General features: G+C 51.6%; 56 protein-coding genes and 1 tRNA gene (2 of these 57 only partly in view). 22 read left to right on the forward strand and 35 right to left on the reverse strand.

Annotated elements, in window-relative coordinates:
* The 4 genes in view from OGV89_RS02505 to OGV89_RS02520 are tightly spaced (at most 47 nt apart) and all read right to left on the reverse strand, a layout consistent with a single transcriptional unit that may run on beyond the window.
* Positions 1-602 carry the 5' portion of a glycosyltransferase family 8 protein gene (locus tag OGV89_RS02505; RefSeq protein WP_003844533.1) on the reverse strand. The gene continues 391 nt to the left of window position 1, outside the view, so the window shows 602 of its 993 coding nt (coding positions 1-602); it begins with the start codon at positions 600-602; its stop codon lies beyond the left edge, outside the window.
* A gap of 47 nt (positions 603-649) precedes the next feature.
* Complete coding sequence (locus OGV89_RS02510; RefSeq protein ID WP_003837616.1) at positions 650-1669, reverse strand: glycosyltransferase family 8 protein; 1020 nt, start codon at positions 1667-1669, stop codon at positions 650-652.
* Between the two features lie 30 nt (positions 1670-1699).
* The gene (rfaP, locus tag OGV89_RS02515; protein ID WP_003844532.1) at positions 1700-2497 is read right to left on the reverse strand and encodes a lipopolysaccharide core heptose(I) kinase RfaP; all 798 of its coding nucleotides are present in this window, start codon (positions 2495-2497) and stop codon (positions 1700-1702) included.
* A complete protein-coding gene (locus OGV89_RS02520) occupies positions 2490-3614 on the reverse strand; it encodes a glycosyltransferase family 4 protein (protein WP_003844531.1) in 1125 nt (374 codons plus the stop codon). The genes rfaP and OGV89_RS02520 overlap by 8 nt, the downstream gene beginning before the upstream one ends.
* A 424-nt stretch (positions 3615-4038) precedes the next feature.
* On the opposite strand from OGV89_RS02520, the gene waaA reads away from it, so the two are divergent.
* Together waaA and coaD are read left to right on the forward strand one after the other, a co-directional pair.
* A complete protein-coding gene (gene waaA / locus OGV89_RS02525) occupies positions 4039-5316 on the forward strand; it encodes a lipid IV(A) 3-deoxy-D-manno-octulosonic acid transferase (protein WP_003837609.1) in 1278 nt (425 codons plus the stop codon).
* Between the two features lie 8 nt (positions 5317-5324).
* Positions 5325-5840 (forward strand): pantetheine-phosphate adenylyltransferase, encoded by a 516-nt coding sequence (coaD, locus tag OGV89_RS02530; RefSeq protein WP_003844530.1) that lies wholly within the window; start codon positions 5325-5327, stop codon positions 5838-5840.
* 2 nt (positions 5841-5842) lie between these two features.
* Here the strand turns inward: coaD and mutM are convergent, their stop codons facing one another.
* The 4 genes from mutM to radC form a co-directional block, all read right to left on the reverse strand.
* Complete coding sequence (mutM, locus tag OGV89_RS02535) at positions 5843-6652, reverse strand: bifunctional DNA-formamidopyrimidine glycosylase/DNA-(apurinic or apyrimidinic site) lyase (protein WP_003844529.1); 810 nt, start codon at positions 6650-6652, stop codon at positions 5843-5845.
* 98 nt (positions 6653-6750) lie between these two features.
* The gene (gene rpmG / locus OGV89_RS02540) at positions 6751-6918 is read right to left on the reverse strand and encodes a 50S ribosomal protein L33 (RefSeq protein WP_003024094.1); all 168 of its coding nucleotides are present in this window, start codon (positions 6916-6918) and stop codon (positions 6751-6753) included.
* A 20-nt stretch (positions 6919-6938) separates the two neighbouring features.
* Positions 6939-7175, reverse strand: coding sequence for a 50S ribosomal protein L28 (gene rpmB, locus OGV89_RS02545; RefSeq protein WP_003024071.1), 237 nt, complete (start codon positions 7173-7175; stop codon positions 6939-6941).
* A gap of 218 nt (positions 7176-7393) precedes the next feature.
* Entirely contained in the window at positions 7394-8059 is a 666-nt protein-coding gene (gene radC / locus OGV89_RS02550) for a RadC family protein (protein WP_003837605.1), read from the reverse strand.
* A gap of 171 nt (positions 8060-8230) precedes the next feature.
* Here radC and coaBC point away from each other — a divergent pair, with 171 nt between their 5' ends.
* From coaBC to slmA, 3 genes are all read left to right on the forward strand, one after another.
* The gene (gene coaBC, locus OGV89_RS02555; protein WP_003024066.1) at positions 8231-9451 is read left to right on the forward strand and encodes a bifunctional phosphopantothenoylcysteine decarboxylase/phosphopantothenate--cysteine ligase CoaBC; all 1221 of its coding nucleotides are present in this window, start codon (positions 8231-8233) and stop codon (positions 9449-9451) included.
* A complete protein-coding gene (gene dut / locus OGV89_RS02560; protein ID WP_006687626.1) occupies positions 9429-9887 on the forward strand; it encodes a dUTP diphosphatase in 459 nt (152 codons plus the stop codon). Before coaBC ends, dut begins: the two co-directional genes overlap by 23 nt.
* Before the next feature lie 116 nt (positions 9888-10003).
* On the forward strand, positions 10004-10600 hold the full coding sequence (gene slmA, locus OGV89_RS02565) for a nucleoid occlusion factor SlmA (protein WP_003024060.1): 597 nt from the start codon (positions 10004-10006) through the stop codon (positions 10598-10600).
* Positions 10601-10682: 82 nt separating this feature from the next.
* Here slmA and pyrE read toward each other — a convergent pair whose 3' ends face one another.
* Positions 10683-11324, reverse strand: coding sequence for an orotate phosphoribosyltransferase (gene pyrE, locus OGV89_RS02570; RefSeq protein ID WP_003024058.1), 642 nt, complete (start codon positions 11322-11324; stop codon positions 10683-10685).
* A gap of 65 nt (positions 11325-11389) precedes the next feature.
* On the reverse strand, positions 11390-12106 hold the full coding sequence (gene rph / locus OGV89_RS02575) for a ribonuclease PH (RefSeq protein ID WP_003024054.1): 717 nt from the start codon (positions 12104-12106) through the stop codon (positions 11390-11392).
* Between the two features lie 125 nt (positions 12107-12231).
* Between rph and OGV89_RS02580 the strand changes: the two genes are divergently transcribed.
* Together OGV89_RS02580 and OGV89_RS02585 are read left to right on the forward strand one after the other, a co-directional pair.
* Positions 12232-13095, forward strand: a complete 864-nt coding sequence (locus tag OGV89_RS02580) for a YicC/YloC family endoribonuclease (RefSeq protein WP_003024052.1) — start codon at positions 12232-12234, stop codon at positions 13093-13095.
* 259 nt (positions 13096-13354) lie between these two features.
* Positions 13355-13972, forward strand: a complete 618-nt coding sequence (locus OGV89_RS02585) for a trimeric intracellular cation channel family protein (protein ID WP_003024049.1) — start codon at positions 13355-13357, stop codon at positions 13970-13972.
* On the opposite strand, the gene ligB is transcribed toward OGV89_RS02585, so the two are convergent.
* A complete protein-coding gene (ligB, locus tag OGV89_RS02590) occupies positions 13969-15648 on the reverse strand; it encodes an NAD-dependent DNA ligase LigB (RefSeq protein ID WP_286558089.1) in 1680 nt (559 codons plus the stop codon). The genes OGV89_RS02585 and ligB overlap by 4 nt on opposite strands.
* A 261-nt stretch (positions 15649-15909) precedes the next feature.
* On the opposite strand from ligB, the gene gmk reads away from it, so the two are divergent.
* The 5 genes from gmk to recG are packed head-to-tail and all read left to right on the forward strand — an operon-like array spanning position 15910 to position 21783.
* A complete protein-coding gene (gene gmk / locus OGV89_RS02595; protein ID WP_003024042.1) occupies positions 15910-16533 on the forward strand; it encodes a guanylate kinase in 624 nt (207 codons plus the stop codon).
* A 54-nt stretch (positions 16534-16587) separates the two neighbouring features.
* A complete protein-coding gene (rpoZ, locus tag OGV89_RS02600) occupies positions 16588-16863 on the forward strand; it encodes a DNA-directed RNA polymerase subunit omega (protein WP_000135058.1) in 276 nt (91 codons plus the stop codon).
* An 18-nt stretch (positions 16864-16881) separates the two neighbouring features.
* Positions 16882-18996 (forward strand): bifunctional GTP diphosphokinase/guanosine-3',5'-bis pyrophosphate 3'-pyrophosphohydrolase, encoded by a 2115-nt coding sequence (gene spoT / locus OGV89_RS02605; RefSeq protein WP_003024038.1) that lies wholly within the window; start codon positions 16882-16884, stop codon positions 18994-18996.
* A gap of 10 nt (positions 18997-19006) precedes the next feature.
* Positions 19007-19696 (forward strand): tRNA (guanosine(18)-2'-O)-methyltransferase TrmH, encoded by a 690-nt coding sequence (gene trmH / locus OGV89_RS02610; RefSeq protein ID WP_286558092.1) that lies wholly within the window; start codon positions 19007-19009, stop codon positions 19694-19696.
* 5 nt (positions 19697-19701) lie between these two features.
* Positions 19702-21783 carry an ATP-dependent DNA helicase RecG gene (gene recG, locus OGV89_RS02615; RefSeq protein ID WP_286558094.1) on the forward strand — a complete coding sequence of 694 codons (2082 nt, stop codon included), beginning with the start codon at positions 19702-19704 and terminating at the stop codon, positions 21781-21783.
* Positions 21784-21825: 42 nt separating this feature from the next.
* Here recG and gltS read toward each other — a convergent pair whose 3' ends face one another.
* Positions 21826-23031, reverse strand: coding sequence for a sodium/glutamate symporter (gene gltS, locus OGV89_RS02620; protein ID WP_003024029.1), 1206 nt, complete (start codon positions 23029-23031; stop codon positions 21826-21828).
* 225 nt (positions 23032-23256) lie between these two features.
* On the opposite strand from gltS, the gene xanP reads away from it, so the two are divergent.
* Complete coding sequence (gene xanP / locus OGV89_RS02625) at positions 23257-24648, forward strand: xanthine/proton symporter XanP (protein WP_048213728.1); 1392 nt, start codon at positions 23257-23259, stop codon at positions 24646-24648.
* Between the two features lie 121 nt (positions 24649-24769).
* Positions 24770-26479, forward strand: a complete 1710-nt coding sequence (locus tag OGV89_RS02630) for an AsmA family protein (RefSeq protein WP_057101841.1) — start codon at positions 24770-24772, stop codon at positions 26477-26479.
* 42 nt (positions 26480-26521) lie between these two features.
* Here OGV89_RS02630 and OGV89_RS02635 read toward each other — a convergent pair whose 3' ends face one another.
* The 9 genes from OGV89_RS02635 to OGV89_RS02675 form a co-directional block, all read right to left on the reverse strand.
* Entirely contained in the window at positions 26522-27199 is a 678-nt protein-coding gene (locus OGV89_RS02635) for a D-lyxose/D-mannose family sugar isomerase (protein WP_286558096.1), read from the reverse strand.
* Between the two features lie 49 nt (positions 27200-27248).
* Entirely contained in the window at positions 27249-28109 is an 861-nt protein-coding gene (locus tag OGV89_RS02640; protein ID WP_286558098.1) for a ketose-bisphosphate aldolase, read from the reverse strand.
* Positions 28110-28189: 80 nt separating this feature from the next.
* The gene (locus OGV89_RS02645) at positions 28190-29041 is read right to left on the reverse strand and encodes a class II fructose-bisphosphate aldolase (RefSeq protein WP_286558100.1); all 852 of its coding nucleotides are present in this window, start codon (positions 29039-29041) and stop codon (positions 28190-28192) included.
* 11 nt (positions 29042-29052) lie between these two features.
* Positions 29053-30144, reverse strand: coding sequence for a PTS fructose transporter subunit IIC (locus OGV89_RS02650; RefSeq protein WP_003837581.1), 1092 nt, complete (start codon positions 30142-30144; stop codon positions 29053-29055).
* A gap of 26 nt (positions 30145-30170) precedes the next feature.
* A complete protein-coding gene (locus OGV89_RS02655; protein ID WP_003844521.1) occupies positions 30171-30491 on the reverse strand; it encodes a PTS fructose transporter subunit IIB in 321 nt (106 codons plus the stop codon).
* A gap of 19 nt (positions 30492-30510) precedes the next feature.
* Positions 30511-30981: a PTS sugar transporter subunit IIA gene (locus tag OGV89_RS02660; RefSeq protein WP_003842172.1), complete on the reverse strand. Its 471-nt coding sequence runs from the start codon at positions 30979-30981 to the stop codon at positions 30511-30513.
* A 26-nt stretch (positions 30982-31007) separates the two neighbouring features.
* The gene (locus OGV89_RS02665; protein WP_071667594.1) at positions 31008-32561 is read right to left on the reverse strand and encodes a BglG family transcription antiterminator; all 1554 of its coding nucleotides are present in this window, start codon (positions 32559-32561) and stop codon (positions 31008-31010) included.
* 322 nt (positions 32562-32883) lie between these two features.
* Positions 32884-35202, reverse strand: coding sequence for an alpha-xylosidase (yicI, locus tag OGV89_RS02670; RefSeq protein ID WP_286558102.1), 2319 nt, complete (start codon positions 35200-35202; stop codon positions 32884-32886).
* A 10-nt stretch (positions 35203-35212) separates the two neighbouring features.
* Positions 35213-36595 carry a glycoside-pentoside-hexuronide family transporter gene (locus tag OGV89_RS02675; RefSeq protein ID WP_286558105.1) on the reverse strand — a complete coding sequence of 461 codons (1383 nt, stop codon included), beginning with the start codon at positions 36593-36595 and terminating at the stop codon, positions 35213-35215.
* A 290-nt stretch (positions 36596-36885) separates the two neighbouring features.
* On the opposite strand from OGV89_RS02675, the gene OGV89_RS02680 reads away from it, so the two are divergent.
* Positions 36886-36980, forward strand: a tRNA-Sec gene (locus tag OGV89_RS02680).
* Between the two features lie 6 nt (positions 36981-36986).
* Here the strand turns inward: OGV89_RS02680 and OGV89_RS02685 are convergent.
* Positions 36987-38195 (reverse strand): DUF3644 domain-containing protein, encoded by a 1209-nt coding sequence (locus OGV89_RS02685; RefSeq protein WP_086538652.1) that lies wholly within the window; start codon positions 38193-38195, stop codon positions 36987-36989.
* Positions 38196-38230: 35 nt separating this feature from the next.
* Positions 38231-38422 (reverse strand): toxin-antitoxin system HicB family antitoxin, encoded by a 192-nt coding sequence (locus OGV89_RS02690; protein WP_086538653.1) that lies wholly within the window; start codon positions 38420-38422, stop codon positions 38231-38233.
* A gap of 125 nt (positions 38423-38547) precedes the next feature.
* On the opposite strand from OGV89_RS02690, the gene OGV89_RS02695 reads away from it, so the two are divergent.
* Positions 38548-38838, forward strand: a complete 291-nt coding sequence (locus OGV89_RS02695) for a SymE family type I addiction module toxin (protein ID WP_003844489.1) — start codon at positions 38548-38550, stop codon at positions 38836-38838.
* Positions 38839-39057: 219 nt separating this feature from the next.
* Here OGV89_RS02695 and misL read toward each other — a convergent pair whose 3' ends face one another.
* Together misL and OGV89_RS02705 are read right to left on the reverse strand one after the other, a co-directional pair.
* Complete coding sequence (misL, locus tag OGV89_RS02700) at positions 39058-41883, reverse strand: intestinal colonization autotransporter adhesin MisL (protein WP_200002790.1); 2826 nt, start codon at positions 41881-41883, stop codon at positions 39058-39060.
* Positions 41884-41957: 74 nt separating this feature from the next.
* Positions 41958-42575 (reverse strand): helix-turn-helix transcriptional regulator, encoded by a 618-nt coding sequence (locus OGV89_RS02705; RefSeq protein WP_003023988.1) that lies wholly within the window; start codon positions 42573-42575, stop codon positions 41958-41960.
* 577 nt (positions 42576-43152) lie between these two features.
* Here OGV89_RS02705 and OGV89_RS02710 point away from each other — a divergent pair.
* The 3 genes from OGV89_RS02710 to OGV89_RS02720 all read left to right on the forward strand — a co-directional run bounded on the left by OGV89_RS02710 (position 43153) and on the right by OGV89_RS02720 (position 46226).
* The gene (locus OGV89_RS02710) at positions 43153-43923 is read left to right on the forward strand and encodes a winged helix-turn-helix domain-containing protein (RefSeq protein WP_016151203.1); all 771 of its coding nucleotides are present in this window, start codon (positions 43153-43155) and stop codon (positions 43921-43923) included.
* Positions 43923-44387: a hypothetical protein gene (locus OGV89_RS02715; RefSeq protein ID WP_003840687.1), complete on the forward strand. Its 465-nt coding sequence runs from the start codon at positions 43923-43925 to the stop codon at positions 44385-44387. The genes OGV89_RS02710 and OGV89_RS02715 overlap by 1 nt, the downstream gene beginning before the upstream one ends.
* A 342-nt stretch (positions 44388-44729) precedes the next feature.
* Entirely contained in the window at positions 44730-46226 is a 1497-nt protein-coding gene (locus OGV89_RS02720) for a C69 family dipeptidase (RefSeq protein ID WP_048242061.1), read from the forward strand.
* Positions 46227-46262: 36 nt separating this feature from the next.
* On the opposite strand, the gene OGV89_RS02725 is transcribed toward OGV89_RS02720, so the two are convergent.
* Complete coding sequence (locus OGV89_RS02725) at positions 46263-47165, reverse strand: LysR family transcriptional regulator (RefSeq protein WP_106107937.1); 903 nt, start codon at positions 47163-47165, stop codon at positions 46263-46265.
* 104 nt (positions 47166-47269) lie between these two features.
* Between OGV89_RS02725 and OGV89_RS02730 the strand changes: the two genes are divergently transcribed.
* From OGV89_RS02730 to OGV89_RS02740, 3 genes are all read left to right on the forward strand, one after another.
* Positions 47270-48277 carry a zinc-binding alcohol dehydrogenase family protein gene (locus OGV89_RS02730; protein WP_106107936.1) on the forward strand — a complete coding sequence of 336 codons (1008 nt, stop codon included), beginning with the start codon at positions 47270-47272 and terminating at the stop codon, positions 48275-48277.
* 1 nt (position 48278) lies between these two features.
* Positions 48279-48584, forward strand: coding sequence for a putative quinol monooxygenase (locus OGV89_RS02735; RefSeq protein ID WP_044714222.1), 306 nt, complete (start codon positions 48279-48281; stop codon positions 48582-48584).
* A 118-nt stretch (positions 48585-48702) separates the two neighbouring features.
* Positions 48703-49605: a carboxylate/amino acid/amine transporter gene (locus tag OGV89_RS02740; protein ID WP_003023973.1), complete on the forward strand. Its 903-nt coding sequence runs from the start codon at positions 48703-48705 to the stop codon at positions 49603-49605.
* A gap of 28 nt (positions 49606-49633) precedes the next feature.
* On the opposite strand, the gene nlpA is transcribed toward OGV89_RS02740, so the two are convergent.
* The 9 genes from nlpA to dagR form a co-directional block, all read right to left on the reverse strand.
* Positions 49634-50452, reverse strand: a complete 819-nt coding sequence (gene nlpA / locus OGV89_RS02745; RefSeq protein ID WP_044714225.1) for a lipoprotein NlpA — start codon at positions 50450-50452, stop codon at positions 49634-49636.
* Positions 50453-50576: 124 nt separating this feature from the next.
* A complete protein-coding gene (locus tag OGV89_RS02750; protein WP_106107935.1) occupies positions 50577-51491 on the reverse strand; it encodes an Rpn family recombination-promoting nuclease/putative transposase in 915 nt (304 codons plus the stop codon).
* 211 nt (positions 51492-51702) lie between these two features.
* The gene (gene dagF / locus OGV89_RS02755; protein WP_057101851.1) at positions 51703-52446 is read right to left on the reverse strand and encodes a 2-dehydro-3-deoxy-phosphogluconate aldolase; all 744 of its coding nucleotides are present in this window, start codon (positions 52444-52446) and stop codon (positions 51703-51705) included.
* Positions 52433-53542: a D-glucosaminate-6-phosphate ammonia lyase gene (gene dgaE, locus OGV89_RS02760; RefSeq protein ID WP_016151208.1), complete on the reverse strand. Its 1110-nt coding sequence runs from the start codon at positions 53540-53542 to the stop codon at positions 52433-52435. The genes dagF and dgaE overlap by 14 nt, the downstream gene beginning before the upstream one ends.
* A gap of 3 nt (positions 53543-53545) precedes the next feature.
* Complete coding sequence (locus OGV89_RS02765; protein ID WP_286558114.1) at positions 53546-54406, reverse strand: PTS system mannose/fructose/sorbose family transporter subunit IID; 861 nt, start codon at positions 54404-54406, stop codon at positions 53546-53548.
* Positions 54403-55152: a PTS mannose/fructose/sorbose/N-acetylgalactosamine transporter subunit IIC gene (locus OGV89_RS02770; RefSeq protein WP_003023960.1), complete on the reverse strand. Its 750-nt coding sequence runs from the start codon at positions 55150-55152 to the stop codon at positions 54403-54405. Before OGV89_RS02770 ends, OGV89_RS02765 begins: the two co-directional genes overlap by 4 nt.
* A gap of 25 nt (positions 55153-55177) precedes the next feature.
* The gene (locus OGV89_RS02775; protein ID WP_003023959.1) at positions 55178-55663 is read right to left on the reverse strand and encodes a PTS sugar transporter subunit IIB; all 486 of its coding nucleotides are present in this window, start codon (positions 55661-55663) and stop codon (positions 55178-55180) included.
* 12 nt (positions 55664-55675) lie between these two features.
* Entirely contained in the window at positions 55676-56101 is a 426-nt protein-coding gene (locus OGV89_RS02780; RefSeq protein WP_003023957.1) for a PTS sugar transporter subunit IIA, read from the reverse strand.
* 120 nt (positions 56102-56221) lie between these two features.
* On the reverse strand, positions 56222-57671 hold the 3' portion of the coding sequence (dagR, locus tag OGV89_RS02785) for a transcriptional regulator DagR (protein WP_171862786.1). It continues 1349 nt past the right edge of the window; the window shows 1450 of its 2799 coding nt (coding positions 1350-2799); its start codon lies off the right edge, out of view; the stop codon is at positions 56222-56224.

Below are 57671 nucleotides of genomic sequence, written 5' to 3' on the forward strand. Positions count from 1 at the left end.
TTATTTTTGTCTAATAAGATATCAAAAGCTGCATTGATAAAATTCTGCTCTTTCCACTTTTTTAGGTTTGCAAATATGACACCTGAATTGAAATAGTCTTTATTTATCTCAATATCTCTGGCAGGGCTATCATCCACATCGGTAATTACCGCTGCAACATATTCTCCAAGATCAATCTGCGTGAGTTCAAAAAGTGAACCTTTACACATTACATCCGCATCAATGTATAAAAGTGAATCAATTTTCTCACCAAGATATTCAAAGGCAATAAACCTGAAGTACATTGCGTGTGACCAGGCGTGACCACTTGGCAAAACTTTTAACCCATTAGCATCCATAACATAAATTGAGATGTTTGTGGAAAATTGCTCTGCTAATTTAGCTATCCGCTGCTGGTAATCAGCATCAATGTAGTCAGTAAAAAGATGAAAATGGATATTTAAATCTTTATTATTCAATAGTACCGATGTCATCGAAATTGCAGCACCAAACATAAAATTCCTGTCAACACCCCAGGCGATGTTAAGTTGTATTTTCTGTTCGGTCGGCGCTTGATTAAACTCAAGTATCTTTTTTATAGACTGATGACAATCAAAGTTCATTCGCTACACCTATTTAATCGATTATCAATAAGTTACTGTTTCTATATTCAATATGCTTTTGAATTGTGTAACTTATTTTTTATATACATTACATGACTAAGTACCGAGCGAATATATTTACGCTGCACTCTTTCATGCCGTGACTTACGTTTATACAACTTTGCCGTATTTGCATTTAACAAGGCTTGTTCCGCCCATGCGGATTTTTTATATGCTTCGATGAAGTATTTAGCTACCGGATATTTAGCCCATGTATGCCATGGTTTAGTGACACCGACGTAATGTATTAAAACAGTATCCTCAGTAATATAATCCTGGTATATTTTATCGTTTTTATTTTTTAGTTCCTGATCTACACCATAAATGCAGTTAAAATCTCGTCTCAGGAAAATCACATTACCAACGAACAATATATTTAGGACATCCTGGTCAAAATACAAAAGTTCCTTTTGGCGTTTATCTAAGATAGAAAAAGCCTTCGTCAATAACTGCTGCTCACGCCAAACTTCCAGATTCGCAAACACCACTCCGGAGTTAAAGTACCCATTACTCAGTTCAGGAATACCGAGCCTATTGCCGGACTTAGTACGTACTTCATCAATATCATTGATAACAGCGGCATATTCTCCACAGAAATTAATCTCGGTAAGCTCGCGAAGAGAGCCTTTGCAAATAACATCTGCATCAAGATACAGTACGGAGCTTAACTCTGTGCTTAAATATTCAAATGCGAAATAACGATAGTACATTGCATAAGTCCATGCTTTTGTACTCGGCAGTTCACGAAACGCCGCGTTATCGAACACAAGAACCGTCACAGTCGTACTATACATTTGGGTCAGGCGTTTTACACTCTTCAGATAATCGTCATCTATATAGTCTGTTACTATATAAAAGTGAATATCAATATCAGGGTTATTCACTAATACTGAGGTCATTGAAATACCAGAGCCAAATAAAAAATTACGGTCGACACCATACGCAACACTTAATTTTTTACTCTTCTCATGCGTAGAGCTGTCTATGACGTGTTTTTGGATAACTAGCTTTTGGAAATCAATGTTCATAGTAAAATGGCCTCAAACTTTATCTGTGATTTATAGCGCTTTTCTTATTGTTCTTTGTCTTATTTTTTGCGCTTTTGTGACAGCCTGTTCAAACAACCTGACTTCCTGACGAAAGATTTCACGTAGTGGCTTCGAAAAATAGACACGTAAAAAACGGTAGATATCTCTGGACGTCAACCCGATCTCAAGTGAAGAGAAATAGAGTCCAATCAGATCCTTATCCCGCCAGCGGCGTGGCACATGCTGGCGTATTTGTGCACGATGCAAATCAATTACGGAAAGTTTGATATTCGCAACGTCTTCCGGCATCGGCTGCTGGAGCAGGAAATGGCATATATAGCAATCCCGGTGATTTACCCCGCCCCGATGCATTTTACCCACCATTTCTGCCACCCGGGTAATAATTGTCCGTTTTAATACAAAATCAGGGGGCTCAACTTTCCACCTTGCACAAAAATCTTCAAGGCTGATAGCAGGAGAGAGATCTTCAGTGATGATAAATGAGGTGCGCTCTAACGGATTCAGTCCTTTCTGCCCAAATGCCACGCCGGTCATGGTGTCAACACTCAGTTCCTGTAAGCGATGAATTGCCAGCCACTCCCGGTCTGCGCCCAGTACAGGCATACGTAAAGATATAAGATTCTTCACCACTTCTTTAAGCGTGGTTCCATGATGATATTTAAGAAAATAACCCTTCCCCATCATCTCAAAACGTAGGGTACGTCGTGTTTCCAGGGCGCGAAAAACCTCACCGTTCAGCTTAGCGACTTCAGTAAACGGGTCTTTTCCTTGCCACTGCGTGGCAAATGGTTCTTTTAATTCAATCATTCTTAGGACCTAAAATGATATCTGCAGCTTTATCTGCCAGGCTGTAGAGATCTTTTGTATCAGCAAAATGCCGTGCGTTCCCGGCCCAACGACTTCTCTGCTCATTATTTTGCAGCGCATCGAAAAGTGCTGTATTCAGATTTTCCTGCTCAAAAGGTTCAGGGATCACTACCCCGCACTGGGCGGCATCAATATAACCTGCATAGCCGCAAACTTCGGTAGTTAATACCGGCAGCCCGGCAACTACAGCTTCTAGCAAGACAATACCGGCGGCTTCCTGTACAGCTGGGTGAAGTAATAAATCAGCAGCAGACATCAATTCTGCGACATCGTCCCGCCCCGAGAAGAACTGCACTTGTTCTTCAACCCCCAATTGACGAGCCTGAGCGCGATAGCGATCGGCCTTATCCTGACCAACAACCATCAATCGCGTGCGGTGGCGAATGACATCAGGCAAAGAAGCCAACGCCTGTAATGTTCTTGGCACGCCTTTGCGTTTGAAATCGGAACCTACCTGTAAGAGCAAGAACTGATCGAGACCAATACCATTTTTTTCTCTAACAATCAGCCGGCTGTTTTCAGGTTGCTGGCTGTACTTTCTGTCAGGGTAGATTCCTGGAGGCAGAATACGAAAGCGCTGGCTCTCAGTTTGGTAATGATGCTTGAAGTCACCAATTTGTTTATCGGTTAACATCAAAAGCGTAGTGCCGACACCCTGCTGAAATACGGCTTTTTCAAATGCAGAGTAGTGTCGGTACCTGCGCGTCAATTTGTAGAAAAAGCCTTTCTCGCGGGCAACCTTTTCCGCATAACAAACGTCCGCAGCGTAATACACATCCAGGCCAGGCATTTTATTAAAACCAACGACACGATCGACGGGATGTTGAGTTAAATAATTCTGAACCCACTGATAATATTGCTCGTTTTTCCCATGATTCGTTCTGGATGTAACGGGGACGAGTATAATCTCCAGCCCTTCCGGACGCTCGCCCTGCCATGACTGGGTAAATACCTGAACATGATGACCACGAGAAGCAACCGTCAGCGCTACCCGCAAGAAATCACGCTGTAACCCACCATAGGGAAAATACTTGTACAAACAAAAAGCAATATTCATGCATTAATATCCGCATCGCGTCGCCAGGCATATCAGGTTTGAAGCATCAGAATCGTGTAATCCTTGCCTAAAGCATCCAAAGATGACTTTCTGTGCTTTCGAAACGTTTCTGCCCGCTAGCTACCTGAAATTGCGCAGTAGTATATCATTTATTATCAAGCATTCCGAAATGAATATTTTTTAAACAAAAAACAAAATAAACCATTAGAAACATACAGATAAATTAGACACCAGTTCATCAGGAAACGCACACCGCACAAGAGGTTAAGACATATAAATGCGGCCATGTGCATTTTTGAAATAGCCATCAGCGAAATCAGTTCCCCACCAATTCCATCGTTTTGATACAACCTGGATAAAAATGATGGTAAAGCCATAGTTAAATACATAGAATCCCCAGCACATTCATAAGTCAGCTACCATTATGCTCGAATTGCTTTACACCGCCCTTTTCTACCTTATTCAGCCTTTGATCTGGATACGGCTTTGGGTGCGCGGACGTAAGGCTCCGGCCTACCGTAAACGCTGGGGCGAACGCTACGGCTTTTATCGCCGCCCGCTAAAACCCGGCGGGATCATGCTTCATTCGGTTTCTGTGGGCGAAACACTGGCTGCAATCCCATTAGTTCGCGCTCTGCGTCACCGTTATCCCGACTTGCCGATCACGGTCACCACTATGACGCCAACCGGTTCCGAACGCGTACAATCTGCTTTTGGCACTGACGTTCAGCATATTTATCTGCCTTACGATTTACCGGATGCCCTGAACCGTTTTCTGAATAAAGTTGACCCCAAACTGGTGTTAATTATGGAAACCGAGCTGTGGCCAAATCTGATCGCGGCACTCCATAAGCGTCACATTCCTCTGGTTATTGCCAACGCACGTCTTTCTGCTCGTTCAGCAGCTGGCTATGCGAAATTAGGTAAATTTGTTGGCAGACTACTGCGTCGAATTACGTTAATTGCCGCACAAAACGAAGAAGATGGCGCACGTTTTATTACACTTGGTGCCAGAAGCAATCAGGTCACCGTTACTGGCAGCCTGAAGTTTGATATATCCGTCACGCCACAACTGGCCGCAAAAGCGGTGACATTACGTCGTCAATGGGCTCCTCACCGTCCGGTATGGATTGCAACCAGCACCCACGACGGCGAAGAAAGCATCATCATTGCCGCCCATCAGGCGTTATTAAATCAGTTCCCGAATCTTTTACTAATTCTGGTTCCCAGACATCCTGAACGGTTCCCGGATGCAATTAACCTCGTACGCCAGGCTGGGCTAAGTTATACCACTCGTTCTTCGGGTGAAGTTCCGTCCTCAGGCACTCAGGTTGTGATCGGCGATACCATGGGTGAGCTGATGTTGCTGTATGGCATTGCCGACCTTGCTTTTGTCGGCGGTTCACTGGTTGAACGTGGTGGGCACAATCCACTGGAAGCCGCGGCACATGCTATTCCAGTGCTGATGGGACCACATACGTTTAATTTTAAAGATATTTGCGCCCGCCTCGAACAGGCAAGCGGATTGATCACCGTCACCGACGCACCTACGCTGGTAAAAGAAGTATCTTCTTTACTGACCGATGCAGATTATCGTAATTTTTATGGCCGTCACGCAGTTGAAGTTCTGTATCAAAATCAGGGCGCGTTACAGCGTCTGCTGCAGCTGCTGGAACCTTATCTGCCACCCAAAACGCATTGAGGCAAGCCATGCAAAAACGGGCGATTTATCCAGGAACCTTTGATCCCATAACTAACGGCCATCTTGATATTGTGACGCGTGCGACCAGCATGTTCGATCACGTGATCCTGGCGATTGCTGCAAGTCCCAGTAAAAAACCGATGTTTACCCTTGAAGAGCGCGTCGAGCTGGCGCAACAGGCAACGGCGCATCTCGGCAATGTGGAAGTTCTGGGATTCAGCGACTTAATGGCAAATTTTGCCCGTGATAATCAGGCTAACATTCTGATCCGAGGCCTACGCGCGGTAGCAGATTTTGAGTATGAAATGCAGCTGGCGCACATGAACCGCCACCTAATGCCGCAACTGGAAAGCGTCTTTCTGATGCCGTCTAAAGAGTGGTCATTTATCTCATCGTCACTGGTGAAAGAAGTCGCCCGCCATCAGGGTGATGTGACGCACTTTCTGCCGGAAAACGTCCATCAGGCGTTAATGAGTAAGTTGAAGAAATGTGCCTGGCCGGATGCTGCATCCGGCCAGCAATGACACTATTTCTGACAGCGACGGCAATAGAACGTTGTACGCTGGGCGTGTTTTGTCGCAACAATCGGTGCGCCACATGCGCGGCAAGGTTCACCTTCTCTCCCATAGACCTGCAGCTCCTGGGCAAAATAGCCCGGCTTACCGTCACTTTGCAGAAAGTCCTTCAGCGTCGTCCCGCCCTGCTCGATAGAACGCAACAAAACCGCCTTGATAACGCGTACCAGCAGTTCACACTCATCTTTCGACAGCGATGATGCCAGACGGTCAGGATGGATACCAGCCGCAAACAGCGACTCGCTGGCATAGATGTTTCCCACCCCCACCACCAGCTTGTTATCCATCAGCCAGGGTTTAATCGCCGTTTTCTTCTTTGCACATTTCTGCTGTAGATAACCGGCGTTGAAATCGTCACTCAGCGGCTCAGGGCCAAGATGGGCGAGGACATTATGTCCATCCAGCTCTTTAGTCCACAGCCAGGCACCAAAGCGACGGGGATCGGTATAACGCAGAACTTTGCCATTGCTCATCACTAAGTCAACGTGGTCGTGCTTATCTGCCGGAAGCTCTTCAGGAAGGATACGCAAACTACCCGACATCCCCAGATGAATGATTACCCAGCCATCCGGCAGCTCCAGAAGCAGGTATTTTGCGCGCCGCTGTACGCTCAGGACAGGTTTATCGCTCAGGCGATAGATTTCCTCTGATACCGGCCAACGCAAACGACCGTTACGCACAGTCGCGTGCATAATCGTTGCCCCCACCAGATGCGGCTCAATCCCACGGCGACTGGTTTCGACTTCAGGTAATTCAGGCATAGTATCTCCGGCGGTGTATCAGGTCTCATTAATATGGGGACGGCCAGAAAACAAAAAACCCCGCCGAGGCGAGGTTTTTTGCTACATCGAAACTAAAATTATTTGATTTTAGCTTCTTTGTACAGTACGTGCTGGCGTACAACTGGATCGAATTTTTTCAGTTCCAGTTTTTCCGGCTTAGTACGTTTGTTCTTCGTAGTGGTATAGAAATGACCAGTACCAGCAGAAGAAACCAGCTTGATTTTCTCACGAATACCTTTAGCCATGATTTATTTCCTCTTAGTACTTAGTACTTTTCGCCACGGGCACGCAGTTCAGACAGAACTGTTTCGATGCCTTTCTTATCAATTACACGCATACCTTTAGCAGATACACGCAGGGTGACAAAACGCTTCTCGCTCTCAACCCAAAAACGGTGAGAGTGCAGGTTCGGCAGGAAACGGCGTTTAGTCGCGTTCAGTGCGTGGGAACGGTTGTTACCGGTCACCGGACGCTTGCCAGTAACTTGGCAGACTCGGGACATGTCTATTCTCCAAAAATCAAATTAGCTCGAGCTTCGTATGGGGTATCGGCGCCTCGTCAGGCTTTACAGCCCGGTCATCGCATAGTTCTAAGTGAACTCTCGATTGCCAGGCCCAAATGCCAAACCCGAGATTCTCAAAGGTGGCGTAGTATACGCTGACCCGGCGTTATGCTCAAGTCCCGAACAGACAAAGATCCCTATGGATCGCGTAAAGTGCGTTAAATCCAACCGCGTTCCGCAAAAGAAACGTACTCTCCGCGCCCAATGACCAGATGATCAAGCACCCGGATATCCATGAACTGACAGCATTTCACAACACGCTCGGTGATGAGTTTATCTGCTTTACTCGGCTCTGCACACCCCGAAGGGTGATTATGCGCAAGGATCACGGCGGAAGCATTCATTTTTATCGCTTCGCGGACAATTTCTCGCGGATGTACCTCGACGTGGCTTAGTGTCCCGGAAAAAAGTTTGCTGTGTTTAATCACTTGATGTTGAGAATCCATAAAGATCACCAGAAAGATCTCGCGTTCCTCTTGCGAGAGCTGGCTTTGCAGAAATTCACGCGCCATTTCCGGGCTAAGTAAAGCACGCTCCTCTATCACTCGCACGTTGTAGTAGCGTCTTGCCAGCTCCGCAATACCCTTCAACTGTGCATACTTCGCGATACCGATTCCCGGAACATAGCTAAAATCCATGTAATCAGCAGACAACAAGCCATACAACGACTCAAAATGCTGAAGCATCTCTTTCGCTAGCGTAAGCACATCTTTACCCTGAATGCCGGTACGTAAAAAAAGCGCCAGTAACTCAACATCGGTCAGCGAACTGGCCCCCTGTGCCAACAGCTTTTCCCTGGGCATCATACTTCCTGTATTGTCCATACTTTTCCCTCCTTTCGCGTCCGCATAGTGGCATAACACCGACGGTGAATCGACGCGCTGTTTTCACTTCTTCGTAGTGCCTCGCAAAGTAGAAGACGGTCAAAAGCACGACAAATTGCGGATTGTGATAAAATATCAGCCTTCTGGTGAAACCCAACAGGAAAGATCATGATGAGCCTGGCCGGTAAAAAAATCGTACTTGGCGTCAGTGGCGGTATTGCTGCGTACAAAACCCCTGAGCTGGTGCGTCGTTTACGGGAACGCGGCGCTGACGTCCGCGTGGCGATGACCGAAGCGGCAAAAGCATTTATTACTCCCCTGAGTTTACAGGCAGTTTCAGGTTATCCCGTTTCCGACAGCCTGCTTGATCCCGCAGCCGAAGCTGCGATGGGCCACATTGAGCTTGGAAAATGGGCCGATTTGGTCATCCTGGCGCCCGCTACAGCAGACCTGATTGCTCGTGTCGCCGCAGGTATGGCCAACGACCTGGTGTCAACGATTTGTCTGGCAACGCCTGCTTCTGTTGCTGTACTGCCAGCCATGAACCAGCAGATGTATCGCGCAGCCGCGACCCAGCACAATCTGGGTATTCTTGCCTCACGCGGTTTGCTCATTTGGGGCCCGGACAGCGGTAGCCAGGCATGTGGCGATGTCGGTCCTGGACGTATGCTGGATCCGTTAACGATTGTGGATATGGCGGCAGAACATTTTTCGCCTGTCAACGATCTGCAACATCTCAACATCATGATTACGGCGGGTCCAACGCGTGAACCGCTTGATCCCGTGCGTTATATTTCCAACCATAGCTCCGGGAAGATGGGATTTGCTATCGCGGCCGCTGCAGCAAAGCGCGGGGCAAACGTCACACTGGTGTCGGGTCCGGTTTCGTTATCCACACCACCATTTGTTCAGCGGGTTGATGTGATGACCGCGTTGGAAATGGAAGCCGCTGTGCAGTCTGCAGTGCAACAACAGCATATTTTTATCGGCTGCGCTGCAGTCGCTGATTATCGCGCTGAAACTGTCGCCCACGAAAAAATAAAAAAACAAGCGACGCAGGGTGATGAATTAACAGTAAAAATGGTCAAAAACCCGGACATTATCGCCGGTGTTGCCGCACTGGATGCTAACCGTCCTTTTGTCGTTGGGTTTGCCGCCGAAACAAATAATGTGGAAGAATATGCCCGGCAAAAACGCATCCGCAAAAACCTTGATGTGATCTGTGCGAACGACGTTTCGCTGTCAACTCAAGGGTTTAACAGCGATAGCAACGCATTACACCTTTTTTGGCAGGATGGAGACAAAGTCTTACCGCTTGAGCGTAAAGAACTCCTGGGCCAATTATTACTCGACGAGATCGTGACCCGTTATGATGAAAAAAATCGACGTTAAGATTCTGGACCCGCGCGTTGGGCAACAATTTCCGCTCCCGACGTACGCCACTTCTGGTTCTGCCGGACTTGACCTGCGTGCTTGTCTTGATGACGCCGTAGAACTGGCTCCGGGCGCAACAACGCTGGTGCCAACCGGGTTAGCTATCCACATTGCCGATCCTTCTCTGGCAGCGGTGATGCTCCCGCGCTCCGGATTGGGCCATAAGCACGGTATCGTGCTGGGCAATCTGGTTGGTTTGATTGATTCCGACTACCAGGGCCAACTGATGGTGTCCATCTGGAACCGTGGTCAGGACAGCTTCACTATTGAGCCGGGCGAACGTATCGCGCAGATGGTATTTGTACCGGTCGTGCAGGCTGAATTTAATCTGGTGGAAGAGTTTGAAGCCACCGATCGTGGCGAAGGTGGCTTCGGCCATTCCGGGCGCAAGTAACCCGCAGAAAAGTATCCCATAGCGTAATAACGCAATAACACACCGCAAACAACAGTTTGCGGTCGCTGTGTGGATGCCTGCCTGGCAAGAGCTTATTTTCAGGGGTATTTTGTAACATGGTAGAAAAGCAAACTGCGAAAAGGAATCGTCGCGAAGAAATACTTCAGTCTCTGGCACTGATGCTTGAGTCCAGCGATGGTAGCCAACGCATCACCACAGCAAAGCTGGCAGCCTCAGTTGGCGTATCCGAAGCGGCATTGTATCGCCATTTCCCCAGCAAGACCCGTATGTTCGATAGCCTGATTGAGTTTATCGAAGATAGTCTGATTACGCGTATCAATCTGATTTTGAAAGATGAAAAGGACACCAGCGCGCGTCTGCGTCTGATCGTTCTGCTGATTTTAGGGTTTGGTGAGCGTAATCCGGGCCTGACGCGAATTCTGACCGGACACGCGTTGATGTTCGAGCAAGACCGTCTGCAAGGTCGCATTAACCAACTTTTTGAGCGCATTGAAGCGCAGTTGCGCCAGGTTCTGCGAGAAAAAAGAATGCGTGAAGGTGAAGGCTACACCGTGGATGAAACGCTTCTGGCCAGCCAGTTACTGGCTTTCTGCGAAGGTATGCTATCCCGGTTTGTACGTAGCGAATTTAAATACCGCCCAACGGATGATTTTGACACCCGCTGGCCGTTGGTTGCCGCTCAATTGCAGTAGCGATTTCGTCTTGTCCGGCCTACGTAAACCGTAGGCCCGGTAAGTGCGTAGGCCGGATCAGCGCAGCGCTATCCGGCTGTCCTTATACACCGTATGCTTCGCGATAGGCTCGTACTGCCGCCAGGTGCTCCGCCATCTCCGGTTTCTCTTCCAGATACGCAATCAGGTCTTTCAGGGTGATAATAGAGATCACTTTGCAACCGTAATCACGTTCCACTTCCTGAATAGCGGAAATCTCGCCGCGACCGCGTTCCTGACGATCGAGAGAAATCAGTACCCCCGCCAGAGTGGCGCCATTCGCCTGGATAATTTCCATCGACTCACGAATCGCCGTACCTGCGGTGATAACATCATCCACCAGCATCACGCGCCCCTCAAGTGCGCTACCGACCAGATTGCCACCTTCACCGTGGGTCTTCGCCTCTTTACGGTTAAAGCAGTACGGCAAATCTTTATCGTGGTGTTCAGCCAGCGCAACGGCCGTTGTAGTCGCAATCGGAATACCTTTGTACGCTGGGCCAAACAGCAAATCGAACTCAATACCGGAATCCACCAGCGCTTCGGCGTAAAAACGGCCTAACAGAGCCAGGTCGCGCCCGGTATTAAACAGTCCGGCGTTGAAGAAATAGGGGCTTTTACGCCCGGATTTCAGCGTAAACTCGCCAAACTTTAGTACCTGCTTGCTAAGCGCAAACTCAATAAACTGGCGCTGATACGGTTTCATGGATTCGCTCCTCATCTCACTTTATTACAGACAAAAAAAAGGCGACTCATCAGTCGCCTTTAAAATCAATTTTCTAACGCCGCCTTCTGCGTCGCTACAATGGATTCGATTCCCCCTCGGGCCAACGCCAGTAGGGTGAGAAGTTCTTCATGGCTGAATGGCTCACCTTCCGCCGTGCCCTGAACCTCTATAATGCGACCGTCTTCAGTCATCACTACGTTCATATCGGTTTCTGCAGCAGAGTCTTCAACGTACTCGAGATCACAGAGCGCTTCACCGTTAACAATGCCCACGGAAACCGCGGCGACCATCCCTTTCATCGGGTTAGTTTTCAGTTTACCGCTCGCGACCAGCTTGTTCAGCGCATCAGCTAACGCAACACATGCACCGGTAATTGATGCGGTGCGCGTACCGCCATCTGCCTGGATAACATCGCAGTCCAGGGTAATGGTGAACTCACCGAGCGTCTTCAGGTCAACGGCAGCGCGCAACGCGCGAGCGATCAGACGCTGGATTTCCATGGTACGACCGCCCTGCTTACCTTTCGCCGCTTCACGGGCGTTACGGGTGTGTGTGGCGCGTGGCAGCATGCCGTATTCTGCGGTGATCCAACCCTGGCCCTGACCTTTCAGAAAACGCGGTACGCCTTCATCAATAGAAGCGGTACATAGCACTTTGGTATCACCAAATTCGACCAGCACGGAGCCTTCAGCGTGTTTTGTATAATTACGGGTCAGGGTGACGGGACGCACCTGATTGGCACTACGACCTGCTGGACGCATGATAAAATCTCCGGCTTGAAACGAATGTGGCTGCGCATTATACGGACTTCCGACTGTTATTCCTATCCTGACAAGACGTGGATGGCTATAATCCTCCCATCTCATCTTTAAAAACAGGAACGTCTATGATCCGCAGCATGACCGCCTACGCCCGGCGTGAAATCAAGGGTGAATGGGGTAGCGCTACCTGGGAAATGCGCTCGGTAAACCAGCGTTATCTGGAAACTTATTTTCGCCTGCCGGAGCAGTTCCGTAGTCTCGAACCCGTAGTTCGCGAACGTATCCGCACGCGTCTGACGCGCGGTAAAGTCGAATGTACGCTGCGTTTTGAGCCTGATGCCAGTGCACAAGGCGAGCTGATCCTGAATGAAAAACTCGCTAAACAGCTCGTTAGCGCTGCTAACTGGGTCAAAATGCAGAGTGATGAAGGTGAAATTAACCCGGTTGATATCCTGCGTTGGCCAGGCGTAATGGCAGCCCAGGAGCAAGATCTGGACGCCATTGCCGCCGAAATCCTCGCCGCGCTTGACGGTACGCTGGATGACTTTATCGTTGCGCGTGAAACCGAAGGTCAGGCACTGAAGGCGTTGATCGAGCAGCGTCTGGAAGGCGTCAGCGCTGAAGTCACAAAAGTGCGCGCACATATGCCGGAAATCCTGCAATGGCAGCGCGAGCGTCTGGTAGCCAAACTGGAAGATGCTCAGGTGCAGCTGGAAAATAACCGCCTTGAGCAAGAACTGGTGCTGATGGCACAGCGTATCGACGTGGCTGAAGAACTGGATCGCCTGGAAGCTCACGTCAAAGAAACCTACAACATTCTGAAGAAAAAAGAGGCGGTTGGCCGTCGTCTGGACTTCATGATGCAGGAATTCAACCGTGAGTCGAATACTCTGGCATCGAAGTCTATCAATGCCGAAGTGACTAACTCCGCAATTGAACTGAAGGTATTGATCGAGCAAATGCGCGAGCAAATTCAGAATATCGAGTAAGTCACCATCTCACGTAGCCCGTCAATAAACGGCGGCGCTACGTGCTTTTCCCGACGCTATCAGTTCTCATCTATGCGACAAGAATTATATTTTCTCATCATTTATTGTCACCATTCATATCACAAAGCGCATGCCATAACGTGTTTACAACAATTTCGCATTAGCTGTAGTAATTAAAATCACTTCACCTTAGAAAATCTCAATCGTGACAGTGCGCACAAATCGTTAACCTTAGCCCCCAGCAAATCAGGGGGAATACATGCTGTTACACGTTTTATACTTAATTGGTATTACTGCCGAAGCCATGACCGGTGCGCTTGCGGCTGGGCGTCGTCGTATGGATACGTTTGGCGTCATTATCATTGCCACCGCGACAGCCATTGGCGGTGGTTCAGTACGCGATATTCTTCTCGGCCATTATCCGCTCGGCTGGGTAAAGCACCCTGAATACGTTATTATCGTAGCCACTGCCGCGGTACTGACCACTATTATTGCTCCCGTGATGCCCTATCTGCGCAAAATATTCCTCGTACTGGATGCGCTGGGCCTGGTGGTCTTTTCTATTATCGGGGCTCAGGTGGCACTGGATATGGGCCATGGACCGATTATCGCCGTGGTCGCTGCGGTCACTACCGGGGTTTTCGGCGGCGTATTACGCGATATGTTCTGCAAACGCATCCCGCTGGTGTTCCAGAAAGAACTGTATGCCGGCGTATCATTTGCCGCTGCCGTGCTGTACATCGTGCTGCAGCATTATGTCTCCAGTCATGATGTGGTGGTTATCTCTACCCTGCTCTTCGGCTTTACCGCCCGACTACTGGCGCTGCGCCTGAAGTTAGGTCTGCCAGTATTTTACTATCGCCATGAAGGCCATTAAGGCATAAATCCCGCGATCCGCTGAGCAGCTAACCAGTTGCTCAGCGCTGTGACCTCTCGATCCTCCAGCCACTGAATAACCTGCCGTGCCCGCTGCTCCCCCATGAAAGGAAGCTGCCGCCAGCTTTGTTCATCGCGTTCTTGCAATTGCTGCCACGAACCATCCCTGCTGGCATTCAGCGTTGCCTGTGTTAACGGTATTCCCATGGCAATCACCCAGCGCGTGAACGGAAGATCGCGTGACAGGTTGAATTGATGCCATAACTTCTCCCCTTTGCTTACACCAAATGTGGACTGTAGTTGTTCCTGAGTTAGCCCGAGCCAGGAAAAGATATGCTCAAAGCGATACGCCTGGTGGAGCTCCCGCCATCCCGCCTCGCCGATGCCCTCCAGCCCCAGCACCTCTTTGGCCCCCAGCCAGACCAGTCTGGCAACAAACTGTTCCTGGCACTCCGCTGTGGCATAAAAACAGGTTAATGAATTGAAGCGCCCCTCAGGTGGCACTGGCTTAATACGCTGGGTACTGCGCCAGACCACTTCATCTATACGGGGGATCCCTTGTCCGGCCAGGCTCACCAGAATCTGATCGCCAGGCGCGATATCCCATTCATTCCAGCGTCGAACGGAACCAATATTGACGCGCTGTACGCGTTTATCATCCAGCATGACGGGAGTCAGCAATGCAACCACCGCAATTTTTCCGCTTTTGCCAACAGAGAACTGAATACCCGTCACCTCAGACACCCTGGCCACGGGAGGATATTTCCACGCTGCCAGCCAGTCTCCCTGTCCGGGTAGCCAGTATCGCGCCTGCGGCTCTTTTCCCGTTCGCACAACTACGCCATCCGTCACAAAAGGTAATGCTGAACTCCACCAACTGGCGCGTGCTTGCTCGACATCATCTGCACTCTTCACGGCCCTGGTAAAATGTTGCGTAAAACTGAAACCGGCAGCAGTGAGTTGTTCCAGTCTTTCCGACATGGCAGCCGGTCCATCGGGCCACGCCCAGATAAAAATAGCCAGCGAGCGTAACATTTCCGGATTGCTCTGGCGTATCATCATTCCAGCAACCTTTGAACGGGCGTTCATTCCCCCTCTCTGCTGTTGGATATGCCCTTCCTGCTGCAAAAATATCTCACCCTGCAGAGTACTGTTAGCGAGCTGTCCCTTGGTGATATGGGGTACGGAAGGGATCTGAAGAACCTTTTGCGTCCAGTCTTCACCTTTCAGGCCGTTACCACGGCTAATCGCCCGGACCAAATTGCCATTGCGATAAACCAGCGTCACCGCCACGCCATCCACCTTCGGCTGTACCCAGAGATCGCTGCGGGCTTTCATCCATTGCTGTAGCGCTTGCTTATCGGCAAGTTTTCGAACTCCCGTATGGGGAACAGGGTGCGAGACGGTGCCACTTATTGGGGGCGCAGACAGATCTGTTTTGGCTTCATCGCCAAAACAACGTTGCCATTGGATGAGTTGCGCATTGAGCTGGTCATAAACGCCGTCGTCTACGGCACTTTCACCCTGTTTCCAGTAACTGTCATTCCACTGTGTTATCTGCTGCTGTAGTCGTGAAATTTCCTCATTTGCCCGGGCAGGCGACCAGACGGGGCAAACCGCCCATACAGGTAAATTCCAGACCAGCAAAACCAGCCCTATGCATTTCCATGATCCCATGCTACCTCCGCTGAACACTGCATTTCCCGGCAGATATAGCGCGAAGTGAAAGGGAAGCAGAGCGGCAAATATTCACTCTGCAGGCAGCATTCCTGACATTTGCACGTATTGCTGCAAATCGCGGATAAAACAGGAAACTGGTACGCAAAACGCAATAAACATGCGCAAAAAGTGTGACAAGGGCTACGTCACATAGCGGCTACGTGTATAATAAGCCCGTATGTAGGCTCTCTTTCGACAATCACATACATTAAGATACTCATGGCTCAAGGCACGCTTTATATTGTTTCTGCCCCCAGTGGCGCGGGTAAATCCAGCCTGATTCAGGCTTTATTAAAGACCCAACCGTTGTATGACACCCAGGTTTCTGTTTCGCACACCACGCGCGCACCGCGCCCGGGGGAAGTGCACGGTGAACATTATTTCTTTGTGAACCATGATGAATTCAGAACCATGATTGGCAGAGACGCGTTCCTGGAACACGCGGAGGTTTTCGGTAATTACTACGGCACCTCACGTGAAACCATTGAGCAAGTATTAGCATCCGGCGTAGACGTCTTTTTAGATATCGACTGGCAAGGTGCGCAGCAAATTCGTGAAAAAATGCCGCATGCGCGCAGTATTTTTATTTTGCCGCCATCTAAGATTGAGTTGGATCGCCGTCTGCGTGGCCGCGGTCAGGATAGCGAAGACGTGATCGCAAAACGTATGGCGCAAGCTGTTGCAGAAATGAGCCATTACGCCGAATATGATTATCTTATTGTGAACGATGATTTCGATACCGCCCTGGGCGATTTGAAAACCATCATTCGCGCCGAACGTCTGCGCATGAGCCGCCAAAAGCAGCGTCATGACGCTTTAATCAGCAAACTGTTGGCAGACTGAACCCACATTCAGTATCATGCCCAGTCATTTCTTCACCTGTGGAGCATTTTAAGTATGGCACGCGTAACTGTTCAGGACGCTGTAGAGAAAATTGGTAACCGTTTTGACCTGGTACTGGTCGCCGCGCGTCGCGCTCGTCAGATGCAGGTAGGCGGAAAGGATCCGCTCGTACCGGAAGAAAACGATAAAACTACCGTTATCGCGCTGCGCGAAATCGAAGAAGGTCTGATCAACAACCAGATCCTCGACGTGCGTGAGCGCCAGGAACAGCAAGAGCAGGAAGCCGCTGAATTACAAGCCGTTACCGCTATTGCTGAAGGTCGTCGTTAATCACAAAGCGGGTCGCCCTTGTATCTGTTTGAAAGCCTGAATCAACTGATTCAAAACTACCTGCCGGAAGACCAGATTAAGCGTCTTCGGCAGGCGTATCTCGTTGCACGTGACGCTCACGAGGGCCAGACACGTTCAAGCGGTGAACCCTATATCACGCACCCGGTAGCGGTAGCCTGTATTCTGGCCGAGATGAAACTCGACTACGAAACGCTGATGGCTGCGCTGCTGCATGACGTGATTGAAGATACCCCAGCCACCTATCAGGACATGGAACAGCTTTTTGGTAAAAGCGTTGCAGAGCTGGTAGAAGGGGTATCGAAGCTTGATAAGCTTAAGTTTCGCGATAAGAAAGAGGCGCAAGCCGAAAACTTTCGCAAGATGATTATGGCGATGGTGCAGGATATCCGCGTCATTCTCATCAAACTTGCCGACCGTACTCACAATATGCGCACGCTGGGCTCATTACGCCCGGACAAGCGTCGCCGAATCGCCCGTGAAACCCTCGAAATCTATAGTCCGCTGGCACACCGTTTAGGTATTCATCACATTAAAACCGAGCTGGAAGAGCTGGGTTTTGAAGCGCTGTACCCGAACCGCTATCGCGTGATTAAAGAAGTGGTTAAAGCCGCTCGCGGCAACCGCAAAGAGATGATCCAAAAAATCCTCTCGGAAATCGAAGGGCGTTTGCAGGAGGCAGGTATTCCGTGTCGCGTAAGCGGGCGTGAGAAGCACCTGTACTCTATTTACTGCAAAATGGTGCTCAAAGAGCAGCGTTTTCACTCCATCATGGATATCTACGCATTTCGCGTCATCGTTCATGATTCCGATACCTGCTATCGCGTACTCGGCCAGATGCACAGCCTGTACAAACCACGTCCTGGCCGCGTGAAAGACTATATTGCCATCCCAAAAGCGAACGGATATCAGTCTTTGCACACCTCAATGATCGGCCCTCATGGCGTCCCGGTTGAAGTACAGATTCGTACTGAAGACATGGACCAGATGGCAGAGATGGGTGTCGCAGCGCACTGGGCTTACAAAGAACACGGCGGCGAAAGCAGCACCACCGCACAAATCCGCGCTCAGCGCTGGATGCAAAGCCTGCTGGAACTGCAGCAGAGCGCCGGTAGCTCATTTGAATTTATTGAAAGCGTCAAATCTGATCTCTTCCCGGATGAGATTTATGTTTTCACACCGGAAGGGCGCATTGTTGAACTGCCTGCCGGTGCAACGCCTGTCGACTTCGCCTACGCCGTGCATACCGATATCGGTCACGCCTGCGTCGGCGCGCGCGTCGACAGACAGCCTTACCCGCTTTCACAACCGCTCTTTAGCGGTCAGACCGTTGAGATTATTACCGCGCCGGGCGCACGTCCGAATGCCGCATGGCTCAACTTCGTCGTCAGTTCGAAAGCGCGCGCCAAGATTCGCCAACTGCTGAAAAACCTCAAGCGCGATGATTCCGTCAGTCTGGGCCGTCGACTGCTCAACCATGCCCTGGGCGGTAGCCGTAAACTGGCTGAGATCCCGCCAGAGAGCATCCAGCGCGAGCTTGAGCGCATGAAGCTCGCCACTCTTGACGATCTGCTCGCAGAAATCGGTCTGGGTAACGCCATGAGCGTGGTGGTAGCGAAAAACCTCCAGCAGGGCGAAGCAACAGCGAACGTACCAGCACAATCTGGCCATGGTCATTTGCCGATCAAAGGCGCTGACGGCGTGCTAATCACCTTCGCGAAATGCTGCCGTCCAATTCCAGGCGATCCTATCATTGCCCACGTCAGTCCGGGTAAAGGTCTGGTGATTCACCATGAGTCCTGCCGTAATATTCGTGGCTACCAGAAAGAGCCAGAGAAGTTTATGGCAGTGGAATGGGATAAAGAAACAGAGCAGGAATTCATCACCGAGATTAAGGTGGATATGTTTAACCACCAGGGTGCTTTGGCGAACCTGACGGCGGCAATCAACACGACCACCTCCAATATTCAAAGCCTGAATACGGAAGAGAAAGATGGTCGCGTCTATAGCGCCTTTATTCGCTTGACCGCTCGCGATCGCGTGCACCTGGCGAATATCATGCGCAAAATTCGCGTCATGCCGGACGTGATAAAAGTCACCCGTAACCGTAACTAGAACACGTTTTATGAATGAACAGCGCTATGCACGTATCCGCGAAATGCTCACACGTCGTCAGCCAGATCTGACCGTCTGCATGGAAGAGGTCCACAAACCTCATAACGTTTCCGCTATCATTCGTACTGCAGATGCGGTCGGCGTGCATGAAGTCCACGCCGTCTGGCCGGGTAGCCGTATGCGCACCATGGCCTCTTCTGCCGCAGGCAGCAACAGTTGGGTGCAGGTGAAAACTCACCTTACTATTGGCGATGCGGTCACACATTTAAAAAACCGCGGCATGCAGGTTCTGGCAACTCATCTGTCAGATAAAGCCGTGGATTTTCGCGAGATTGATTACACACGCCCCACCTGCATCCTGATGGGCCAGGAGAAAACCGGCATCACTCAGGAAGCGTTGGATCTGGCGGATCAGGATATCATCATTCCTATGACTGGCATGGTGCAGTCGTTGAACGTTTCGGTCGCCTCCGCGCTGATTCTGTACGAAGCACAACGCCAGCGGCAAAACGCTGGGATGTACCGACGAGAAAACAGCATGCTGCCACAAGACGAGCAACAGCGCTTACTGTTTGAAGGCGGTTATCCTGTGCTGGCGAATGTCGCTAAGCGCAAAGGCCTTCCCTACCCTCACGTAAACACGCAGGGCGAAATCGAAGCCGATGCAACGTGGTGGGCCACTATGCAGTCTGCGAGATAAACGCGATGAAAGGCCGTTTACTGGATGCCATCCCACTCAACTCTCTGACCGGCGTTGGCGCAGCACAAAGCAGTAAACTGGCGAAAATTGGCCTGCACACCGTACAGGACCTCCTTCTACACCTCCCCCTGCGTTACGAAGACCGTACCCATCTGTACCCAATTGGCGAACTGCTGCCGGGCGTCTATGCCACCGTTGAAGGCGAAGTGCTGAACTGCAATATCACCTTCGGTGGCCGCCGGATGATGACCTGTCAGATCAGCGATGGCTCCGGCATTCTCACCATGCGCTTTTTCAACTTCAGCGCAGCAATGAAAAACAGCCTCGCCACCGGTCGCCGGGTGCTGGCCTACGGTGAAGCCAAACGCGGGAAATACGGCGCAGAGATGATCCACCCGGAATACCGTGTGCAGGGCGATCTCAGCACGCCGGAATTACAGGAAACGCTTACTCCTGTTTATCCGACTACCGAAGGCGTGAAGCAGGCCACGCTGCGCAAGCTGACCGATCAGGCACTGGATCTGCTCGATACCTGCGCCATTGCCGAACTGCTGCCACCAGAGCTGTTACAGGGCATGATGAGCCTGCCCGAAGCACTGCGCACGTTGCACCGCCCCCCACCGTCGCTGCAACTCAGCGATCTGGAAACAGGACAACATCCGGCGCAGCGACGTCTGATTCTCGAAGAACTGCTGGCGCATAATCTCAGCATGCTGGCATTACGCGCCGGGGCGCAGCGTTTTCATGCCCAGCCGCTGAGCGCAAACAATGCGCTGAAAGATAAGCTGTTGGCGGCGCTACCATTTAAACCGACCGGTGCACAGGCCCGCGTTACCGCTGAGATCGAACGTGATATGGCACTGGATGTCCCAATGATGCGCCTGGTACAGGGTGATGTCGGCTCCGGTAAAACGCTGGTTGCGGCGTTAGCCGCCCTGCGCGCTATCGCACATGGTAAGCAGGTTGCGCTGATGGCCCCCACCGAATTATTGGCTGAACAACATGCGAATAACTTCCGCAGCTGGTTCGCGCCGCTGGGCGTTGAAGTAGGCTGGCTGGCAGGTAAACAGAAAGGCAAAGCGCGCCAGGCGCAACAGGAAGCCATTGCCAGCGGTCAGGTGCAGATGATTGTCGGTACTCATGCAATTTTCCAGGAACAGGTTCAGTTCAACGGTCTGGCACTGGTTATCATCGACGAACAGCATCGTTTTGGCGTGCATCAGCGTCTGGCGCTGTGGGAAAAAGGTCAGCAGCAGGGTTTCCACCCGCACCAGCTCATCATGACCGCCACGCCGATTCCGCGCACCCTGGCGATGACCGCCTATGCCGATCTCGACACCTCAGTAATCGATGAACTCCCACCGGGACGCACCCCGGTCACCACGGTGGCGATTCCGGATACCCGCCGCAGCGACATCATTGATCGCGTGCGCAACGCCTGTACCCACGAGGGGCGTCAGGCATACTGGGTCTGTACGCTGATTGAAGAGTCTGATCTGTTAGAAGCTCAGGCAGCAGAAGCGACGTGGGAAGAGCTTAAAATTGCGCTGCCAGAACTCAATATTGGCCTGGTACACGGCCGTATGAAGCCCGCCGAGAAGCAGTCAGTAATGGCGGCCTTTAAGCAGGGTGAACTGCATCTGTTGGTTGCCACCACGGTGATTGAAGTGGGCGTGGACGTGCCAAACGCCAGCCTGATGATTATTGAAAACCCGGAGCGCCTGGGCCTGGCCCAGCTGCATCAGCTACGTGGCCGCGTAGGTCGTGGCGCGGTGGCCTCCCACTGCGTCCTGCTCTACAAATCACCGCTGTCAAAAACTGCGCAAAAACGCCTGCAGGTTCTGCGCGACAGCAACGACGGGTTCGTGATTGCGCAAAAAGATTTAGAGATCCGCGGCCCCGGCGAGCTGTTAGGTACTCGGCAGACCGGAACGGCAGAATTCAAGGTCGCAGATTTACTGCGTGATCAGGCGATTATCCCGGAAGTTCAGCGCATTGCTCGCCATATTCACGAACGCTATCCGCAACAGGCCGTGGCGCTAATAGAGCGCTGGATGCCGGAAACCGAACGCTACTCCAACGCATAGTCGATTCATAGCGGCGGCGGATGTTACCCCGCCGCACAGCCGTTATTGCGCAAAAATCGGTAACAGCAGATACAGCTTAATCACCAGCGCGTTGACGATATCGATAAAGAATGCCCCCACCATCGGCACCACCAGAAACGCCATATGGGATGGCCCAAAGCGTTCGGTAATCGCCTGCATGTTGGCAATCGCCGTCGGCGTCGCGCCGAGGCCAAAACCGCAGTGACCAGCAGCCAGCACAGCGGCATCGTAGTTCTTACCCATCATGCGCCAGGTAACGAATATCGCATACAGCGCCATGAAAATGGTCTGCACAACCAGAATTGCCAGCATCGGCAAGGCCAGAGAAGCCAGTTCCCATAGCTTCAGGCTCATCAGCGCCATCGCCAGGAACAGTGACAGACTAACGTTACCCAGCACAGAAACCGCACGTTCGAACACCCGGTAAAAGCCCAGTAGCGCCAGACCATTGCTGAGGATCACCCCAACAAACAGCACGCAAACGAAGGTCGGCAGTTCCAGTACCGTTCCAACCAGCATTTGCGCAACGATTTTACCCACCGTCAGACAGATAGCGATCAGCGCGATGGTTTCAATCAGCACCAGTGAGGTGATCATACGTCCGACGTCCGGTTTTTCAAATGCGGTCGGCACAGCCTGATCGTCCGGCATACCGTCTGGCGTGGTGGAGTGTTTGACCAGATAGCGTGCCACCGGGCCACCAATCAGCCCACCCAATACCAGACCAAACGTTGCGCAAGCCATCGCCACTTCAGTCGCATTGGTGAAGCCATAACGTTCAATAAACAGCTTGCTCCATGCGGCCCCGGTTCCGTGTCCACCAGAGAGGGTGATCGAGCCAGCGATCAGACCCATCAGCGGGTCCAGACCCAGCAGGGTCGCCATACCAATACCGATGGCGTTTTGCATCAGCAACAGGCCAACAACCACAATCAGAAAAATACCCACCACGCGGCCGCCAGCACGCAAGCTGGCGATATTGGCGTTCAGACCGATAGTGGCGAAGAAGGCCAGCATCAACGGATCGCGCAGTGTCATGTCGAAGTTCACTTCCCAGCCCATGCTTTTTTTCAGCACCAGCAGCGCAATCGCCACCAGCAGGCCGCCCGCTACGGGTTCGGGAATGGTGTATTTTTTCAGGAAGGAAACAGACTGGACGAGCTTACGTCCCAGCAGCAACACCAGGGTTGCCGCAACCAGTGTTGATAACGTATCGAGATAAAACATTTACAGCTCCATTAGTGCGTTTAGCACAATCACGCACGATGCATTCCAGACCGATTTTTAGCTCTTATTGAGTTTTCGGGGTGGATTTTAAGCAGAAAATGATGAAAAGTTATATAAAAATGTTTGTTTATCCGTTTTAAATATTAAGAATACCTGCTAGCAAACGTTTGCTTTTCTGCCCTGGTCAGATAAAATCACCGCTTTTCCACCATGGGATTGCCTCTGATGTCCGTTAACGCCGTAGAGTCAACAAATGCGCAACCGGTTGCGCAGACTCACAACAGTGAACTGATTTACCGTCTTGAAGATCGCCCCCCGCTAGCCCAGACTCTGTTTGCCGCCTGCCAGCACCTGCTGGCCATGTTCGTCGCGGTGATCACGCCTGCCCTGCTTATCTGCCAGGCGCTCGGTTTACCGGCTCAGGATACTCAACACATTATCAGTATGTCGCTGTTCGCATCCGGCGTGGCTTCTATCATTCAGATCAAAGCCTGGGGGCCGGTAGGCTCAGGGCTGTTATCCATTCAGGGCACCAGCTTTAACTTTGTTGCACCGCTGATTATGGGCGGTACGGCGCTAAAAACCGGCGGCGCAGATGTCCCAACCATGATGGCGGCACTGTTCGGTACACTGATGCTGGCAAGCTGCACCGAGATGGTTATCTCACGCGTACTGCATCTGGCGCGCCGTATTATCACCCCACTGGTTTCAGGCGTGGTGGTGATGATCATCGGCCTGTCACTGATTCAGGTGGGCCTGACGTCGATTGGCGGCGGTTACGCGGCAATGAGCGACAACACCTTTGGCGCGCCGAAGAATTTGATGCTGGCTGGTGTCGTGCTGGCGCTGATTATCCTGCTTAACCGCCAGCGCAACCCGTACCTGCGCGTTGCGTCACTGGTGATTGCAATGGCGGCGGGTTATCTGCTGGCCTGGTTTATGGACATGCTGCCGCAAAATACCGCGCCGGTTAGTCAGGATCTGCTGATGGTGCCGACGCCGCTCTATTATGGCCTGGGTATCGACTGGAGTTTACTGCTGCCGCTGATGCTGGTCTTTATGATCACCTCGCTGGAAACCATCGGCGATATTACGGCCACCTCTGATGTCTCCGAGCAGCCGGTTTCTGGTCCGCTGTATATGAAACGCCTGAAAGGCGGCGTGCTGGCGAACGGTCTGAACTCGTTTGTTTCCGCTGTGTTCAACACCTTCCCGAACTCCTGTTTTGGTCAGAACAACGGGGTTATTCAGTTAACGGGCGTTGCCAGCCGCTACGTCGGTTTTGTGGTGGCGCTGATGTTAATCGCGCTGGGCCTGTTCCCGGCGGTCAGCGGTTTTGTACAACATATTCCTGAGCCAGTACTGGGCGGTGCAACGCTGGTAATGTTCGGTACTATTGCCGCATCCGGCGTGCGTATCGTGTCCCGCGAGCCGCTGAACCGTCGCGCAATTCTGATTATCGCGCTGTCGCTGGCTGTTGGTCTCGGCGTCTCCCAGCAACCGCTGATCCTGCAGTTCGCCCCGGACTGGGTGAAAAACCTACTCTCTTCCGGCATTGCCGCAGGCGGTATTACCGCTATCGTTCTGAACCTGGTGTTCCCACCAGAAAAGCAATAAGCAAACAGCGGCGTTGATTCTGAATCAACGCCGCTGTAACGCTCTTTCACCATTCCCGCCTTGAGCATTGCGTCTAAATCGTGCATAACTTGACTATGTGCACTTCGCGGGATGGAAGACCATGAAATTTATTGGAAAGCTGCTTCTTTACGTGCTGATCGCCCTTGCAGTGGCGATCCTCGGCCTTTATTTTCTACTGCAAACCCGCTGGGGCGCAGAGCACGTCAGCGCCTGGGTTTCACAGAACAGCAGCTACCATCTGGCCTTTGATGCCATCGATCACCGGTTTTCTTCCCCTTCCCATATTCTGCTGGAAAACGTCACCTTTGGCCGGGATGGTCAGCCCGCCACGCTGGTCGCCAAAACGGTCGATATTGGACTCAGTAGCCGCCAAATCACCGACCCGCTGCACGTAGACACCATTTTGTTGCAAAACGGCACACTGAATCTTTCCCAGCAAACCGCGCCGTTGCCGTTTCAGGCCGATCGCCTGCAATTGCAGGATATGGCGCTTAACAGCCCCGGTAGCGAGTGGAACCTCAGCGCCCAGCGCGTTAACGGAGGTGTCATCCCCTGGAGCCCTGAGGCAGGTAAAATTCTCGGCAGCAAAGCGCAAATTCAGCTCAGCGCCAGTTCGTTGACGCTCAACGATGTCCCGACCACCAACGTCTTGATTGAAGGCAGCATTGACCATGACCGGGTGACGCTTAGCAATATTGGCGCAGACGTGGCGCGTGGAGCATTAACCGGCGTAGCGCAACGCAATGCCGACGGGAGCTGGGTAGTGGAGAATCTGCGCCTGAATGATATCCGGCTGCAAAGCGACAAATCGCTGGCCGACTTTTTTGCCCCGTTAAGCACCATTCCTTCCCTGCAAATTGGTCGTCTGGAGGTAACGGATGCCCGTCTGCAAGGCCCTGACTGGGCGGTGACGGATCTCGATCTGAGCTTGCGCAACATGACCTTCAGCAAGGACGACTGGCAAACTCAGGAAGGAAAATTGTCGATGAACGCCAGCGAGTTTATCTACGGCTCTCTGCACTTCTTCGATCCGATTCTGAACGCCGAGTTCTCACCACAGGGCATTGCGCTGCGCCAGTTCACCACCCGCTGGGAAGGCGGTATGGTCAGAACATCCGGAAACTGGCTACGCAGCAACAAAGCGCTGGTCCTCGATGATGCCGCGATTGCCGGTCTGGAATACACGCTGCCGGAAAACTGGAAGCAGCAGTGGATGAAATCTCTGCCAACATGGCTAAACAGCCTGACGCTGAAGAAATTCAGCGCCAGCCGCAATCTGGTAATTGATATCGACCCGAGTTTCCCGTGGCAGCTCACCGCGCTTGACGGTTACGGCGCTAACCTCGGGCTGGTACAGAACAATCAGTGGGGGATCTGGAGCGGGAGCGCCACCCTCAACGCCGCTGCTGCTACCTTTAACCGCACGGATGTACGTCGTCCTTCGCTGGCGCTGACGGCGAACAACAGCACCATCAATATCAGCGAACTGAGCGCCTATACGGAAAAAGGGCTGCTGGAGGCCACCGCCAGCATTTCTCAGTTGCCTCAGCGCCAGGCTCAGATCAGCCTGAACGGACGCGGCGTGCCAATGACGATCCTGCAGCAGTGGGGCTGGCCCGCACTGCCGCTTTCCGGCGATGGTAATATTCAGCTTACCGCCAGCGGCAATATTCAGGCCGATACGCCGTTCAAGCCAACGGTCAACGGGCAACTACATGCGGTGAACGTGGAGAAACAGCAGGTCACGCAGACTATGCAGGCGGGAGTGGTTTCAGGGAGTGAAGTCACAGCACCACCACCTGCGCAATAATTTATTGCCCGGTGGCGCTTCGCTTACCGGGCCTACTCACGCTCATAAACGAATATATTCACTGCACAACAGCCACTTCACCGGCTCATCCTCTTCAATCGCCGGGAAGCGACAGCCAGGTTCCAGAAAGTGGTTGTCATGCTGGTCGTCATTGACCATCGAGATTTCCCAGCCCAGCACGAACGCCTTCTCCGCCCAAAAGCGATGATACAAGCGCGGCGGCAGGCACACCCCCTGTCCCGGTTTCAATACCAGCGTCTCGCCAGCGTCAACGGTACGCCGCTGACCATCGACGCTAACTTCAACAATACGCCGTGCGTCATACCCATCATCAGGCGTGGCCCATGCCAGCTGCATACATAAGTCACCGCCGCCGCGATTCACGATATCTTCCATTTTATGGCGATGAAAATGCCATGGCGTTTGCTGATCCTGCTGAATTTGCAGCATCTTTTCAGCATACGGTTTGGGGTAATTAGCTGACCCTGGCTGACCATTGCGCAACGTCAGTAACGTCAGTCCCGTTTGCGCAAAATCTCCACGCCCAAAGTCGGTAATATCCCAGCCCAGCTGGAGATCGCGCACTTCACGCCACAGAGATTGATCCTGTTGCCGCCAGGCATCGATCGTAAAATACGCAAAATCAGGCAGACAGACCCGAAAAGTCTCGGCGATGGCATGCGCTTTATCGACGGCATAATTAATATGTGAACGCTTCATTCCACTTTTCCTTATTGCGAAAGAGGCGGGTCGCCCCGCCTGCATGCCGTTAGTAAAGTGATGCTTTGCCGGTTGAACCGAACAATTTCATTTTGTGGCGGATCACGTCCCGCGCGGCGCTAATGGCTTCTGGGTAGATTACGTTCGGGTCCCACCAGGTTTCTTTTGCCAGGATTTCGCGGACTTTCTGGAAATAGGCATATTTCATATCGCTGGAAATGTTGATTTTGCCAACACCCAGCGTGACGGATTCGGCAATTTCCGCATCCGGGTTCGCGGAACCACCGTGCAGCACCAGCGGAATATCCACACGCCCGGCGATGTCGCGCAGGATGTTCATTTGCAGCTCTGGCTGCATCCCTTTCGGGTAGATCCCGTGCGCGGTTCCAATCGCCACCGCCAGCGTGTCTGCACCGGTTCGGGCGATAAAATCCTCTGCCTGAGCAGGATCGGTATAAGTAACCTTCGACACGCCGCCTTCCACTGACGTCCCGGTCTGACCAATCGTACCCAACTCCCCTTCCACAGAAACACCTACCGCATGCGCCAGCTTGACCACTTCGCGGGTCAGCGCCACGTTCTCTTCATACGGCAGCAGCGAGCCATCAATCATCACCGAGGTAAACCCACACTGAATCGCCCGCAGCACATGCTCAACTGAAGCGCCATGGTCCAGATGCAGAGTAAAGGGAACCGGGCTGCGCAGAGTGATATCGCGGACATAGCTAAAAAACGCATCGCCGACAAAATTATGTTCACTGGGGTGAATAGAGATAATCGCCGGGGTATTGGTCGCTTCCGCTTCCTCCACTACTGCACGTACAAAGCAGCTGTCCGCCACGTTGAATGCGCCGATAGCAAAACCGTGCTGACGAGTAGGTTGTAGTAATTCTTTCATCGAAACTAACATGTTAATTCTCCAGTTTCAGGGTGTAGAAAGCCCTGCCAGTGCGTCATCGCAGAGGCATAGAAGGCGTTACAGAAAATGAATCAGGCTTTGCCGATAGCGCCGCTGGCCTGCAGGTACGGAATAATGGCTTCCTCGCAGGCCTGTTCCATCAGGGCCAGGGCATTAACGAGTTCACCGGATGTGTCACGACACAGGGTATGCAGTAGCGCAGCCTTTCCGGCTTCGAAAACCGCCGCACCAACGTTTATCTTGGCGACACCAAACGTCGGGCAACGCTGTAGCTGATCAAACGGCGTCCCGCTGCCGCCATGCAGTGCCAGAGGTACCGTTGATAACCGGGCTATTTCCTCCAGCCGCAGGAAATCAATAGCAGGTGTGATACCCGGCGCGTACATGCCGTGTGCCGTACCCACCGACACCGCCAGCAAATCGATCCCGGTCTGTTGGATAAAGGGTTCCACGTCGGCGGCCTGAGTCATCAAATCCACGTTAGTCACATGGTCATAGCGCGGAGCATCGGCCAGATGACCCAGCTCACCTTCCACGCACAGAGAAACGCTGGCTGCGAGCTCGACCACTGCCCGGGTCTGGCGAATGTTCTCCTCCAGCGCAAAGGCGGAGGCATCGATCATTAACCCGCTGAATCCGGCGCGAAAAGCCTGACGAATGCGTACAGGATCCTTTCCATGATCCAGCGCCAACGCGACCGGTACTGAGGCTTCTTCCGCCAACGTTTTGACGATCGCTACTGCTAGCGGCGCAGGAAAATGGTCCAGATGCCCCTGATACAGATTCAGAATGATGGGCGCACGGTGTTTCTCTGCCACCCGAACCGCCGCGCGGGCGCTTTCCAGGTTCATGCAGTTAATAGCCAGCAGCGCGTACTGCTCACGCCAGGCTTTCGTCACCATGCTTTTCATATCGGCAAACATACGGCCTCCGGTTATTCCAGGGTGAAGGTGATCTCTTCGTCTTTCAATTTTTGATCGCTGAGTTCATCAAACTCTTCGTCACGCTCAGTCACCGGTTTCTTCCACAGCGACAACATGACACCGCAAATCACCGTGCCGATCCCCAGCGCCAGGCAAAACAGCAGCGGATGCGTAAAGAGCGGGACCACAAACATGCCGCCGTGCGGTACCGGGCTTTCGACACCCCACACCATAATCAGGCCGCCCGCAATCGCCGAGGCCACCACGCAGGAGCCCACCACACGCAACAGGTCACGCGCTGCAATCGGAATGACCCCTTCGGTAATCATGCAGATCCCCATCGGGAATGCCGCTTTCAGCGCCTCGCGCTCCGCACGGGTGTATTTGTGACGCGTCAGCAGGAAAGAGAGCGTAATGCCGAACGGAGGGATCATCGAACCAACAAACTTCACCGCTTCCGGACCGTACACACCGCTGACCAGCATGCCGTCAGCAAACAGCGACATGGTTTTATTCACCGGTCCGCCGAAGTCGAATGTCGCCATCGCACCGAGGATAGCGCCCATCAGAAAGCGGGATCCGCCCTGCATGGACTCCAGCAGATGAATCAACGCGTCCTGCAGCCAGGCTATCGGCTTGCCAATCAGCGTCATCATCAACAGGCCGCCAATGACGGTACTCAGTACCGGCAACACCATGATGGGCATCAGCCCCTGCATCGACTGTGGCAAACGGATATAGCGCTTAAGTAGCAGTACGGTATAACCGACCAGGAACCCGCCCAGCATCCCGCCGATAAAACCGGTATGAATTTCGCCGCAAACAAAGCCGACAATCAGGCCCGGCGCAAATCCGGGACGATCGGCAATGGAGTACGCAATCGCCGCACTAATCAGCGGTACGATTAACCCCATCCCCCAGCCGCCAATCTGGTTGAGCATCCAGGGTATGGTTCCTGTTTTTTCACCCACGTTAGTGCCGCCAAGTATTTGCCCGAGAGCAATACAGATCCCGGCGGCGACAATTAACGGGATCATCCACGAAATCCCCGTTAATAAATGTCTTTTTATTTCCTGAGATAGCGGAATTTTATTTTCACTCATGTGAAATCCCTCCAGAATGAGGATCGCTACTGGTTATTATTAACTAATGATTTTTCGACCTTTTCAAGAAACTGAATGGGCGATTTTATGACGATTTCGGTTTTCACTCGCACAATGCGTTTATTTGAAAATCGTTCCTCCCCTTTTATTTTGACATCGACAGCAAGAATTACGACATCAGCTGCAGAAATATCCTCTGTCAGCAGTTCGTTCTCCGTGCCGATAGTTCCCTGGGTTTCAACTCTTATATTATGACCAAGCGCTTTAGCACCTTTAATTAGCTTCTCACGGGCAATATAGGTGTGCGCAATACCCGCCGTACAGGCGGCAACACAAACAATATTCATAACATGCTCCACTTTTTATTTAGCAGACGTTGGATTCAGCATATTGGCTAAAAAGCTCAATAATTTTCTGTGGACTGCTTTCGACTAACAGTTGTTCAATAATGTCGTCATCCGCCAACGCGCCGGCAACCTGCGAAAGCAGACGAATATGTGTAGTATTTTGATCCTCAAGGCGTACGGCAAACAGAATGATGCAGCGCACGTTGCTGCCATCCAGGGTTTCCCAGGGAATATCCTGGCGGGTACGCCCAATTGCCAGCGTGGTATTGACCACTGCCGAGGATTTCCCGTGCGGGATCGCAATATGATTTTCGAAGCCGGTCGAGCCTTCTGATTCACGCTGCCAGACATCCTGAATAAACGTTTCCCGACAGCTAATTGCCCCATCTTTCTGCAGAATATCCGTCAGTTCCTCAATAACCTCCGTTTTGTTTGTGGCCTTCATATCCAAAATAACGCGATTTGTATTGAGTATTTTCGTGATGTCCATCAATCATACCTCATGGAGTTCAGACATTAATTTTCGACGACCAGCGACGTCGCCCGATGTAATTTTTCCGTAATAACCGTTTCTGTTACCCGCTTAATATCTGCATCATTGAAAAAGGCGGTGACATACACGACCGGCATAGCAACGGCAGGTAAATTTATCGTCGATACCACCAGTTCAATATCGTCCGTCAGTACGGAGGGCAGGCTGCCTGCCGATACCACGCCGACGATAGTCCAGTCCGGAAAGGCGCGCAGAATACGGCTTTTGAGTAAGTGAGAGGTGCCAATACCGGTTGAGCAGACCAGCAGCACACGCTTACGCGCTATCTGCCGCTCCATTGCGGCTTGAAAATGCACGGTTAAATATCCCACCTCATCTTCCGACACGGCCCGCTCGCCCCAACCGCTAAACACCCGATTCACCGCGCACTGGGTCAGACGCCACACGTCCTGCAACTCGCCTTTAATATCCTCCAGCAGCGGATTACGAATGCGGATCTGGTAGTTCAGGCGGTTAATCAGCGGCTTAATGTGGATCAGCAATCCGTCATACAGCGCCGTGTCCTGGCTAAGATCGCTGTCGACCATCTCGGCAAAGGAGGCAATCAACCGATGGGTAATCAAACGCGCTTCGTCGCTAGAGTGCATATGGCCAATCACGCTCACGTCGTTATGCTCTTCAATTACCACGCCGGAAGAGATAATGTATTGATAAATAAACCAGACTTCATCTTCCGGTAGCGGGTGGGCAATGCGTTTTTCAATATGTTGAATCATCCGGCTGGCAATGGAAAAAATATTCTCGTCACATGAGGTGATATTTTCATCTTTTCTCGGCAGCGCATTGCCCCGCGTGATGCGGTACATCATGATCAAAATATGGGTAAAGATATTGACGTAATAAGGCTCGCCCAGAGACCAGCACAGGTCGTTCTCCATTTCCTGCAATAACGTCTGGACAAATAAAACATCTTCTTCGCCAAAGTAATGCACTAAGGCTTTATAACTGCCCGGGTCAAGGCGTGAATAAACCACGTTACCAGGTTCATTATGGTTAATCACGCCGTTAATCAGCGACGCCATCGCCTGGCGTACACCGCTCTCGCTGCCTTCGATATGCGTGCCGCTCTGACTGCGAATCAACGACAGGCCCAGTGGGGTAATCCAGGATTCAATTACTTTCAGATCGTTAACAATCGATGCGCTACTAATGAAATAACGTTCGGATAATTTACTGATCGACGTTTCATGCGGCGTTTCGCTTAATAACTGTGAGGCTATCTTGACTCGCCGTGAATTATTCATCATGCCGTCAGTATCATCACCTTCCGATCCTAATAACTGATCCATATATAAAAGGTCGGTAATATTATCGGAACTTAATATCACCCCAGCACCAGCACGTTTATCGATGGTTATTTTCCATTCTGATAACCATGGTTCCAGTAAGCGCAGATCGCGCTGCACAGTTTTCTCTGAAACAGATAAATACTCGGCAATTTTCAGCAGCGTGACATATTCCTTCTTAGACAGAAGAAACTTTAATAATCTGTTTTGTCGCGAGGTAATCATTTGCATTATTTACCCTTATCACACACCAGATTAAATAGCTAAAGAAGCGCTTATGCTCCACGTGTAATCCGTGATGATAAATATAAGAGGACTACGATGCGTCAACAATACTAAATCGTGTCCAGTAATCCGGACAGAAATAAGACAAAAAGAGGAAATAGTGAGATATTTACGGCGCAGATCACATTTTTCGCGGGAATCAGAGTGATACCGCTCGCAAATATGCAGAGATAAAAATTTAATTCAGGATGTTTTGGATTTTCAGATCTGGAATGCTGCTCGCAGCGTGGGCCGGATAAAACGCATCCGGCACCACGTCGACACATACTTACAAGGTAATCGTCAGCTCACTGCCCTGTGGAGTAATAACTACACCCAGCTCGCTGCCCATATGCGACCCGCATTTAATGCCGCCAATTTCCTGAATATTTCGCAGGCACAGCGTCCAGTTACGTGCCTCACCGTTCCCTTTCACAGTGATGGTATTACCTACACGCGTCGCCTTCAGCGTGAAGATAACCGAGCCGTCCATCGCAGGCACTTCACACACCGCTTCCCGGCCCTCCTGCAGATGGAACAGCTGGAACGCGGTTCCTTCATGCCAGGCGTAGTCCGGCTTCTGGTTATTGCTGCCCAGCGCCAGCAGAGTGTTCTCGCGCACGTAGACTGGCAGACTCAGGAAGCCATGCTGCTGTTTATGCCAGCGACTGCCAGACACCTCGTCGTTACGCCACAGATGCGTCCAGCGTCCTTCCGGCAGGTAAAACTGCACATCGCCCGCCTCGCTAAACACCGGCGCAACCATCACGCTATCGCCCAACATGTACTGGCGGTCGAGATAATCACATGCCGGATCGTCCGGGAACTCCAGCATCATTGCGCGCATCATCGGCGTTCCTAGCTCATTGGCGCGCGCCGCTTCGCGATACAGATACGGCATCATGCGGCATTTCTGCTCGGTGAAGTAGCGCACCACATCGCAGGATTCGTCATCGTACGCCCACGGTACACGGTAGGATTTGCTACCGTGCAGACGGCTGTGGCTGGAGAGCAGCCCGAACGCACACCAGCGCTTGTAGACGTGCGCCGGGGCAGTATTCTCAAAGCCGCCAATATCGTGACTCCAGAAGCCAAAGCCGGACAGACCAATGGACAACCCGCCGCGCAGGCTTTCGGCCATCGATTCATAGTTGGCATAGCAATCGCCGCCCCAATGCACCGGAAACTGCTGCGCGCCGACCGAAGCTGAACGGGCAAACAGCACCGCCTCTTCTTCACCGACAGTCTCTTTCAGCACGTTCCACACCAGTTCGTTGTAGATGTACGCATAATGGTTATGCATTTTCTGTGGATCAGAACCGTCGAACCACTGCACATCCGTGGGTATACGTTCGCCAAAGTCGGTTTTGAAGCAGTCAACGCCAATATCCACCAGACCTTTCAGCTTATTGGCATACCACTCACAGGCCTGCGGATTAGTGAAGTCATAAATCGCCAGGCCCGGCTGCCATTTATCCCATTGCCACAGGGAACCATCCGGCCGCTTGAGCAGATAGCCTTTCTCTTTCAGCTCGTTGAAAATCGGTGATTTCTGGCCAATATACGGGTTAATCCACACGCAGACCTTCAGCCCTTTTTCTTTGAGGCGGCGGATCATGCCTTCCGGATCCGGGAAGGTCAGCGGATCCCACTCAAAGTCGCACCACTGGAAGGCTTTCATCCAGAAGCAGTCAAAGTGAAAAACGTGTAGCGGCAGATTGCGCTCGCCCATGCCGTCGATAAAGCTGTTGACCGTCGCTTCGTCATAATTGGTGGTGAACGACGTGGTCAGCCACAGGCCGAACGACCAGGCGGGCGGCAGCGCGGGACGGCCAGTGAACTGGGTATAACGGTTCAACACGTCCTTCGGCGTTGGGCCGTCGATGACGAAATATTCCAGATACTCACTTTCCACGCTGAACTGCACTTTCGACACTTTCTCAGAGCCGATTTCAAACGACACGCACTGCGGATGATTCACCAGCACACCGTAACCGCGGTTGGTGATATAGAACGGGATGTTCTTGTAAGATTGCTCGGTGCTGGTGCCGCCGTCACGGTTCCAGGTTTCTACCGTTTGCCCGTTACGCACCAGCGCGGTGAAGCGTTCGCCCAGTCCGTATACCGTTTCCCCAACACCCAGATCCAGGCGCTCAAACATATAGTTGCGCCCGCTGTGGGTATCCTGCACGTAGCCGTTATTTTTTAGCTGACTGCCGGTAATACGTTCGCCATTACGCAGGAAATCCAGCGACCAGAACTCACCTTTAGTCACGCGCACGCTCAAGTTACCGCTCTTCAGCTCAGCAAATTCGGCGGTGTTGTGCATCTCGACCTTCACATCCTGCAGCACATTTAGCGGGTAATGCGGACCGGTATCCAACGCCCCCTGGAAGTGCTCCATACGCACACCCACCACGCCTTCCTGCGGCGAGAAGAAGCGCAGGGTAAACAATGGGGTATCCAGTTGCCAGGTACGTTCACGCACGTCGCGCGGCGCAACGTAGACAATCATCTCATTGCCCTGCTGTTCAACCTCGAACACCTGAATCGGGTTAATCACGTTCAGACCGGGCTGAATCAGCCAGTTTCCATCGCTAATTTTCATTGTCGGTTCCTTAGTTCTGTAATTCTTTCGTCGTAAAATCCTGCTGATTGCGGCGCGCCCCCTGAGCCAATTGATTCATGATTTCAGTCAGATACGGCGTTTTCAGGGTATAGAAGCGTTTGGCGATCACGGCACTCAGCAGGTAGCAAATAGCCGGGACTATGGTGAACAGCGCGATGATGATGCTAATGGTGGCGCCGTTCTGGGTTTTCGCTGCAGCGTCGTAGCCCCCACCTGCCAGCATCCAGCCGATCAGCGCCCCACCGAGCGCCAGGCCCAGCTTGAGCACGAACAGCGTGCCCGCAAAGCTGATCCCCGTCAGACGTTTTCCGTTACACCACTCGCCGTAATCCACGGTGTCGGACATCATTACCCACTGAATTGGCGTCACGAGCTGATGCAGTACGCCAATCACGAAGATGAAGACGAACATAGTGATGTTGGCGTGCATCGGTACGAAGAACATCGCCAGACTGACGACCGCCAGCGCGGCGTTGGTCCACCAGAAGACGCTGACTTTGCATTTCCAGTCAGTCAGCGGTTTTGCCAGCGCAGAGCCGATCAGGTTGCCGACGCAATAGGTGGTGAGGAAGGCGACAAACACTTCTGGCGTGCCCAGAATCCAGGTGACGTAATACATCATCGCCCCGCCGCGTACGCAGACAGCAAGGATGTTGAGGATGGTCAGCAGGCCGACGATGCGCCATTGATCGTTCTGCCAGATGTCGCGCAGGTCTTCACGCATTGAGTTGCTGCTCGGCGGCGCTTCCACGCGTTCTTTGGTGGTGAAAAAGCAAAATGCCAGCATCAGGAACGCCACAACCGAGAGCACGGCAATCCCGCCCTGAAAGCCGAACGCTTTATCCTCGCCGCCAATCAGATTTACCAGCGGCATCATCAGCACGGTGGAGAGCATGCCGCCCGCCGTCGCCAGCACAAAGCGCCATGACTGCAGGGAGATGCGCTGCGTGGGGTCATTGGTGATCACGCCGCCCAGCGCACAATAGGGAATATTCACCACGGTATAAAGCAGGGTCAGCAGCGTGTAGGTGATTGCGGCATAAATCATTTTGCCATGCAGGCTGAGATCCGGTGTGCTGTAGGCGAGCACACAGACCAGACCAAACGGCAGTGCGCCAAACAGTACCCACGGGCGAAATTTCCCCCATCGCGACCGGGTGCGGTCGGCGAGCAGTCCCATGCAAGGGTCTGAGATAGCATCCAGCGCGCGGGCCAGCAGGAACATGGTGCCGACAAATCCGGCCGGAATACCAAAAATATCGGTATAGAAGAACATCATATATAACATGACGTTATCGAAGATAATGTGGCTCGCCGCATCGCCCATTCCGTAGCCAATCTTCTCTTTAACGGACAAAATCTCACTTTTCATTACGCATCCTTGTTAGCACTTTCACACGCACTGATACCGGTTACAGTTCTTGTAAACCATCCCTGTGAGCGCGGGTATTCCGATATCTCGTTATCAAATTACGATTCTTGTTTTCTGTGATCAGAGTTGCGTCGAAAAATGTGATGAAATGTAACTACCGGATTTATTGAGGATTTATATGAAACCGATCATGGCAAGACAAAAGGGAAGTTAAAAAAGTGAGTGAGGGGGTGTGGAAACCGTAGGAAGTAGCTATAATGCGCCCCGCCTCCATGTAGCAATCGAGGCGCGGAAGATCGTCATCTCCGGTGAGGTGGCTGGACTTCAAATCCAGTTGGGGGCGCCAGCGTTCCCGGGCAGGTTCGACTCCTGTGATCTTCCGCCAAAATTCCTATTTTTTGATGATTTTTTTGTAATGGGTTGTTGACTCTTCTAGCCATCCAGGTTGTTCTAAGTTTTTAATAACCCATTGTATGAATTTCTCAGAATAACGATGTCTATTATCAATGGTATAATGCATATCAGATCGTTTTGCTTTCTGTATATTATGCTTCTTAATTATTGCGGTGAAAGAAAATTTCGTGAGTACAACATTCTTCTGTTGGCTATTTATTTTCTCAATTGCTGAACCTTGATAATAAGGATGAGTTATATCAGGATCTCTAGTTTCTCGAATAATTATTGCATTACTACCTTGGTTTCCTAAACCCAATGATAAATCACTATCTTTCTCACATTTAGTAAGTGTAAGCTTATAGTCAATTGATATACTAAATTCATTTGAGTTTTGTTCTTTAGAAGCTTTATGAAATCTTGTCAGAAACTCACGTGCAACATTTGCAGTCATCTCACCATAGTTTTCTTTAATAGTGGATATATCACTTTTAGGGCCATCTACAACTAAGCTTAACATTCCAACGCTCTGTCCAGCTAATGGTGACATACCTGTTTCTTTCAAATAACGTTGTTGATAATTTAAAACATTAGCCTGAAAAAGACGAGAAAGCTCCGGTTGTAACTCAGGTAATAATAAATGTATAGCCCCATCTCTAAGTTCAATTAAAGTATCTAGATTTTTCTTAACAGGATCATTTTGCTGCAACCTTTTATTAATTGCATCAGTTATACTTACAGAATATCCATTTTTCTTAAAAACTGCATCCATGCCTAAATACTTAAGTAATTCTGCTTTTAACAATAGCTCCCAAGCATTGACTGATAGTATACAAAATGCTTCAACTCTATTATCTAGTGTTGGCCTATTATATACCTCCAATGACAAAACAAATGCATCCAAACTTCTTTTCAGGAGAGATTTATAAATTTTTGTTTCTGGTGTAAGATTTTTTGCTCTTAAAGATTGAGACATCAAACAAATAAAATCGTCATTTGATATCGTCTGTATTCCTTCACACTTCCATAGCTTACCATTCAAACTATTTAAATATATTCCATTCAACTTCTCATTTATATATTTTCTTATACTGTTTTCAGTATAACCAGTTTCAGTAGCTAACTCAGTAATCGTGAATAACTTTCTAGACTTTTCAAATCTTCTTAGCACATCCAATAACTTCAATTGGTTAGCTGTTCTAGCCATTTCAAATTCCCTCTCAAATAATAATGCCTATGAACTTACCCATTGGGTTTAATACCTTTCCTCCGCAACGCCTCCCTCGCCAGTTCCTTCAACCAACTGGCGAGACTTACCCCTTCTTCAGCAGCTACTGCATCCAACTGCTCCTTCAATGCCGGATCAATACGCATTTTGAACTGCGGTGACTGACCGCCGCCTTTTGGTTTTTTTTCGCGCGATATGATTGACATGGGGCCACCTATCCAATTACTCTCACTATATAGGAGGCCACCTAAAAGCCTTCTACACTAGCAACGCCCCGTTGTGCGGGAACACAGCCGGAGCGTCTAACCTCACCACTATCAAGGAGTTGATTATGGCTGATTCGCATTCTACCCCAGACAGCGACCAATCCGGAACCGAGCGTTCGGTAATTGTGGGATATCGCCCGAATGTTTTCGACAAATCTACACCCAAAATTATTCTTTCCGGCAAATGGCTCCGTGCGGCAGGGTTTGATACCGGGCAACAGATTACCGTAAAAGTGATGAACGGCTGTATCGTCCTGATGGTCTACGGCGAGCAGGAACAACGATTGCAGGATGAGCTGCAAGAGGCAAATCAGAAGCTGAACAGAATTGAGAGCACGCTGGCGACTCTCCAGTGAAGTACGGCTGAACCTGTAAGCGTTACTTACAGGTTCACTTGGTGCCGGATGGCGCTTGCGCTTATCCGGCCTACGAACTGCACACAGCAAAAAATAACGTTGCGGCCATTCATTTTCAGTTGTTCGGTTTTACCGAACAACTGCCATAACCATCCTATTTAATACGTAAAAAAGCCGCCGATCGGTTAATCAGCGGCTTTTCCATTACCAGCAACTACATCAGAAGTTATATTTCACGCCGAGCATACCGCGGGTATCGCTGTAGCCTTTGTCGCCTATCTGTTGGGCCACGTTGCTCCACACGTTGAGACGCGGGGTGATTTGCCCTTCTACGCCGACTTTCAGCTCGCCGATGTTCTTCGTGCCGCGCATGTCGTTGCTCACATCATCCATCTTCACGCTGGTCGTCTGCGTGTTGTGGATCCAGTTGGCTTCGACAAACGGCTGGAACTCGCGTGATTTACCGTCGTCGATGGCATTGTGACCGTTGATAAAGGCCTTCACGCCCAGGCGGGTCATCAGGTTGCCATCGGTATTGTCTTTCACGCGGGTACCGTTCGCTTCGCGGTGGCTGTCGGCCTGCACGTCCATCCATACCACCTGCGCTTTCGGTTGCAGCCAGTAGCTGTTGCGCTCGTTTTCACCCAGTTTGAAGCTGTAACCGACTTCTACCGAAGCAGTGATCCCGCTGGATTTGTATTTCTCTGTCGCCTGCTCCTGGCCCATCACCTTGTTATCAAACCAGTTGTACAGCATCCAGGTGTCCACGTAGGTGCCGGTTTTGTCTGCGTCATTGGCATACCATGTGCCGTACAGCCCTACGCTGTAACCGGTAACCTGACCACGTGAATGGTAGCCGGTCAGGCTGGACTGCGTGCGGTTCTGGCTGTTGGCGTAACCAGCCATTGCGCCGATGTGCCAACGGTCGAGGCCGTCGCTACTCCACTGCGCCAGATCACCGCCCAGCTGCAACACATAGCTGTTGCTTTGGGTTTTCAACTGCCCGCTACCGTCTTTAAAGCGGGTATGCGCCCCGACGTTACGCATCCACATACTGGTGACTTTTTTCTCGCCCGTCAGCATGTCGATGTACTGCGTTTCGCCCAGACGATCGTGCAGTCGGGTCATAAACAGCGTGTTAGCGGCGTAGTTGTTCGCCAGATAACTGCCTGCTTCCGGGCGGTATTGCTGCTCGGTGACCGGAGGTGCGACAGGTATTTCCGGCTCAGGGATTATCGGATCGACCGGGTCTGGATCGACAGGACCTGGGTCAATAGGGTCAACCGGATCCGGGTCAACGGGGTCTGGGTCGATGGGATCTACCGGGTCCGGATCTACCGGGTCCGGTTCTTCCGGATCCGGCGGAGCAGGAATAAAGCTGGTCAGATACCAGTTGCTGCCCTTTTGCACCACGTTATAGTCGTACGCACCGGCAACAATACGGCCTGCTTTCTCAAAAGTACCGTCAGAATTACCGGCTACTTCGATGATCTCAATACCTTCAACGGTCTGCGCCCCGGTTCCGCCAATGTTGTTCACCGCCACAAACGCATTACCCGCGGTATTGCCGAGCACTTTCAGCTTGTCGGTTTCGGAGGTGTCGTCATTCAGGACGGTATTGAAAACCAGTTTGCCGCCGTTGCCGGTGAAATCTTCATTAATGGTAAGCGTCTGCCACGGTTCGCCGTCAGTATGCCCAAAGTTTACCACTGACCCGCCGTTCAGCGTCAGGTCGGTGAGCGTTGAGCTTTTGGTCATGTTCCAGGTCGCATCGCTCATTTGCAGCGAGATAACACCCGTTCCGGCCGTGACGCTGGTGATGTATGACGCCCCACTCCACAACGAGTTGTCGGTCATGTTGAGCGTAATGGTACTGTTTTGCTGCGGCAGGCTGCTGGTCGCGGCTGTCGCGCCAGCGGCGTGAAGATCGCCGTCGATAAGGAAGCGCCCGCCAGCGGAGCCGTCTACGGAGCCGCCCGTTTCGGTGCTGATGGCATAACTTTCATTGCTGTGATTGCCCGCCATGGTAATGGCGGCGCCGCCTGCCAGGTTTATCGCACCGCGTGAAGCCGCATACAGACCGCGTGGCGCTTTGCTGTAAGACGCCGCTTTCGCCGAATTGTTTACGTTGATCGTCGCGTTTTCGCCGAGATTCACGGTTGCATTGGTGGAATAAACCGCATGGGCGCTTGCACCGCTCACCGAAATGGTGGCGTTATTGCCCAGTTCCGTTTTGGAAGATGAGGCGGCATAGATCCCTGTCGAGGAAGCACCCGACGTCTCGATAGTGGCGTCATCACCAAGGCGGATCGAGGAACCACTCTGCCCGGTGCGAAGACCTTCTGAGCCGTCGCCGATCGTCACAATGTGTGCCCGGTCGCCGACGACAATCGTATTTTTAGCCTGCGTGGCGTCTTTCATTGCGTTTGCAGTGATACCACGCCCCTGATAACCGGTGGTTTGAATATACAGATCGTCGCCGACGTAAATGCTGGCTGAGCCTTTCCAACCCTGGCTATAGGAGTTGTAACCGGCGTTAATACCGTCACCATCCTGACCGTCCACATAAATGCTGGTGCGATCTCCGGTGATGATAAAAACCGGGTTATCCGGCGTATTGGCCCCGTGCGTACGAATACCGTCAACATCTTTACCATTATTAGCGGCATTCTTCGACTGTGTGCGAATCGTCAGGTCGTCACCGAAAATAACGCCTGGGCTACCCGTCGCGCTATTCTGAATAACGGTAATGGAGTGCTCGAAGGCTTCTGCTCCTGGCCCATTGAGCGTTAACCCATTGCCAAAAACAGGAATGGTGCCAGCACTCCATTGATAAACATAATTCGGCGTAGCGCTGGTTTTAGCGAAACTGGCATTCGCCTGTGCAGGAAATAAAGCCTGCAACTCCGGGGGCAGACTACTAACCAGACCGCTGGAAGGAAGACTATCAACATCAATCCAGGCTGCATGGGCCGAAAATACCATAGAAGTTAATGCGGCTGAAACCGCGATGGCAATACGAGAGTAAGATTTGGGATTTGGCATATTAGCCTCCTGCTATTAGGCGTAGAGCGTCCACCACATCGCAAGGATGTGAAATAATAAAAATCAGAAATGCGTTATAAAATATTCGATAGTATTTTATGAATACTATGGCCCAACTTATCTTCAAGCCGGAGCTTATAGACATATATTTTCTTAATATCAATATTATCTATTTGGGTAATTTGCTGAATACTTTTTCCTGAGACAAATCGCTTCAGTAATATCATTTCTGTATAGTTGAGTGTGCGCCCACGTTTACTGTTAGCGAGATGACCGGTAAATAATCGTCTCATTTTCTGATGCTGTACGTCATCATCATCATCAGAATATATAATCCCTTGTATTTTATTGCTTTTCGACAGCCAGTAGTTGGCTAACGGCGCCAGGTTCCGGTCCGCTATCAAAACAATATGCATGCCGCTATAAGCCAGACGATCAACCCATTGCGGGTCGGCAAACAGGCGCAGGTTCGGGAAAGAGAAGTCCACAAAAATAAACCCGCGCGACAAATGGTTTTGATTATTAAGCAGAAGTTTTTCAATAATTCCTTTTTGCAGAAAGCCATTTCCCTCAGGCCAGATAGCAAAAGCGGCACGGTGACAGTAACTGGCGCGAACCGCAGCATCCGGAAATAATTGACAGGATAATTCACAGCTTATGCAACGAACACTCTGTGATGGTGATCTCTTCATCAAAAATGACTCCTGTTATTTTTCCATAAATATTTCATTGGTAAATAAATGTGTCAATCCGACACGTACGACATTCCTTGTCAGCTAATAACAGTGGCGCTAATAAAATGTAATAAACTCCTGATGTGCTAATAAGCATGGACTGTGATTAATACGATTGCGCTAAGCTTTTTTATGCCTTATCTCAGAATAACAGTCTGGGCATTAGGAATTTTATGCATAAATTAAAATCCTAGGATAAATCTTAAAAAAGCACTATTTGCTAAAAAAACAACCGATGTAAACAATGCTCATTAATTACACAATACTGATAACTCAATCACCCTTGAAGTGCTGTGGATAAATATAATGATAATTCAGATAAACCTGTAATGAATTCTCATTATTTAACATTAGTTAATTTTACCTAAGAACTTGATCAGCTAACACGTTGTATGTAAAGAACATTTAAATCTTAAGTGAAATTCTTATCTGCGATCACGTACAAAGAGTGAGGCATATTATCGATTTGGATGTAAAATTTAAGGTAAGTGTTGGCACATGCGGTGATACGTTTAGGTTACTGAGGGCTGGGCAATTGTACCTTATCAATCAGTTGGTCGAATTTAATCCTGATAACAAAAGCCTGGTCAATCGACAGACAGGGCGAGCAATTCAACTACAGATACCAGCCTCGCTCTGTTTTCTCTATTTAATTACTCACGCAAGTGACATTGTTTCTCAGAACACGTTGATTAAAGTGGGCTGGGGTGAGAGAAATAATGTGACCACCACCAACACATTTTACCAGGCTATTCTGACGCTACGTAATGCTCTGGCGGATGTGGGTCTGCCGAGAGATACGGTAAAAACAATTTCCCGGCGCGGGCTTGCATTAAATGAAAATACGCAGGTTGAGGCGATAACACATCCTCAAAGTGAAGTTTACCAGCCACCGGTTATAGAGGATTACGCGCCCCCAAAGATAATTGCTCCCGCGCCTCAACAAACGACGCGGGGACCCTGGTGGTACATTATATTTAGCACGGGCATCGTTATTGCCACCCTGATTATCTGGCTGGTGTGGTATCAGACGCGTCCTGTTATGCCGTTTAGTAAATTCGTGTCTGTTTCTATGCAAGTTCCCTCTCGGCAAAACTGTAAAATTTATTACTCACCAAATGAGCACGACCAGGAGAATTATTTCAATCTGATGCAACTGCATCCCTATCTCTGCGAAAACAACAAGCACGTCTTCCTTTCCGGCTACCGCAAAGCGGAGAGGATCGTGGCGTTTGTCTGTGATAAAGATGCGCGGATAGATGCTAACGCGTTTTGTACTACCCACTATTACTGGATGCGCGGGTAATGAAAAAAATACATCACCTTATTCTGCTGGTAATCGGTCTGGCGACGTTGCTCGGTTCAGGCGGGTGGCTATGGTATTCACGCTTTGCCGAAAAGCCGCTGAGTTGCATCGGCAACGTGGAATGGAATATTGGCAGCAATCGCTTTGCCGGTACGTTAGCGTTTCGGATGTACGATAATGCAGGTTTGGCCACCATTACCGGAAAACTGTACGGACGTAATACCTCAGACATCAGCAGGAACATTTATTTCAACTACACCAGACAGCACGAAGCCCGGGTGCTACAGGCGATGCAGGTGGTCAAAACCTTCGCAGACAGCGCCGATGAAACGGATATTAACAATACCTTACCCGGTTTTTACCGCCAAAGCGGACGAACCCTCAGTCTGGTCATGGAAGAGTATAAGGGCACATGGATCTTTGCCAGCTCCAATGTACCCTCGCTGTATTGCCGCAAGAGGTAACGTCATATCCGGAAACAAAAATCGCGCCCCCTCAATGGAATTCATATTTGTCATCATCGACTTACGCGACATGGGTCACTGAATCCTCTAATAACCCATTGCTATTCTTCATCCCGAATCAGGAAACATCCTGAATATCACGATATCCATTGCGTAATAATTAAGCGAAATGGGCGTTTTATTTTGTCCAGAAGACTTCAATCTACGGATGGATATTTGGAGAAGGCGTGGGCAGGGGCGTTTATCTCTCTCGCGAGCAATGTCTGAAGGTTCAGGCGTTATCGCATTTCAGGAAACGGTATGTTTCCGGTGTATTTTTGGCGTACATATGAGGGATACGTAATGTTTACTTTTAAAAAGTGCCTGATTGCACTTTCTATAAATTTGGCCGTTGTTTCATCAGGTTTTGCTTGTACGACCCTGCTGGTCGGTAACGAAGCATCAGCGGACGGCTCGATGCTGGTTGCCCGTAGCGCTGACAGCGATGCCCTGAAAGCGCAACATTTTGTCATTCACCCGGCAAAAAAGAATCAGACCGGGGTATACAGCACCAAAGCACATAACGGTGCGAATGACTTTACCTGGCCGCTACCCAAAAACTCGCTGCGTTATACCACTGTTCCAAACTGGAAAACCCAACTGCACGGCGCGACCGGATTTAACGAGCTGGGCGTTGGCGTGAGCGGCACAGAATCTATTTTTGCCTCACCAAAAGCGCTGGCCGCCGACCCGTACGTTGAGGATAAAGGGATCACCGAAGACGATATTCCGGATATTCTGCTGTCGCAGAGTAAAACCGCGCGTGAAGCCGTGGCGCTACTGGGCCATATCGTTGAGACCGTCGGCGCAGGCGAAGGCTTTGGCGTTGCCGTCGTCGACGATAACGAGATCTGGTATCTGGAAACCGGCAGCGGCCATCAGTGGATGGCGCAGCGTCTGCCAAATAACCAGTATTTTGCCACCGGTAACCAGGGCCGCTTACAGGATTACGATCCGAAAAACCCGGACATGATGGCGTCAAAAAACCTGATTCAATTTGCGACCGAAAAGGGTCTGTACGAACCGGCAAAAGATGGCAAATTCAACTTCTCCAAAGCCTATACCCGTGATGATGAGCGTGACCGCACGTATAACGACCCTCGCGTTTGGACCATCCAGAAAGAGTTCAATCCTTCCGTAAACCAGGATATGGCCAAAGGACGTGAATTCCCGGTCTTCATGACGCCAGAGAAGAAAATGACACTGGACGATGTGAAGGCCGTACTGCGTAACCATTATGAAGGCACCAGCCATGACCCCTACACCAACGGTCTGAACGGCAAAGAGCCATGGCGTCCGGTCAGCGTCTTCCGCACCTATGAAGCGCATGTTATGCAGGTCCGTCCGTGGTTGCCAAAAGAGATCGGTGAAACGACCTACATTGGTTTGGGCATGGCTGATCTCACCGCCTTTGTTCCGTACTACAGCGGCCTGAAAGCGTATCCGGCTAACTATACGATGGGTACCGATAAAGCGGACGATCAGTCTATCTACTGGAAATATCGTAAATTACAAACGCTGACGATGACCGATTATCCGAAGCTCGCGCCAATCGTCAAAAAAGCCTACAAAGCGTGGGAAGACAAAGTGGCCAAGGAGCAAAAAGAGGTTGAAGCAGAGTATCTGAAGATGGCGAAAACTGATAAACCAGCCGCCGATAAGATGCTGAATGACTTCAACCTGCGCATCATGGCCGACGCCGAGAAGCTGACGGAAGATCTGACTAATCAGCTATTTACCATCCGCACCAAAGACATTCAGTCTGATATCTTCTTTGCAAACGCTGCGAAAAAAGACTGAGTAACGACGCGATAGTATTCTGGCGTAAAGCGCTTACTAGCTTTGCGCCAGCATTTCACACAGCGCCTTCACTGCGTCGTGCAGCAGACGGACTGCTCTTGAAAGCTGCTTCCGATGGGGACAAATCATATTCAGCGGGACTTTCTCCCCCTGATAATCCGGCATCAGCAGTTGTAATCGACCGTCACGCACATCTTCGCTGACATCCAGCCACGACTTGTACGCCACACCTTCCCCGGCAATTGCCAGCCGTCGGATCACTTCCGCATCGTCGCTCATAATGGTGCCGTTAACCTGCACACTACTGACCTCGCCGTTGCGCGTAAACGTCCAGCGATCGTGCAGACGGCCGCGTAAAACGAAGGTCATGGCGTTGAGCTGTGTTAAATCATCCGGGGTTTGCGGCGCGCCGTTTTGTGTAACCCATTCCGGTGATGCCACCAGCACACGTCGGTTACTCGGTGCAACGGGCAGCGCAATGTAAGACGCGTCTTCGGTATTGCCATAGCGAAACGCAACATCGACGGGGTCTTTAAAGACATCGGTCACCTGATCGGAGAAAAAGATCCGCAGGCGCAACGCAGGATAACGGCGTCGAAACGACTGAAAAACCGGCAGCAGCAGGTTACGGCCAAGATCGGAAGGCACGGCGATTTGCAGCGTGCCAGAAACTTCATCTTCTGGGGTCTGAATTTTTTGCAGCCCGGCATGCATCACGTCCAGCATCTGGCGGGCATAGGGTAGCCAGACCTCGCCCTCCGGCGTCAGGCGTAGGCTGCGCGTGGAGCGGGCGAACAAGCGGATAGCCAACGTAGACTCCAAGCGTTTGATAGCTGAACTGACCTGAGCAGGCTGAACGCCGACTTCGCGCGCAGCATCGCTAAAACTATTCAGCGCCGCGGCGCGGACAAACAACGTGAGATCTTCAAGCCGGAACATTTTCACTCCCCGAGTATAAGTCCTGTCGCCGTAGGGCTATTTTTCCCGTTCTGCTACCGGTTTACCATCGAATTATTCAACTGATTCCTGTGACCGGAGAGACCATGAAAGCCATCGCTATTACCCGCGCCGCGACCGACGGCAATAACATTGAATTTTTACAAGAGATTGACCTGCCCATGCCAGTCGCTACCGGGCACGATCTGCTGGTTGAAGTGAAAGCCATTTCCGTCAATCCCGTTGATACCAAGGTTCGCGAAGGTTTTAACGCCGATGTGCCGCGCGTTCTGGGCTGGGACGCCGTTGGCGTGGTGAAGTCCGTGGGTGAAGCCGTCACCCTGTTCACACCTGGCGATGAAGTCTGGTATGCCGGAGCGCTGGGCCGCACTGGCAGTAACAGTGAATTTCAGCTGGTTGATGAACGTATTACCGCGCTGAAGCCAAAAACACTGGATAATGCTTCTGCTGCGGCGCTGCCGCTGACCGCCATCACCGCCTGGGAAATGCTGTTCGACCGTCTGGGCGTTGAGGAAAATAGCAATGAAGATGATGTGTTATTGATCGTTGGCGCGGCTGGCGGCGTCGGTTCTATTCTGACGCAACTGGCCAGTAAGCTGACCAAAATGACCGTCATCGGTACGGCATCACGTCCGCAGAGCCAGAAATGGGTTCGTGAAGCGGGCGCTCATCATGTGATTGACCACAGCAAGCCGTTGACGGAAGAGCTGGCACGGATAGGCATTAAAAAGGTGACGCACGTTGCCAGCCTGAACAATACCGAGCAGCACTATTCGCAAATTATTGCCGCCCTGGCACCGCAGGGCAAACTGGCGTTGATTGACGATCCGCACACTCTCGATGCGCGTCCGCTGAAGGCCAAAAGCATTTCGCTGCACTGGGAGTTTATGTTTACCCGTTCGATGTTTACCACCCACGACATCATTGCGCAGCATCAGTTACTGACCCGCGTGGCACAGCTGATCGACAGCAACACCATCCGCACCACGCTGGGCGAACATTTTGGCGCGATCACCGCGGCAAATCTGCAAAAAGCCCACGCGCAAATTGAAACCGGTCGTTCGGTCGGCAAGATTGTGCTGGAGGGGTTTTAACATGTCAGATTCAGAAGTGATTTCAATTATTGCGGTACTGAAAGCCAAACCAGGGAAAATCGATGCACTGAAACAGGCACTGCAGGCTCTGTTACTGCCTACTCGCCGGGAGCCGGGCAATATTGAATATGCCCTGTTCCAGTTACGCGACACGCCGGATGTGTTTTACGTGCGCGAATCCTGGCACGGTCAGGCCGGTCTGGACGAGCATATCGCTCTGCCACATTTCCAGACGTTCATTCTACAAATGAACGATCTGCTAGCCGAACCGCTACGGCTGGATTATCTGACGCCGATTGCGCCATAAAATAACTGCCGAAGCCCCCTGCCGCGCGGGGGGCTACACCAGTCATGTCTCACTCGCTTCGCTATCTCTGCTATGATGCCTGCACACAAATAAAACAAAACAACATGCCGAGGGAAAGATGAGTTCCACCAGAAGAGGGATGATGAACGTCCTGATTGCCGCCGTATTGTGGGGAAGTTCAGGCGTTTGCGCGCAGTACATCATGGAGCAAAGTCAGATGTCGTCGCAGTTTCTGACCATGACACGTCTGATTTTCGCCGGGCTGATTCTGCTGATGCTCTCTTTCGTTCACGGCGACAAAGTGTTCTCCATTATCAAAAACCGCAAAGACGCCATCAGCCTGCTGATTTTTTCCGTAGTTGGAGCGCTCACCGTACAGCTCACCTTTCTGCTGACCATTGAAAAATCCAACGCCGCTACCGCGACGGTGCTGCAATTTTTGTCACCGACCATTATCGTGGCGTGGTTTTCCGTGGTGCGCAAAGCTCGACCGGGGATTTTAGTGCTGACCGCAATCTTCACCTCGCTTATCGGCACCTTCTTACTGGTCACCCACGGTAACCCAACGTCGCTGTCTATATCACCTGCCGCGCTGTTCTGGGGAATTGCCTCGGCGTTTGCCGCCGCGTTCTACACCACCTACCCCTCAACGCTTATCGCGCGCTACGGCACGCTGCCGGTTGTCGGCTGGAGTATGTTAATCGGCGGCATGATCCTGCTGCCGTTTTATGCCGGACAGGGCACTAATTTCGTGGTGAATGGCAGTTTGATTCTGGCGTTTTTCTATCTGGTGGTCATCGGCACGTCGCTGACGTTTAGCCTGTACCTGAAAGGCGCGCAGATGATTGGCGGACCGAAAGCGAGCATTTTAAGCTGCGCAGAACCGTTGAGCAGCGCGTTGCTGTCACTACTGTTGTTAGGTATTACCTTTACCCTGCCAGACTGGCTGGGCACGCTTTTAATCCTCTCATCGGTAGTGCTGATCTCAATGGACTCACGTCGCCGCGCCAGAGCGGTTTAACCCCAACCGGCGCGGCAACGGGTCATGATTACCAACCCGGAACCGCGCCGCCGTTAAAGATAGTTTCTGCCGCCTTTGCCACTTCCGGTGACTGATAAGATTGCAGGAATTCTTTCACATTCTCGGCATCTTTGTTGTCTTCTCGCGCCACCAGGATGTTCACGTACGGTGAGTTTTTGTCTTCGATAAATACGCTGTCATGTACCGGGGAAAGCCCGGTTTGCTGGATGTAGGTGGTACTGATAATCGCTACATCCACTTTCTGATCGTCCAATACGCGCGGCAACTGCGCGCCTTCCAGTTCCATAATTTTCAGATGCCGCGGGTTATCAGTGATATCCAACGCTGTTGGCAGCAGGCCGGTATCCGCTTTCAGCGTAATTAACTTCTCTTTTTGCAGCAGCAACAGCGCCCGCCCGAGGTTGGTTGGATCGTTAGGTATCGCAATCGTTGCACCGTCTTTTAGTTCAGCGACGGTTTTGATTTTCTTCGAATACCCTGCCATCGGGAACACAAAGGTATTGCCCACCGCAACCAGCTTATAGTCGTGTGCTTTATTATCTTGTTCGAGGAACGGACGATGCTGGAAGACGTTGGCATCCAGCTCACCATGATTAGTGGCATCGTTGGGCAGCAGAGAACCGCTAAAACCCACCAGCTCCACCTCAAGGCCATATTTTTCTTTAGCGACTTTCTTCGCGACCTCCGCCACATCCTGCTCGGCACCGTTAATCACACCCACTTTGATATGCTTTGCATCACTGCTCTGTTGATCGCATCCTGCCAGCAATAACCCCGCCAGTAATACCGCCGCCCCGGCCCCAAAAAAAGGTATCTTCAGCTTCACGTTCTATCCTTTTGCAATAACCGCCTGATGAGTAATGAAATGACTATAGCGGCAAGGTCGCTGCGGTTTAAAAAACGAAAAAGCATCAGCAAGAAGAAAAAGGCATAACAGGGAAAGAGAAGGATTAGTCTGAATGTGCCGCCAGTTCGTCCAACGAAAGTCCGGTAATAATCAGCACCAGTTCACGATCAATACCCTTCTCCAGCATGGCATGGGCTATCCGCAACGCTTCGTCTTGTTTACCTTCGAGTTTACCCTCTAATAAACCCCTTCTTCGCCCCGACTCGCGTAAGCATTCTGCAATAGTCATTAATCTCTCCTTGTGTTGGGGAACGCGTAAAGCCACCTCGCGAATAAACGCCTCGAAACGCGGTGCGCTGCCAGACTGCATCAGATAATTAAATAGCGTTTCTACCTGGCTGTCATTAGCGTATCCCTTAACCAGCAGAGCAACCAGGTTATCCACCAGCACCATCAGGTCACGTTCACGTATATGCTTCTGGACAAGCTCAAGTAGCGCCATCCGCCGATGCTGCATAATCTCATCATCAGACACCGCCGTGATGTCTACCAGCGGGAAGTCAGAGCCATAAAGCTGCCGCGCAGTTTGTGGATCGTCAAATTCATCCAGCCAACACAGCGAGTATGGATACGGGCTGTCAACGCCATGATAAAAAAGTATCGGCACCACCAGCGGCAGCGTTTTGTGTCCTGCATCAAGATGCTTTTGCATCGTAGCAATGGCATAACGCATCATCCTGAATGCCATATGAGCATCTGGCGAGCTTTGGTGTTCAATCAACGCGTAGATATAGCCTTTACCGGTTCTAGTTTTTAGCGACCACAGAACATCGGAATAACTGGCACGCAGATCCTCCTCAATAAAACTCCCGGGTTCCAGTTTCAGTGTATCCAGATCGCAAAGCTCATGTAATGACGCAGGAAGATAGGTATCAAGAAAATCCCGCGCCGTATCTGGATGACCTAAGAATTTTTTAAACACCGCATCATGCGGTGTAGATGTTGTTGGTTTTTGCACGGCGGTCCGTCACCGGAAGAACAAGATGACGGGACATTACTCGCCAATGCTACAGACGACATCAGGGAAATTATCTCTCTGCGAGGCACTTTCGAGGATAAATACATGCTGGTGCAATATATTCATTTTCAGGGAAGGGGGTTCGCAAAAATGCCCGGTGGCACCTAACGCTTACCGGGCATTTTTTGTGTGCCATCCGGCGATAGCAACATCACACCAGGGCTTTGACTATCTCCATCAACCTGATGATATCTGCAGGCCGGGTATTACCGGTCTGTGGGTCGATAATCGAGCTGTAAACATGCGGCATGACGCGCGGTACTCCTGCTTCCAGACAGGATTGCAGGATAATGCCGAAGTTATCGAGATCGATACCGCCGGTCGGCTCAATCAACGTCATGCCGTTGCGCACCGCTGTCGTCGCCAGTGCGTACAACTCAGGCAGGGACTGCTCACCGCCCATCGGGAAGAACTTCGCCGCATGCGCGCCAGAGTCCAGCATCATACGTACCGCTGCATCACAGGAAACGCGGGCTGGCGTGCCCTGGCTGCTGCTGACACCAGTGGAGATCAACACTTCCCCCGGCATGCCCGTGGGACTGACTAACGCGTTGATATGGGTCTGTTCACCGCCCGTTGCCGCCAGCGCGCCTGCCGCAAAACCACAACCGGTAAAGGTCTGGTTGACGTGTGCCGGATGGACCTGTGAGGCAATCATCGCCGCTTTGTAATACTGCGCCGGGTCGCCCGCCCCCAGCCCCACGGAAATCGACGGCACGTCGACCATCCAGCGTTTCACTTCCTTAACCCCTTCCTCAACCGAGGAGAACTGCGCCGAAAGAATGCCGATCACCGCGTGACCTTCGGCAGCGTCATAGATTTCCCGGGCGTTGGCGATATCCTTCGCCAGCACGTTAATAGCCACTTTATTGCGATAAAAATTAATGTGCTGCATGGTCTGCAATCTCCTTTAGTCGGGCCACGATCAGTGCCATTTCCCCTTCTGCAACCGTACGCGGGTCAAGACTAAAGACGCCCTGATGAAGGTTGTAACGGCGAGCGTAAATCGCGATATCACCCTCTCGCAGCTGCGCTTCTACGGCGTAAGCATCCATCCCCAGCTCTTGTGCATTCACCCGAATACGAATCCGCCAGATGGCGCGCCCGGCTTCGTCCTGCTCAATATCCGCATCCAGTCCGCGAATCGCTGAAATCGCCTGCGCCACGGGGCGAAGCTCTTCGGCGGTGACCACGGTTTGCCCCTGATGATAGTTTTCCAGGGCATACACCAGCCCGACCATATTCTCTTTGCCGATCTTCATCGCCCGGGCAATTCCGTGGTGCTGCGCTTTACACGCGGCAATCCACTTTTTCTTTCCGGTGATAAACCCGGAGGTCGGCGCGTTAAAGGCTTTTGCCCCGCTGTAGACCACCATATCCGCCCCGCTCGCCACCCAGGCGTGTAAGTCTTCCTCGGCGGCGGCATCGACAATCAGCGGCAGGTTATGAACCTGCGCAACCCGTACGAAGTCTGCAATGCTCAACATGCCTTTCTGCACGCAGTGGTGCGATTTCACGTACAGCAGCGCGGCGGTGTTATCGGTAATCGCGCTCTCCAGCTGCCAGCGGGCCGCCAGATTACTTGAGCCAACCTCCACCACCCGTCCGCCGCCTAAGCGGATCGCGCTGGTGATGGGCGCACCGTAGTCAACGTTATGCCCGCGCAGCATGACCACTTCATTGGCCATACCCGCGCTGTCCGGCATCAGCGTGACACTAGCCTGGTCACCGCGGGTAATGGCGGCGGCAACGGCAATCGCAATACCCGCCGAGGCGCACGAAGTAACATAGCTGTCCTCCGCGCCGGTGTAGCGGGAAACCAATTGACCGGTACGGTCCACCAGCCGGTCAATTTCAACAAAGGCCGAAGCTGCCCGCGCGGTGGCTTGCATCACTTCCGGCGCAACGCTGGAAACGCCCAGAATCGTCATCTTGCCGCAGGCGTTAATCACCTGTTTTAGCCCCAATTGTTGGTAGATATTCTGTGTCATGGCTTACAGCACTCCCAGTAGCGAGCAGACCACGCTGAGCGCAACAATCGACAGCAAAATCGTGGTGTAACGCGGCCCTTTCTTCACCAGATAGAAATAAATGGCGAACACCGCCGCCAGCGGCAACAGACCGGGAGCAATAGAGTCGAGGATTTGCTGAACCACCACTTCAGAGCCTTTCAGGGCGCTGAGTTTTAACGGCGTGGTGATCTTGACGTAGCTCGCAGAAAGCGCACCCATCATGATCAGGCCCAGCACGTTCGCGCCGTAGATCAGTTCCTTTATTCGCCCTCCCTGCAGCAGACCAATTATCGAGTCACGTCCCAGCGTATAGCCTTTGTGCACCATACCGTAGCTGATTGCCAACGTAACGGCCGGGTAGAGGATTAACGGTACAATTCCGCCCATCGCGCTGCCATTGGCGGCGAATGGGATAAAAATAGCAATTAACAGCGGCATCACGGCGGCCCAGATGATCGAGTCCCCCATCCCGGCCAGCGGTCCCATTAGCCCGGTTTTAATCCCGGTAATTGAAGCATCGCTGATCGGCTCGCCGCGGGTTTTCTGTTCCTCCATTGCAATGGAGATCCCCTGAATCACCGCCCCGAACGTCTGCTCTGAGTTGAAGAAGTTCAGATGGCGTTTCAGCGCTTCTACCTGTTCCTCTTTTTGCGGGTAGAGCTTTTTGATGATCGGCGTCATCGAGGCGCAGAAAATCAGGCTCTGCAAACGCTCATAGGAGCTGGAAACTTCTGCACCCAGCCAGTAGATAAACCAGGCTTTGGTGATATCGGCTTTGGTCAGCGTGCCGCTTTCACGCGCACGCTCCACCAGTTCATGTTGCATTACGTCGCTGCTCATCATGCTGCTCCTTCATTTTTCGCCAGACCTTTAATCAGGAAAGCCACGCAGGTACCAAAGATTGCCATCGCCATGATGTCTACCTTCAGGTACAGCACCGCAAAGAAACCGCCGATAAACCACGGCAGAAGGCTCTTTTTACCGATCACCATAATGGTAATGGCGAAGCCCAACGCTGGCAGAATGCCGCCCATAATTTCAAAGGAGTGCGTCAGCCAGTGCGGCATCAGCTTGAGGAAGCTTTCCACCACGTCCTGACCAAAATAGTTGGCGGCGAAAACCACCGGGAAACGCAGTACAAGGCCAAGCAACGCCGGGTAGAGGAATGCACAGCGCATAATGCCCGCCATATTGGCCGTTTCCGCATGCTTGTCGGCCATATGCACCCACGCTGCGTTTAACGTGCGGCGCAACTGGTCGAGGAACACGCCGATGACGCCAAACGGGATCGCCAGCGCGATAGCCAGGTTCGGGTCCATTCCGGCCTTCACAGCGATAGGAATTGAAATACAGGCGGCCAGCGCAGGATCCGACGGGACGTTACCGCCTGGCGTAGAGGTCACGCCGAGATAAACCAGCTGCATACCGGCACCGATGATCATCGCCGTTTCCATGTTGCCTAACAGCAAGCCAACGAATACGGCAATCACGACCGGTTGCAGCAGCATAGCGGAGAAGGTGTAGCCAAGGCGTAATCGGGCAAACCAGTAATACAACCCCATCAGGCTTGCAAAGACTAAAGTATCCATAGTTAAGTACCCTGTTATCAAAGAATTAGAATTTTTTCAGGATATCGTCCAGCGACTGAGGCTTATCTTCCGGGATAGTCTGGAAGAACACCTGAATCCCACGATTTTTCAGGTCGCTCAGAATGCCGACGTCTTTTTCATCCAGCGTAATGTTCTGGAATACCGCTTTGCGGTTTGGCCCACCGCCCAGCCCACCGACCTGAATGGTAGTGACGTCAAACCCCAACTGGACCGCTTCCTGAACCGCCGCCAGAGAAGGGAACAGCACCAGCACTTTGCCGTCACCAAGCTGGTTTTCTTTCCAGGCGGCCGCAAAACTTTGGTTACCAAAGCAATCCACTTTGATGTTTGGCGGCGCGGCCATCAGGTAGATGTTTTTCATAAACGGATCGGCATCCAGCTCATCGCTAACCACCGCAATCCGGTTGGCCTGAGATTGCCCAACCCACTTGGTCACCACTTGTCCATGAATCAGACGGCTATCGATACGACATAAGACGATGTTTGCCATGATGTTTTTTCCTTATTGTGATTGTTGTAATTGACGCACGTGGGCGACAACGTCCAGGCAACTGCTACGCCCGGCGTCGACCAGTTCAGCCACGCAGGTGGTCAACTGGCCATGCTCGCGTTTGTCGAGCGCCTCCAGCAGCAAAGAGGCGTTGAGCCCGGAAATAACAGCCACCGGGTAATCGGCGCTCAGCCGCGCCGCCACGTTGGAGGTGGTGCCGCCAATAAAATCGGTCAGGATCAGTGAGCCTTCCGGCATGGTTTTCACTACGGCTTCGACGCGCTGATAAAACTCGCCGAGCGTATCAACGGGCATCAGCGCAATTTCCGTCACGCCTTTGATTTCACCCATCACCATGCGCAGGCTGTTGCAAAGCTGTTGCCCCCAGCCGCCATGGGTCAGCAGCAGGATCTGGGGCAAGGATTCAGTGGTAGTCAAAATGGCCTCCTGGCTCGATTACATAGACATAGGTAAACAGAGCAAAGGCTGTGCCAGAATTTGTGTCACGCGGGGAGGTGAGGAGCGCTGGCGAGGCAGAAAGCCGCGCCAGTAAAGGGATTAGCTATACAGCAGTTCGTAGATATAAAAATATTCCGCGTCCGATAAGCGAATGGCATAGGCCTCTTCGATCGGCAGGAAAGCGGATTTAATGACACTAAACGCGCGATTATCCAGATCCGGCTTGTTCTCCAGCGCCATCTGTAACGGTTTGCGGTTAATCACGATACGCTCGACCATACAGCAGCAGTGGATCAGGAAGCGCAGTGTCACCTGACGGCTCGGTTTGAGCGAAAGCGCGGTGGTCAGATGATTCAGCACGCCTTCCATCTCTTTGAGAATACGCTGCGGGTTGAGCACCGAAATATGGTTAATGATGCTCTCCATAGTCAACGCGCTGATAAAGCGCATCGCGCTGCGCTCCATCTCCAGACGGCGTTCGCTGCTGGAGAGATCTGGCGTCAGCAGGCTGAGTACCAGCTCGGGGCCTTGCTCAGAGAACAGCTCCTCGAGCGAGATAAACGGAATATCCGGCAGTCCTGGCTGGAAAGTGCCCACTATTCCCGCCAGGCGTTCACTGGCGTTAATCGCCTGCTGAACACGCTCCAGGCTGCGAACTTCGTTGTAATCGAGGATAACCATCCGCGTATCCTGCGACATCAACTCACCGAAGCTCTCCTCCAGCACCTTTTTGATTTTCTCTGCCGTTCCCATCCCGGTGATGCAGGAGATAACCAGCACTTTACCGCTGTTTTCCTGCTGCGGAGTACAGAGCTGACAGGGAATATTTTTGCTCTGCATCAACGCCGCCAGCTGCAGCAAGTCGCTGGTTTCGTAGCTTAAATCCAGCCCAATCTCCAGCAGGCTGGTGAGCGTGATATTGGGCATTAGCAGTACGTCTATCTGGAATAACTTACTGATCGTGCTGCCAAAATGGACCAGTGAACCAATATCCACCATCAGGATCAATCGGCGATATTGCCGGGTCTGGATCATCTGCGTAAGGGCTTCCAGCGTGTCATGCACCGACTGCTCGAAAGGCATATCGATAGCGCTGAACACCTCGCGCTCCAGCACGCGATTCACGTACTGCGCCTGACTTGTGGCGGTCGTCGCACCGTGGGCAATCAAAATCACCCCGCAGTCAGGACTGGCGTCAATCCGTTGGCGGTAATGGCGACACTCTTTGAGGAACAGGCACAGCCAGACCACCTCCGTCGCCGGACACTGAATATGCAGCAGTTCATTGATTTTTCGGCATAACAGCGTAGCGTTTTCGTATTCATCTTTGCAGCGATCGAGGATCAGGCTGGAAGAATAAAGTTGCGGAATAAGGCCGCGCTGCACATAGCCAATCAGCGCCAGGAAGTGTTTGCGCAGCGGGTTAACCAGATTTTCCGGCAGCGTAAAACCTAGCACCTGCTCAACACAGCCGATCAACAGCGTGACTCGCTCTTCAATCTGATCGCCATAGCGCGGAGGATGCGCCACGCTGTCGCGGCTGTAGAGA

It is taken from the genome of Citrobacter sp. Cf125, assembly GCF_030333935.1.
Classification (GTDB): Bacteria; Pseudomonadota; Gammaproteobacteria; order Enterobacterales; family Enterobacteriaceae; genus Citrobacter; species Citrobacter freundii.

Excerpts from the sequence above, each read along its gene's own strand:
- OGV89_RS02580 (WP_003024052.1), top strand. The coding sequence starts at position 12,232 with ATGATCCGCAGCATGACCGCCTACGCCCGGCGTGAAATCAAGGGTGAA.
- OGV89_RS02645 (WP_286558100.1), bottom strand. The coding sequence starts at position 29,041 with ATGTTTGCCGATATGAAAAGCATGGTGACGAAAGCCTGGCGTGAGCAG.
- mutM (WP_003844529.1), bottom strand. The coding sequence starts at position 6,652 with ATGCCTGAATTACCTGAAGTCGAAACCAGTCGCCGTGGGATTGAGCCG.
- rpmG (WP_003024094.1), bottom strand. The coding sequence starts at position 6,918 with ATGGCTAAAGGTATTCGTGAGAAAATCAAGCTGGTTTCTTCTGCTGGT.
- gmk (WP_003024042.1), top strand. The coding sequence starts at position 15,910 with ATGGCTCAAGGCACGCTTTATATTGTTTCTGCCCCCAGTGGCGCGGGT.
- OGV89_RS02730 (WP_106107936.1), top strand. The coding sequence starts at position 47,270 with ATGAAAGCCATCGCTATTACCCGCGCCGCGACCGACGGCAATAACATT.
- coaBC (WP_003024066.1), top strand. The coding sequence starts at position 8,231 with ATGAGCCTGGCCGGTAAAAAAATCGTACTTGGCGTCAGTGGCGGTATT.
- ligB (WP_286558089.1), bottom strand. The coding sequence starts at position 15,648 with ATGGGATCATGGAAATGCATAGGGCTGGTTTTGCTGGTCTGGAATTTA.
- OGV89_RS02685 (WP_086538652.1), bottom strand. The coding sequence starts at position 38,195 with ATGGCTAGAACAGCTAACCAATTGAAGTTATTGGATGTGCTAAGAAGA.
- trmH (WP_286558092.1), top strand. The coding sequence starts at position 19,007 with ATGAATGAACAGCGCTATGCACGTATCCGCGAAATGCTCACACGTCGT.
- dut (WP_006687626.1), top strand. The coding sequence starts at position 9,429 with ATGATGAAAAAAATCGACGTTAAGATTCTGGACCCGCGCGTTGGGCAA.
- OGV89_RS02705 (WP_003023988.1), bottom strand. The coding sequence starts at position 42,575 with ATGAAGAGATCACCATCACAGAGTGTTCGTTGCATAAGCTGTGAATTA.
- OGV89_RS02510 (WP_003837616.1), bottom strand. The coding sequence starts at position 1,669 with ATGAACATTGATTTCCAAAAGCTAGTTATCCAAAAACACGTCATAGAC.
- OGV89_RS02650 (WP_003837581.1), bottom strand. The coding sequence starts at position 30,144 with ATGAGTGAAAATAAAATTCCGCTATCTCAGGAAATAAAAAGACATTTA.
- OGV89_RS02725 (WP_106107937.1), bottom strand. The coding sequence starts at position 47,165 with ATGTTCCGGCTTGAAGATCTCACGTTGTTTGTCCGCGCCGCGGCGCTG.
- rph (WP_003024054.1), bottom strand. The coding sequence starts at position 12,106 with ATGCGTCCAGCAGGTCGTAGTGCCAATCAGGTGCGTCCCGTCACCCTG.
- dgaE (WP_016151208.1), bottom strand. The coding sequence starts at position 53,542 with ATGACACAGAATATCTACCAACAATTGGGGCTAAAACAGGTGATTAAC.
- yicI (WP_286558102.1), bottom strand. The coding sequence starts at position 35,202 with ATGAAAATTAGCGATGGAAACTGGCTGATTCAGCCCGGTCTGAACGTG.
- radC (WP_003837605.1), bottom strand. The coding sequence starts at position 8,059 with ATGGACAATACAGGAAGTATGATGCCCAGGGAAAAGCTGTTGGCACAG.
- OGV89_RS02675 (WP_286558105.1), bottom strand. The coding sequence starts at position 36,595 with ATGAAAAGTGAGATTTTGTCCGTTAAAGAGAAGATTGGCTACGGAATG.
- OGV89_RS02770 (WP_003023960.1), bottom strand. The coding sequence starts at position 55,152 with ATGGATACTTTAGTCTTTGCAAGCCTGATGGGGTTGTATTACTGGTTT.
- rfaP (WP_003844532.1), bottom strand. The coding sequence starts at position 2,497 with ATGATTGAATTAAAAGAACCATTTGCCACGCAGTGGCAAGGAAAAGAC.
- OGV89_RS02630 (WP_057101841.1), top strand. The coding sequence starts at position 24,770 with ATGAAATTTATTGGAAAGCTGCTTCTTTACGTGCTGATCGCCCTTGCA.
- waaA (WP_003837609.1), top strand. The coding sequence starts at position 4,039 with ATGCTCGAATTGCTTTACACCGCCCTTTTCTACCTTATTCAGCCTTTG.
- xanP (WP_048213728.1), top strand. The coding sequence starts at position 23,257 with ATGTCCGTTAACGCCGTAGAGTCAACAAATGCGCAACCGGTTGCGCAG.
- gltS (WP_003024029.1), bottom strand. The coding sequence starts at position 23,031 with ATGTTTTATCTCGATACGTTATCAACACTGGTTGCGGCAACCCTGGTG.
- OGV89_RS02690 (WP_086538653.1), bottom strand. The coding sequence starts at position 38,422 with ATGTCAATCATATCGCGCGAAAAAAAACCAAAAGGCGGCGGTCAGTCA.
- coaD (WP_003844530.1), top strand. The coding sequence starts at position 5,325 with ATGCAAAAACGGGCGATTTATCCAGGAACCTTTGATCCCATAACTAAC.
- slmA (WP_003024060.1), top strand. The coding sequence starts at position 10,004 with ATGGTAGAAAAGCAAACTGCGAAAAGGAATCGTCGCGAAGAAATACTT.
- OGV89_RS02695 (WP_003844489.1), top strand. The coding sequence starts at position 38,548 with ATGGCTGATTCGCATTCTACCCCAGACAGCGACCAATCCGGAACCGAG.
- OGV89_RS02640 (WP_286558098.1), bottom strand. The coding sequence starts at position 28,109 with ATGTTAGTTTCGATGAAAGAATTACTACAACCTACTCGTCAGCACGGT.
- OGV89_RS02660 (WP_003842172.1), bottom strand. The coding sequence starts at position 30,981 with ATGGACATCACGAAAATACTCAATACAAATCGCGTTATTTTGGATATG.
- OGV89_RS02665 (WP_071667594.1), bottom strand. The coding sequence starts at position 32,561 with ATGCAAATGATTACCTCGCGACAAAACAGATTATTAAAGTTTCTTCTG.
- OGV89_RS02735 (WP_044714222.1), top strand. The coding sequence starts at position 48,279 with ATGTCAGATTCAGAAGTGATTTCAATTATTGCGGTACTGAAAGCCAAA.
- OGV89_RS02520 (WP_003844531.1), bottom strand. The coding sequence starts at position 3,614 with ATGAATATTGCTTTTTGTTTGTACAAGTATTTTCCCTATGGTGGGTTA.
- pyrE (WP_003024058.1), bottom strand. The coding sequence starts at position 11,324 with ATGAAACCGTATCAGCGCCAGTTTATTGAGTTTGCGCTTAGCAAGCAG.
- recG (WP_286558094.1), top strand. The coding sequence starts at position 19,702 with ATGAAAGGCCGTTTACTGGATGCCATCCCACTCAACTCTCTGACCGGC.
- OGV89_RS02585 (WP_003024049.1), top strand. The coding sequence starts at position 13,355 with ATGCTGTTACACGTTTTATACTTAATTGGTATTACTGCCGAAGCCATG.
- OGV89_RS02635 (WP_286558096.1), bottom strand. The coding sequence starts at position 27,199 with ATGAAGCGTTCACATATTAATTATGCCGTCGATAAAGCGCATGCCATC.
- OGV89_RS02720 (WP_048242061.1), top strand. The coding sequence starts at position 44,730 with ATGTTTACTTTTAAAAAGTGCCTGATTGCACTTTCTATAAATTTGGCC.
- rpmB (WP_003024071.1), bottom strand. The coding sequence starts at position 7,175 with ATGTCCCGAGTCTGCCAAGTTACTGGCAAGCGTCCGGTGACCGGTAAC.
- OGV89_RS02775 (WP_003023959.1), bottom strand. The coding sequence starts at position 55,663 with ATGGCAAACATCGTCTTATGTCGTATCGATAGCCGTCTGATTCATGGA.
- dagF (WP_057101851.1), bottom strand. The coding sequence starts at position 52,446 with ATGCAGCACATTAATTTTTATCGCAATAAAGTGGCTATTAACGTGCTG.
- OGV89_RS02740 (WP_003023973.1), top strand. The coding sequence starts at position 48,703 with ATGAGTTCCACCAGAAGAGGGATGATGAACGTCCTGATTGCCGCCGTA.
- OGV89_RS02655 (WP_003844521.1), bottom strand. The coding sequence starts at position 30,491 with ATGAATATTGTTTGTGTTGCCGCCTGTACGGCGGGTATTGCGCACACC.
- OGV89_RS02765 (WP_286558114.1), bottom strand. The coding sequence starts at position 54,406 with ATGATGAGCAGCGACGTAATGCAACATGAACTGGTGGAGCGTGCGCGT.
- rpoZ (WP_000135058.1), top strand. The coding sequence starts at position 16,588 with ATGGCACGCGTAACTGTTCAGGACGCTGTAGAGAAAATTGGTAACCGT.
- OGV89_RS02715 (WP_003840687.1), top strand. The coding sequence starts at position 43,923 with ATGAAAAAAATACATCACCTTATTCTGCTGGTAATCGGTCTGGCGACG.
- misL (WP_200002790.1), bottom strand. The coding sequence starts at position 41,883 with ATGCCAAATCCCAAATCTTACTCTCGTATTGCCATCGCGGTTTCAGCC.